Source organism: Klebsiella sp. X1-16S-Nf21, assembly GCF_002837615.1.
In the GTDB taxonomy this organism is placed as follows: Bacteria; Pseudomonadota; Gammaproteobacteria; order Enterobacterales; family Enterobacteriaceae; genus Klebsiella; species Klebsiella variicola.
This window is the reverse complement of sequence record NZ_PJDK01000005.1, coordinates 57,672-113,550: the sequence shown is the minus strand read 5'-3', so window position 1 is coordinate 113,550 and position 55,879 is coordinate 57,672. Positions and strand designations below refer to the sequence as shown.

Genomic DNA, 55,879 nt, shown 5'->3' with positions numbered 1-55,879 from the left:
CTGTCCGCCAGCAGGATGCGCCGCCGGGCATTAGCCATCAGATCACGTTTCAGGGCAGCCTTCTCCTCCGTCGGGGCGGTGATCCCCTTCTCGAGGTCCCAGCCGTTGCAACTGACGAAGGCAAGGTCCGGCCAGATGGTCTGCAGCAGGCGGCGGCCGTGATCGCCGATGCACGACTGGCTGCTGTCATCGATGCGCCCACCGATAATCGTCACTTCTATCTGCTTAAATTCCGACAAAAACAGCGCGATATGTAAATCGCTGGTGATCACCCGCAGCGGCAGATGGGTGATCTGCCGCGCCAGCTCAATCATGGTGGTGCCGGCGTCAAGCACAATCGCGTCGCCGGCCTTCACCAGCGCGGCCGCCGCGCTGGCGATAGCCTGCTTTTCCAGCGGACTGCGCTGGGCTTTCTCCAGCGTCGTCGGCTGGGAAGGAATAAACCGGTTCAGCGTCACCCCGCCATGTGTACGGCTGATCACCCCTTCCTGATCGAGTTTGATCAGGTCGCGACGAATGGTGGCCGGCGAGGCGTTGGTCGCCGCCACCAGCTGGTCGACTGTCACCAGATTATGGCTTTTCAGGAAGTCCATAATCTGCTCTAACCGGTTATATCCCTTCATGTTATCCCTGCGCGATGTGCATGGCGAGCTCAATGGAGGTTGCCATGCTCTCAGACTTCGCTTTACCTGTCCAGGCAATATCAAACGCGGTGCCATGATCCGCTGAGGTACGGATAAACGGCAGCCCGGCGGTGATATTCACCCCATCATAGAACCCGAGCAGCTTCAGCGGGATATGCCCCTGATCGTGGTACATCGCCACCACCATGTCGTACATACCTTCATGACACTGCATAAACACCGTGTCCGGTGGACAGGGGCCGGTGACCTCTATCCCTTGCGCCTGCATGGCGGCGACCGCCGGGGCGACGATGCGGATCTCTTCATCGCCAAACAGGCCGTTCTCCCCGGCGTGCGGGTTAACGCCGGCAACCGCTATGCGCGGACGCTGATAGCCGACCCGGCGCAAAAACCGATCCGCTACGCCAATCACCGTCTCGATTCGCGGCTGGTTGAGGGTATCGAGGAACTGGCGCAGGGCGATATGAGTAGTGATATGGATAACCTTGAGCTTCTCGGTATAGAGCACCATGGCGTAATCGGTGGTCTGCGTCAGGTGGGCCAGCAGTTCGGTATGGCCGGGGAAAGCGTGCCCGGCGAGATGCAGCGCCTCTTTATTTAGCGGCGCGGTAGCGATGGCCGCGACCGCGCCGTCCAGCGCCAGCGCGGTCGCCCGCCTGATGCAGCGAAACGCGAGGTCCCCTGCCTGGGCCTGAACTTCGCCAGGGCGCAGCCCCTGCGGGTCGCTGAGCGGTTCATCAATAACGTTGATGGTCGCTGGGGAAAAACTCGCCTCGGCGGGATGGTCAATGATGCGCAGCTCCGCCCGCGGCGTAATATTCAGCGCCAGGATCCGCCGCAGCGTCTGCGCGCAGCCCACCACCACCACCGGCGCGCCGCTCAGCGCCCCTTCGGCGAGGGATTTGATAATAATCTCCGGACCAATCCCTGCCGGGTCGCCCATTGTCACTGCAATCATGTTAGACACTCAGTTTCTCCTCAATAAAATTCACAACATTTAACAGCGTAGTGTCGGTGCCGAATCCCCCTGCTTTGGTCATCACCGGCCGTGACCAGCGACCGCCGAGAAAGTGCCCGTAAGGCACACACTGCGCCACCCGCCCACGGATCTGAAATCCGGTGGCGCCGAGCGCGTGCGCGACGGCGATGGCTACATCGCCGCCAGAGAGGTACAGGGCGCCCGGTGGGCACAGCGCCACCGCCTGCGCCGTGACGTCGGCAAGCCAGGCGCAGATGTGCTCCCCGTAGGCTGCGCGGCTGAGACCGCGTTCGTTACACTGGGCTTCAATCCCGTGCCGGGCGGCGTTATTCGGGCGGGTGGTCACCACGCAGTGATGACCCTCACGCAGCACCTCGGCGATCCGCGAGGCTTCCTCCTTCGGCGATCTGCTAAAGGCCTGTTCGACATCTATTTCGATCTTTCTCACTCGGGAATGAGCCTGCAGCGCAGCGACCTGGCGCTGCGCCATCTCGCTCATCGAACCAACCAGCGCCAGTAGCGGCCCCTGCTCGCAGCGGCGCAGGCGGCGCGCCAGCGCCTCGCAAAGTCCCGCCGAGCCGACCAGCAGGGTCTCCCGCGCATGGGGTGCAACGGCGTCGATCACCTGGTCCAGATGGCTGTCTTCCCAGGCGTCGACAATCAACACTCGCTTCTCCTCGCCCGCCGTCGCTAATGCCTCCGGAAGCTGGGCAGCGTTCAACGTCAGACAGGGAAGACGGCTCTGCATGGCGATAATTTCGCTAATCTCCGCCCGGCTCACGGGCGTTTTCGGATCGCTGGCAAATTCGGTCTGATCGAGGGCCACCCCATGCACATAGCAGCGCCCGTCCCGGGTATGCCGCCCGGCCGCCGGATACGCCGGGGCCACCACCGCCAGCCGGCAGCCGTGCGCCGCCATCATTGCCTCCAGTTCGCCGCCAAGGTTGCCGCGCAGCGTGGAGTCGATCTTCTTTACCTGCCAGTGCGGGACAAATCTTGCCGCGCCGCGCAGCAGACCGGTGACCTTGTCCGCCGCGGCGGCGGCGCTCATTGCCCGGCTGTCGCTGTTGAGAATTAACGCCCGGGCGGTTGATGGTTGCCCGGCGCTGAAGGCCACTTCCACCGACATGCCCGCCTCAGCGAGGCTGACACCGGCGTCATTGGCTCCCGTAAAGTCATCTGCCAGCACCAGCACCTGGTTATTACCATCGTTCATTGTTCTGCCTTGTGGTCGATGAAAATCTGAAACTGATTATATTCAATCATATTTGATTAAATGTGAGCAAGCTCAAGTTATTAAACTGCCGTATAAATTATAACTTTTCCCCACCAGACGAGTGACACGATTCATGAATGATTGAATTCAATCAATTACTACCAAGGAGAAACGCGTGGCGACGATACACAGCACAATCATCAGCGGGGCGGGCGCCTCAACGGCCCTGCTCCCGCTGTTGTCAGGTAAAACCCGCATCCTGCTGGTGACCGACCAGAACGTTGGCGCGCTGGAAGCGACCCGGGCGATCCATCGCCTGCTGGCGGCCGAAGGGCGTCAGGTTGAGGTCATTGACACAGTACCGGCAGAGCCCAGCCATCACGATGTGGCGCAGATTGTCAGCCAACTGGGCGCCAGTCAGCCCCAGATGATCGTGGGCATCGGCGGGGGGAGCGTGCTGGATGTGGCGAAACTGCTCTCGGTGCTCCTGCATCCTGAGGCGCCTTCTCTGACGGCCATGCTGGCAGGCGAGTTGCCGCAACGACGGATTAGCTCATTGTTGATCCCGGCCACCGCCGGCACCGGCTCCGAAGCGACGCCGAACGCCATTCTGGCGATCCCCGAGCAGCAGACCAAAGTGGGGATCATCTCCCCGGTGCTGCTGCCGGACTATGTCGCCCTGCTGCCGGAGCTGACCACCAGCATGCCGGCCAGCATCGCGGCGTCGACCGGCATCGATGCCCTGTGTCATCTGCTGGAGTGCTTTACCTCCACCGTCGCCAATCCGGTGAGCGACAACGCGGCGTTAATCGGTTTACACAAGCTGGTGCGGCATATCGAACGTTCGGTGGATCAGCCGCAGGATCTGACGGCGAAGCTGGAGATGCTCTGGGCCTCGTGGTACGGCGGCGCGGCGATCAACCATGCCGGCACCCATCTGGTGCATGCGCTCTCCTATCCGCTTGGCGGTACCTGGCACCTGCCGCACGGGGTGGCTAACGCCATTCTGCTGGCGCCCTGCATGCGGGTGGTCCGCCCCTACGTGGTGGCAAAATTCGCTCAGGTCTGGGATCTGATCCCCGACGCAGATCGCACGCTCAGTGAGGAAGAGAAATCCCATGCGCTGGTCGCGTGGCTGGCGGCGCTGGTGAAACGACTGCCCCTGCCGGACAACCTGGCCGCGCTCGGCGTGCCCAGGGAGAGCATCCCTGCTCTCAGCGCAGCGGCGCAAAACGTCAAGCGCCTGATGAACAACGCCCCCTGCAGCGTCAGCCGCGAAGAGATTGCGGCTATCTATCAAACGCTGTTTCCAGAACATGCCTAACAGGAGAAAGAAAATGAGGAGAGCCATTAGCGGCGTACTCACCGCCATCGTCACCCCTTTTACCGCCGAGGGAGCCCTTAACCTGCCAGCGCTACGCCAACAGGTGCAGCGCCAGCTCGCCGCAGGCAACGGGATTTTCTGCGGCGGCACCAATGGCGAGTTTTTTGTCCTCAATGAGGAGGAGAAGATCGCCGTCGCCAGAACCTGCGTGGAAGAAGCCGCCGGACGCGCGCCGGTGGTAGCGCATATCGGGGAGATTTCCACCCGCGAGACTCGCCGGCTGGGCCAGCAGATCGCCCGCCTCGGGGTTGACGCGGTATCGGCCATTACCCCGTGGTTCGTACCCTTGAAGCAGGAAGAGCTGATTAACCACTATACGGCGATCGCCGACGCGCTGAGCGTCCCGCTTTTTCTTTACAACATTCCCGCCCGCACCGGGAACACCATTGCTCCGGAGACGGCACGCCAGCTGGCCCGACACGAGAATATCGTCGGCATTAAGGACAGCGCCGGCAGCTACGATAGCCTGAAAGGCTTTCTTGACGCGGTACGCGACATTGACGGTTTCGACGTTCTGAACGGGCCGGACTCCCTTATCCATCAGGGGTATGTCGACGGCTGTTCGGCCTGCATCTCAGGGCTTGCCAACGTCGCCCCCGCGGAAATCAACGCGATCTGGTCGCTGTTTCACGCCGGAGATATCGCCGGATCGCGCCAGGCGCAGGAGCGCGTGACGGGCCTGCGCACCGATCTGTATAAGGTGGCGTTCTCACCCGCGGCAGTGAAAAAAGCCCTGCAACTGATGGGTCATGAGGTGGGCGACAGCCGCTACGCGGTGCAGTTTAGTGACCAACAGCTGCAGCAGATTAAAAATATCATTAATACCTACCTTCACTAATTTACGTATCCGCCCCCGCCATCACTGGCTGGGGCAAGGTCTTGTATTTGCGACGCTCATTGTCGCCAGTAAACAGGAAACGGTTATGAAAGTAATTTGCACCTCGCCCTCATTCGCCAAATACGACGACGCGCCCATTTCGGCACTGAAAGAGGCCGATCTGGAACTGGTCATGTTGCCTGCCGATGCCTCTATAGAGATGCTGGCTCAGCATCTGCCTGATACCATAGCGATGATTGTCGCCTTTACCGACATCAATGAATCTCTGCTGGAAAAAGCTCCCAGGCTTAAAATTGTCTGCAAACACGGCGTTGGTGTGGATAACATCGATCTTAACGCGACACGTCAGCGCAATATTTTTGTCACTAACGTTCCGGATGCCAATAAGCATGCGGTGGCCGATTTTGCTTTTGGTTTAATTCTCAATACTGCCCGCCAGATTTCTCTGGCAATCAGTGAAACGAAAGCAGGCAACTGGCCTCGTATTTTTGCCACTGATGTTTATGGCAAAACCCTGGGAATCGTCGGTTTAGGCCATATCGGCAAGGAAGTGGCGCGACGTGCGCGCGGATTCAATATGCGAGTGCTGGCCACCGACGCCTGGCCAGACCGAGAATTTGCACAGGAGCATCAGGTTGAATATGTCTCGCTGGATACCCTGACGGCGCAAAGTGATTTTATTAGCCTGCATACCCCTTTAACCCCGGAAACTGAAAATATGTTTAATGCCGCCCGGCTACAGCAGATGAAAACAGGGGCATTCCTGATTAATGTTTCCAGAGGCGGTATTGTTGATGAACAAGCGTTGTATGAAGCACTGAAATCAGGACATCTCGCCGGAGCCGCAGCTGACGTTTTTCTCGAAGAGCCTTGTGCTAAGCACCCTTTGTTTACCCTGGCGAATTTTGCGCCAACATCTCACATTGCTGGATATACGGATGGTGCAATAAGCAATATCAGCGCGCGCTGCGTCAACAATATAATCACCTGCGTCTGTCGCGGTGAACGTCCTGAAAACATTATGAATTCGCTGTAAATAACGAGGTGGGAAGCATGTCATTCCCACCAAAATGACGAACATCTACTCAGAGCCGAATATATGAACACGACAGCTAGCAATACTCGTATTCGCTGGTGGATAGCCGGATTAATGTGGTTGGCTATTGCCATTAACTATATCGACCGAACGGTATTATCTGCCGCAGCCCCTCATTTAATTGATGAACTGAAACTCGATCCCGAAATGATGGGCTTTATCATGGCGGCCTTCTTTTGGTCATATTCATTATTGCAGATCCCCGCGGGATGGTTTGCAGACCGCTTTGGTCAAAAGAAAGGACTCGGTATAGCAGTTGCCTGGTGGTCTATTGCCACCTCAATGATGGGCGTGGCAACGGGATTTAAATCACTTCTGGCATTGCGTCTGGCTTTGGGAGTTGGCGAGGCCGCCGCCTACCCCAGCAACGCAGGGATCGCCGCACGCTGGTTTCCGGATAAAGAACGTGCCACCGTATCCGGACTCTTCGATAGTGCGTCAAAATTTGGCGGGGCGATTGCCATGCCACTTATCGTCTGGATGATCTACACCTTTGACTGGCGACTGACCTTTTTGATAATCGGTAGTGTGGGCATTTTGTGGGTTATCGCCTGGTATTTTATCTATGCTGAAAACCCTGAAGAACATAAACGCATTAGCGCTTCAGAAGTACGTTTGATTCGTGATGGACAAAAACAACATCACGGCGACAAAACGGTATTACCCATGAAATGGTATAAGCTCTTGCGTTATCGTAACATTTGGGCAATGTGCATCGGCTTTTTTACCATCAACTACACCTCTTATTTCTTTATCACCTGGCTACCAACTTATCTGGTGAAAGAAAAAGGGATGGATTTTATAAAAATGGGAATGGTGGCCGCTCTGCCTTTATTATGCGGAATGGTTATTGAAATTTTTGCTGGCTGGGCCTCGGATCGCCTGGTACATAAAAAAGTGTTGTCTCTTACGGCCACCCGTAAACTGTTTTTGACCATCGGCTTGATCATGGCACTTTGCATCGGTTTTGCACCATTTACCGACTCGGTTTTCATGACCGTCTTTCTCTTGTGTGTCGCCAAATCAGGCACTACGGTAGCGGCATCACAGGTTTGGGCCTTACCGGGCGATGTAGCACCCAAAAACAGCGTCTCCATTGTCGCTGGGCTGCAGAATACGGTGTCAAATATGGGGGGCGCGGTAGGTCCTATCATTACGGGTGCGATCGTTGCTGCGACAGGATCATTCAACTGGGCACTGATTTTCTCGGCCATTCTGGTCGTGGTCGGGATAATCAACTACCTGTTCCTGATGGGAAAAATCGAACCTATCAATGATCAAGGTGAAAAATCACCGGTCCTGAATACTGCAGAACAACATTAAGCACAACCGCCCGGTAGAGGAAGCCACCGGGCGTAAACACATTGTTACCCTCGCAGGTAAACCGTTCCGCGCAGATAGGTGGTGGCCTGGCCGCTAATCAGCACCCTGTCGCCCTGCCACTGGCAGCGCAGGTCGCCGCCGCGGGCGGAAACCTGGCGCGCCATCATGGTGGTTTTCCCCAGCTTTTCGCCCCACCAGGGGATCAGCATGCTGTGGGCGGAGCCGGTCACCGGATCCTCTGGCACCCCTTCTCCCGGGCAGAAGAAGCGGCTGACAAAGTCATACTCCTCATCCGGCGCGCTGACGCAGATCATTTTGCCGAGCTTCTGCAGACGTGCCATATCGGTCTGCACCGCTTCAACCTGCTGGCGATCCGCCAGCACGACCAGATAATCACGCCCTTCCCGCACCTCGACGGCAGACTCAAGCCCCAGTCCGGCCAGCAGATCCGCCGGCGGGTTGTCCACCGGGGTGGTCGTCCACGCCGGGAAGTCGAGCGTCAGCCAGTCGCCGCTGCGGGTCACCCGCAGTTCACCGACAAAACGGGTGCTGAAGGTAATCGTCGCCGAGGGATGGTCAAGATACTCGAAAATAACATGCGCCGTCGCCAGGGTGGCGTGGCCGCAGAGGTTGATCTCGCCCAGCGTGGTAAACCAGCGCAGCTCATAGCCTTCGTCGGTGTGGACGAAAAACGCCGTTTCGGACTGGTTATGCTGTTGGGCCATTTTCAGCAATACATCGTCCGCTAACCACTCGCTGAGCGGGCAAACGGCCGCGGCATTACCGCCAAAGTTTTTATCGCTGAAGGCATCGACCAGATAAAATTGAATTTCCTGCATACACTGTCCTTACTTTTTTTACTTTCCTTCAACATGACACAAAAGCGCTCCCCTGACACTATCCATAGCAAAATTAATTGCTTAACCGCGGCCAGCCACTTGCAGCGAAATGAGATGCAGGTCACAAAATGATTGTCTTTTCGCCAGTAATCGTTTTAAGATCACCGTCACATCTTCCCTTGAATCACCCGTCCAGAGCTTATGACTACGAATACGGTCTCACGCAAGGTAGCGTGGCTACGTGTCGTGACGTTGGCCATCGCCGCGTTTATTTTCAACACCACAGAATTCGCCCCTGTCGGTCTGCTGTCCGATATTGCCGGCAGCTTCGGCATGGAAACCGCCCAGGTGGGCATGATGCTCACCATTTATGCGTGGGTGGTGGCGCTGATGTCGCTGCCGTTTATGCTGCTGACCAGCAAAATGGAGCGCCGGCGGCTGCTCATCGGCCTGTTTATTCTGTTTATTGCCAGCCACGTTCTGTCGTTTTTTGCGTGGAGTTTTGACGTCCTGGTGATTAGCCGCATTGGCATCGCTTTTGCGCATGCGGTTTTCTGGTCGATTACCTCAGCGCTGGCCATCCGTATGGCGCCGCCTGGCAAACGGGCGCAGGCGCTGAGCCTGATCGCCACCGGTACAGCCCTGGCGATGGTGTTCGGTATTCCGATTGGCCGCATCATCGGCCAGTATTTTGGCTGGCGAATGACCTTCCTGGCGATTGGCCTCGGCGCGTTAGCCACCCTTGCCTGTCTGGTAAAACTGCTGCCGACGCTACCGAGCGAACATTCTGGCTCGCTGAAAAGCCTGCCGGTGCTGTTCCGCCGCCCGGCGCTGGTCAGCGTTTATATTCTGACCGTGGTGGTGGTGACCGCCCACTATACCGCCTACAGCTATATCGAGCCCTTTGTCCAGACGGTGGCGGGCCTGAGCGGCAACTTTGCTACCGTGCTGCTGTTGATCCTCGGCGGGGCCGGTATTATCGGCAGCATTCTGTTCGGTAAGCTCGGCAACCAGCACGCTTCCGGGCTGATTAGCATCGCTATCGGCCTGCTGCTGGCCTGCCTGCTGTTGCTCCTGCCTGCCTCGGACAATGCACATCATCTGATGCTGCTCAGTATCTTCTGGGGCGTGGCGATCATGATTATCGGCCTCGGTATGCAGGTAAAAGTGCTGGCTTCCGCGCCGGATGCCACCGACGTCGCCATGTCCCTGTTCTCGGGCATCTTTAATATTGGTATTGGCGCTGGCGCGCTGGTGGGCAGCCAGGTGAGTCTGCATCTGTCGATGGCTTCCATCGGCTACATCGGTGCCATCCCGGCGCTGGCCGCGCTGGTATGGTCTCTGATGATCTTCCGCCGCTGGCCGGTATCGCTGGAAGACCATCAACCGCACCACTCCTGAGTTACCGCGATAAAAAAGCCTGCCGGCATGGCTACCGGCAGGCTGTTGTCTCTCATCCCATCCGGGGCGATCAGGGGTGCCAGGTCGAAATGATCTCCAGCACGCCATTAATAATAAACTGCACGCCCATACAGACCAGCAGGAAGCCCATCAGCCGCGAAATGGCCTCGATGCCGCCTTTGCCTACCAGACGCATAATCGCGCCGGAACTGCGCAGACAAGCCCACAGAATCACCCCTAACAGCAAAAAGATGATCGGCGGCGCCGCCAGTACCACCCACTCCGGGAAGTCCACGCCGTGCTTAACGGTCGAGGCGGAGCTAATAATCATCGCGATGGTTCCCGGACCGGCGGTGCTTGGCATCGCCAGCGGCACAAAGGCGATATTGGCGGTCGGTTCATCCTGCAGTTCTTCCGATTTGATCTTCGCTTCCATCGAATCGTGGGCTTTTTGCTGGGGGAACAGCATGCGGAAACCGATAAAGGCCACAATCAATCCCCCGGCGATACGCAGCCCAGGTATTGATATGCCGAATGTATTCATCACCACCTGACCGGCATACCACGACACCATCAGAATGGCGAACACATACACCGATGCCATCAACGCCTGCTTGTTCCGCTCGGCGTTGTTCATATTGCCCGCCAGGCCGAGGAACAGCGCCACGGTTGTGAGTGGGTTTGCCAGCGGTAAAAGCACCGCCAGGCCAAGCCCTATTGCTTTAAACAAATCGAACATAGTTAATTAAAGTCCCGTTAATATTCATTTTTTAAGTATTGTTTCGTTCCGTGAGTATACCGGCTTCGACACTTTCGCCGCCAGCCTGCTGATAAACCACTTCCGCTAAAAATTAACAAGCGTTAGCAAAACCACAAACAGTGACCCACGTCAGATTTTTTTATTTTAGCAAATCGTGGCATCGGCCAATTCATAATGTTGACTTATGATTGCCTGGGCAATAGTATCACCTGCAACTAATTACTTGCCTGGGCAACCATCATGAAAAGTACCAGCGACCTGTTTAATGAAATGATCCCGTTGGGCCGCTTGATCCAGATGGTTAACCAGAAAAAAGATCGCCTGCTCAACGACTACCTCTCACCCATGGATATTACCGCGACCCAGTTTCGCGTGCTCTGTTCCATTCGTTGCGAGGTATGTATTACCCCCGTTGAGCTGAAAACCGTGCTTTCCGTCGACCCGGGCGCGATGACGCGTATGCTCGACCGCCTGGCGTGCAAAGGCTGGATTGAACGGTTACCCAACCCCGCTGACAAGCGCGGCGTGCTGGTGCAGTTGACACCGGACGGCGCAGCCCTTTGCGAGCAGTGTCATCAGGTTGTGGGTCAGAAGTTACACCAGGAGTTAACAAAAAATCTGTCGGCGGACGAAGTCGTCGCGCTTGAGCAACTACTCAAGAAGGTCCTGCCGTAAAATAAGAAGAGGTAAGATGATGTCCAGACGTAATAATGACGCCATCACTATCCATAGTATTTTGTCGTGGATCGAGGATAACCTGGAATCGCCCCTGTCGCTGGAAAAAGTGTCTGAGCGTTCAGGTTACTCCAAGTGGCACCTGCAACGTATGTTTAAGAAAGAGACCGGCCATTCCCTCGGCCAGTACATCCGCAGCCGCAAGCTGACGGAGATTGCGCAAAAGCTCAAGCAGAGCAATGAGCCCATTTTGTACCTGGCGGAACGCTACGGTTTCGAGTCGCAGCAGACCCTGACGCGAACGTTCAAGAACTATTTCGATGTTCCGCCCCACAAGTATCGCATAACGAATGTACCTGGCGAATCCCGCTATCTGCATCCGCTAAATAACTGATGTTAATCGCCTGTATTATCAAAGACGTATTGAGGAAATCATGAAACTATTCGCTGCCGCAGCTATCGTACTCCTGTTGCTGGTCTCCAGCCTCAGCTATGCGGAGCAAAACACCACGCCGGTGCGTCAAAACCAGCGTGATACAATGATTATCCCTTCGGAACATAACGATTCGCCATTTGATTTCAATCATATGGCGGCTGGCAGTGATAAATCCGACGAACTGGGCGTGCCGTACTATCAGCAGCACGACCTGTGATGCCATTACACGCATAATTGTGTAGCCCCTTCTTCGGGGCTTTTTTTTATCCGCGCGCCATACCCGGCCGCACCAGACGTAAGCCGAAGACGTTAATATAGAGCCCGGCCATAATCAGTACCGCCCCGGTGAGCTGCAGTCCGCTCAGCGTCTCCCCCAGCAACAGCGCAGCGCTGGCCATCCCCACCACCGGCACCAGCAGCGACAGCGGCGCCACCCGCCAGGTCTCATAGCGCCCCAGCAGCGATCCCCAGATACCATAGCCGACGATAGTGGCGATAAATGCCAGATAGAGCAGCGACAGTATCGTCAGCAGATCGATGTGTTGCAGGCTCGCCAGCATGGTCTGCGGGCCATCAATCAGCCATGAGGCCAGCATAAACGGCAGCACCGGGATCAACGCGCTCCACACCACCAGCGACATAATGGGCGGCCGGGCGGCATGCGACATGATTTTCTTGTTGAAGATATTACCGCAGGCCCAGCTGAGCGCCGCCGCCAGGGTCAGCATAAAGCCCACCAGCGGCACATGCTCCCCGCCAAGGCTGCCCTCCACCAGCACCAGCACGCCAAAGATCGCCAGGGCGATCCCCGCCAGTTGCTTGCCCTGCAGACGTTCGCCAAAGACGAAGGCGCCGAGAATGATGCTGAAGAAGGCTTGCGCCTGCAGCACCAGCGATGCCAGCCCGGCAGGCATACCCAGGCCAATAGCGCAGAACAGAAAGGCAAACTGACCAAAGCTAATGGTCAGGCCATAACCCAGCAGCAGGCGCAGCGGGATGGCCGGGCGGGATACAAACAGCAGCGCCGGGAAGGCGACCAACATAAAGCGCAGCCCCGCCAGCATCAGCGGCGGCATATTGTGTAAACCCAGCTTAATCACCACAAAGTTAAGCCCCCACACCACCACTACCAGCAGCGCCAGCAGTCCATCTTTCCTCGTCATACCCTGCCTCTGTCGTTATTAGAATTTTTGTGAACAAAATCAAAGTAACCAAAAAGCGGCCGCCAGGATAGATCATTATTTTTGGCAGGCCAGGAAGTGCGCCCGGCGACCGGGCTGACCTGTACAAGGCGTAATGAGCATGTTATTTGTGATCGAAGACATAAAATTATAACAACATGACAGGCAAGGAAATCATGATCACCACTCTCAGGCGCTCCACCATCGCGCTGCTGGCATCGTCGTTACTGCTAACTATTGGCCGAGGGGCCACACTGCCGTTTATGACTATCTACCTCACCCGACGTTATCAGCTGGATGTCGATGTGATTGGCTACGCGTTGTCGCTGGCGCTGGTGGTCGGCGTGCTGTTCAGCATGGGCTTTGGCATCCTCGCGGATAAGTTCGACAAAAAGCGCTATATGGTGTGGTCAGTGCTGGTGTTTATTCTGGGATTTAGCGCGATACCGCTGGTCAATAACGCTATCCTGGTAGTGATCTTCTTTGCGTTGATCAACTGCGCCTACTCGGTGTTTTCCACCGTGCTAAAAGCCTGGTTCGCCGACCGACTGACGCCGGAGAAAAAAGCGCGTATCTTCTCGCTGAACTATACCATCCTCAATATCGGCTGGACCGTCGGGCCGCCCATCGGCACGCTGCTGGTGATGCACAGCATCAATTTGCCGTTCTGGCTGGCGGCCGCCTGCGCCGCCTTTCCATTGGTGTTTATTCAGCTGTTTCTCCAGCGGGATGTGGCCGTGGCCCAGCCGGGTGCTGCCGCCTGGTCTCCCTCAGTGTTGCTGCATGACCGGGCGCTGCTGTGGTTTACCTGTTCCGGGCTGCTGGCCTCCTTCGTCAGCGGCGCTTTCGCCTCCTGCCTCTCGCAGTATGTGCTGGTGGTCGCCAGCAGCGACTTCGCCGAGAAAGTGGTGGCCGTGGTGCTGCCGGTTAACGCCGCGGTGGTGGTCGCTTTGCAGTACGCGGTTGGCCGGCGGCTGAGCGCCAGAAATATTCGCCCGCTGATGACCTTCGGCACCGTCTGCTTTGTTATCGGCCTCGTGGGCTTTATGTTCTCTGGCGCCAGCCTGTGGGCATGGGGGATCTCGGCGGCGATCTTCACCCTCGGGGAAGTGATTTATGCCCCCGGGGAGTATATGCTGATTGACCATATTGCCCCGCCGGGGATGAAGGCCAGCTACTTCTCCGCCCAGTCGCTGGGGTGGCTGGGCGCGGCATTCAACCCGATGTTCACCGGGATGATCCTCACCCATCTGCCGCACTGGTCGCTTTTTGTCATTCTTATCGTGGCGATTGTCGCCGCCTGGCTGATGATTTTCCGCGGGATGAATGCCCGTCCCTGGCAGCCGGATTGTCCGCTGGCCAACGCCTGACGCCAGCTGGCATGCGGCTGTCGGGTTGATGTCGGGCCGTTGTCGGGTCGCTGTCGTGGTGGCTGGCGGCCCGGTTCACCATACTCCATCACAGGTTTACATCCGCAGAACGTCATGGAGCATACGAATATGAACAGCAACAATCAGGTCAAACAATTACGGCTACAGCGCGCCTGGTCCCAGGAGCAGCTGGCCGAAATGGCGGGTCTCAGCGTCCGCACGATCCAGCGTATTGAGAATGGCGAACGCCCGGGACTGGAGACTCTCAGCGCCCTCGCCGCGGTCTTTGAGGTTACGGTGGCCGAGATCGGCGGCGAAGCCTCGCGGGAGGGTGCGCCGGGCCCGGAAACCTCGCTGGATCTGCGCATAGAGGAAGCCAAAGCGCGGGTGCATCAGGAGAGCCGCTTTTTCCGTTCGCTGTCGGTGGCGGTGGTAGTCTGCGTGCTGCTGGCGGTGCTCAACCGCTTCACTAACCCGCAGTACTACTGGTCCGGCTGGGTCGCCCTGATCTGGGGCGCTCTGCTGGTGGTAAGAGGATTACGCCTGTTCGTGTTCGGCGAATGGATCAAAAACTGGCGCCAGGCGCGCCTGCAGCGGCTGTTGCGCAAATAGCCCGCAAACCGGCGGCGCGCACGCCGCCGGCCTGGTCAGATGGTCACCATGGCGCGCACGCCGTCGCGCTCCATATCACCGCCCTTGCCCTGCTGGACGATGGCGCCGCGCGACATCACCAGGTAGTGGTCCGCCAGCCCGGCGGCAAAATCATAGAACTGCTCCACCAGCAGGATCGCCATATCCCCCCGGCTCGCCAGCTGGCGGATCACCTCGCCAATCTCTTTGATGACGGAGGGCTGGATCCCCTCGGTGGGTTCATCGAGGATCAGCAGCTGCGGACGGCTGGCCAGCGCGCGGCCAATCGCCAGCTGTTGCTGTTGACCGCCGGATAAGTCACCCCCTCGTCGCTGCTTCATGGTCTTGAGCACCGGGAAAAGCTGGTAGATCTCCTCCGGCACCAGCTGCGCTTCGCGGGCGGGAAAGCGCGACAGCCCCATCAGCAGGTTTTCTTCCACCGTCAGGCGCGGAAATATCTCGCGCCCCTGGGGGACGTAGGCGACCCCGGCCTGCACCCGCTGGTGCGGTTTGCGATGGGTGATGTTCTGATCCTGCCAGCGTACCTCACCGCTGCGCGCCGGGATCAGCCCCATCAGGCATTTCAGCAGCGTGGTCTTACCGACGCCATTGCGCCCCAGCAGGCAGGTGACTTCGCCCTGACGGGCGGAAAAATCCACCCCACGCAAAATATGGCTGCCGCCGTAGTATTGATGTAGCTGACTCACCTGTAACATTGGCGCTCCTTAACGTCCCAGATAAACTTCAATGACCTGCTCATTGGCCTGCACCTCCCGCAGCGATCCCTCCGCCAGCACCTGGCCCTGATGCAGGACCGTCACCCGGTCGGCGATGGTCTCGACAAATCCCATGTCGTGCTCCACCACCATCAGAGAGTGCTGTCCAGCCAGGGTACGAAACAGCTCCGCCGTATACTCCGTTTCCGCATCGGTCATGCCGGCCGCCGGCTCATCAAGCAGCAGCAGATGCGGCTCCTGCACCAGCAGCATGCCGATCTCAAGAAACTGTTTCTGGCCATGGGACAGCAGACCGGCCTGGCGGTAGCGCTCACCATCGAGACGCAGCAGGCGCAGCACCTCATTCAGCCGATCGTCCTGTTCGCTGCTCAGCCGGGCGCGCAGGCTGGCCCACACCGATTTATCACCCTTCATCGCCAGGGCGAGATTTTCCGCCACCGTCAGCGCTTCGAAGACCGTCGGCTTCTGAAACTTGCGCCCGATGCCCTGGCGGGCGATGGCCACCGGGTCAAGAGTAGTCAGATCCACCGACTGGTCATAGAGCGCTTTGCCGCTTTGCGGCCGGGTCTTGCCGGTGATCACGTCCATCAGGGTGGTCTTGCCCGCCCCGTTGGGGCCGATCACACAGCGCAGTTCGCCGACGCCTATCGCCAGCGACAGATCCGTCAGCGCCCGGAAACCGTCAAAGCTGACGTTGATATTCTCCAGCTGCAGCACCGGATCGGTTTGTTCGCGAAAGCGATCGCCGGGCAGCTGACGGGTAAACAGTCCTTCATCCGGTTGCATTAGCGGTCTCCTCGACGCAGCAGGCCCATCACCCCGCGGGGTAAAAACAGGGTCACAATGATGAAGATGAGGCCCAGAAACAGCTGCCAGTACTCTGGCATCGCCACGGTGAAAATGCTTTTCGCGCCGTTGACCAGCCCGGCGCCAAGCACCGGGCCGATCAGGGTGCCGCGCCCGCCGAGCGCCACCCAGATGGCGGCCTCGATGGAGTTGGTCGGCGACATTTCGCTGGGGTTGATGATCCCGACCTGCGGGACATATAACGCCCCCGCCAGACCGCAGAGCACCGCCGACAGCGTCCATACCAGCAGCTTGAAGCCGCGCGGGTCGTATCCGCAGAACATCAGCCGGTTTTCGGCATCACGCACCGCGGTGAGGATCCGGCCAAACTTACTCTGCGCCAGCGCCGAGCCCAGCCACAGCGTCAGCAACAGCAGCAAAACCGTGGCCATAAACAGGGTGGCGCGGGTGCCGGTGGCGGTGACCGGAAAACCCAGCAGCGTGGTAAAACCGGTGAAGCCGTTGTTGCCGCCAAACCCGGTCTCGTTGCGAAAGAACAGCAGCATACCGGCATAGGTCAGGGCCTGGGTCATGATCGAGAAATAGACCCCTTTGATCTTCGAGCGAAAGGCAAACCAGCCGAAAACCAGGGCCAGCAGACCGGGAACCAGCACCACCAGCGCCATCGCCCACGCGAAATGCTGCGTGCCCCACCAGAACCAGGGCAGCTCGCTCCAGGAGAGAAAAGACATAAACGCCGGCAGACCGTCGCCCGCCGCCTGGCGCATAAGGTACATCCCCATGGCGTACCCGCCGAGGGCAAAGAAGATCCCGTGCCCCAGCGACAGCATACCCGCATAGCCCCAGACCAGATCCAGCGCCACCGCCACAATGGCGTAGCAGAGGATTTTGCCGCTCAGCGTCAGCAGCCAGCTCGGCACCGCCAGCGGATGCGAGGCCGGCAGCAGCGCCAGGAATGGCATACTCAGCAGCCCCAGCACCAGCAGGATCCCCAGCCAGCGCAGAGGCCGCGGCGCGCGCTGCGCCAGCGTTAAGGTGATTGGTTGGCTCATCAGTCAATAACCCTCCCTTTCAGCGCGAACAGACCCTGCGGGCGTTTCTGAATAAACAGAATAATCATCACCAGGATCAGGATTTTGCCCAGCACCGCGCCCATTTGGGGTTCGAGAATTTTGTTGAAAATGCCCAGCCCAAAGGCCGCCGCCACGCTGCCGGCCAGTTGGCCGACGCCGCCCAGCACCACCACCAGAAACGAGTCGATGATGTATCCCTGACCCAGTTCAGGCCCGACGTTGCCAAGCTGCGACAGCGCCACGCCGCCCAGCCCGGCAATACCGGAGCCGAGGCCAAAAGCCAGCATATCCACCCGCCCGGTAGGCACGCCGCAGCAGGCGGCCATCGCCCGGTTCTGCGTCACGGCGCGGACGTTCATCCCCAGACGGGTACGGTTCAGGATGAGCCAGGTAAAACACAGCACCAGCAGGACGAACGCCAGCACCGCCAGCCGATTCCACGGCAGGATCAGGTTCGGCAGGACCTGCACGCCGCCGGAGAGCCAGGCCGGGTTTGCCACCTCCACGTTCTGCGCGCCAAACAGCATCCTCACCAGCTGGATAAGCATCAGGCTGATCCCCCAGGTGGCGAGCAGCGTTTCCAGCGGCCGACCATACAGATGACGAATAATGGTGCGCTCCAGCGCCATGCCGATCCCGGCGGTCACCAGAAACGCCACCGGCAGCGCGACCAGCGGATAAAAGGCCAGCCATTGCGGCGCGAGCTGCGCCAGCGCCTGCTGTACCAGCCAGCAGCTGTAGGCGCCGATCATTAACATCTCACCGTGGGCCATGTTAATCACCCCCAGCAGGCCATAGGTGATCGCCAGCCCCAGCGCGGCCAGCAACAGCACCGATCCCAGCGACAGCCCCATAAAGGCCTGGCCCAGCAGATCGCCGAGCAGCAGACGATGTTTGATCTTTTGCAGGCTGTCGCTGGCCGCCTCGCGCACCGCCGCATCCGGCTCATGCTGGGCATCGGTAAAGGGGATCAGCAGCGCCTGGGTTTCCGGGTCCGCGGAATGGCCAAGCAGCGTCACGGCGGCCAGCCGCGCGCTGGCCTCAGGCTGAGTGAGCTGCAGGCGCGCCAGCGCCACCTCCAGCAGGCCCCGCACATTTTCATCGGTTTCTGCCTGCAGCCGCTGTTGCAGCAGCGCGGCCATGGCCGGGGTCGCTTCCCGCTGAAGCGTGCGCGCGGCGGAAGCTCTCTCCGTGACGTTGTCACTTAAAATAAGGTGGCTGGCCAGCGCGCCGGCAGCCAGATTGCGCAGCCTGTTGGTCAGACGGACCGGTCGGGTTTCGCCCTGCGGCGCGGCGACAGCGCCCAATGGCTGTAATCCGCCCTGTCGGGTGCGGAAAGCATGTTTTCCGTCGTCCATCACCAGGCTCTCGGTGGTCAACGCCCGCAGCAGCGGCAGACGATCCGCCTGCGGCGCTGCCGCCCACTGGGTCAACAGCTGCGCCTGCTGGCTGCGGCTGGCGGCAACGAAGTCGTCCGCCTCCGCGGCCTGCGCCCGCCATGGCAGCAGGATCAGCAGTAGCGCCAACACATTCATGAGACGCAATGCGTTCATGTCGTTCTCCTCTGGTCAGCGGCCGACGGGCGCTATGCTCCAGCCCCGCCGGCCCTGGCGCTTACTGGCTGACGGTTTTCACCGGATGGTCAGGTTTCTTATCGTTACCGGGGATCCACGGACTCCACGGCTGCGCGCGAACGGGTTTATCGGTCTGCCAGACCACGTTGAACTGGCCGTTGCCTTCAATTTCACCGATCATCACCGGCTTATGCAGATGATGGTTAGTGGCATCCATGGTCAGGGTAAAACCGGACGGCGCGTTGAAGGTCTGCCCGGCCATCGCCTCGCGCACTTTATCGACATCGGTGGTGCCCGCTTTGGTCACCGCCTGCGCCCACATATGCAGACCCACCCAGGTCGCTTCCATCGGATCGTTGGTCACCACCGTATCGGCATTCGGCAGCTTGTGCGCTTTGGCGTACGCGCGATAGTCGGCGACGAAGGCTTTGTTGGTCGGATTATCGACGGACTCAAAGTAGTTCCATGCCGCGAGGTTGCCGACCAGCGGTTTGGTATCGATGCCGCGCAGCTCCTCTTCCCCCACCGAGAAGGCCACCACCGGCACATCGGTCGCTTTCAGACCCTGGTTAGCCAGCTCTTTGTAGAACGGCACGTTGGAATCGCCATTGATGGTGGAGACCACTGCCGTTTTGCCACCGGCGGAGAATTTTTTGATATTGGCGACGATGGTCTGGTAATCGCTGTAGCCGAACGGGGTGTAGACCTCCTCGATATCTTTGTCCTGGATCCCTTTGGCATGCAGGAAGGCGCGGAGGATCTTGTTGGTGGTGCGCGGATAGACGTAGTCCGTCCCCAGCAGGAAGAAACGTTTGGCGCCGCCGCCATCCTCACTTAGCAGGTATTCCACCGCCGGGATAGCCTGCTGGTTAGGCGCCGCGCCGGTATAGAAGACGTTGGGGGACATCTCTTCCCCTTCATACTGCACCGGGTAGAACAGCAGGCCGTTCAGCTCCTCAAACACCGGCAGCACCGATTTACGTGAGACCGATGTCCAGCAGCCAAACACCACCGCCACTTTATCCTGGGCCAGCAGCTGGCGTGCCTTCTCGGCAAACAGCGGCCAGTTGGAGGCCGGGTCGACCACCACCGGCTCCAGCTTCTTGCCCAGTACCCCGCCTTTGGCGTTGATGTCGTCGATGGCCATCAGCGCGACGTCCTTCAGCGGCGTTTCGGAAATCGCCATCGTTCCCGAGAGCGAATGCATGATCCCGACTTTGATGGTGTCGGCGGCATAGGCCTGGAATGAAAGACCCATAGCCATTACAGAGGCGGAGAGTGCAAAAGCTTTTAATAACGTTCTACGTTGCATGATTCACTCCTGAGTAGCGCAAAAATAAAGAATTAACAGCTAACCAGAGGTTATAAGGCAAAAACGGTGCCAGGTTGTGAAAACAGCAGGATGCGGGACAGGTGGGCGGCGGAGACGGTGGGGACGGCAGCGTTGCCTCATCACGGTGCAACGCTGCGCTAAGAAAGTTATTACCAGACGTCGGCGGCGATCGACGTCACCAGTCGGACTTTTTGCCACTGCTGGTCTTCGCTGAGGGCATTGCCCTCTTCCGTAGAGGCGAAACCGCACTGCGGGCTCAGGCAGATCTGCTCGAGCGGCACATACTGCGCGGCCTCAGCGAGACGCGCTTTCACCCCCTGCGGATTCTCCAGCTCGCCATTTTTGGTGGTGATAAGTCCGAGAACCACCTGCTGATGGCCAGGACGAATAAAGCGCAGCGGCGCGAAATCCCCGGAGCGGTCGTTGTCGTACTCAAGGAAGAAGGCATCGACATTGACGCCGCCAAACAGCACCTCGGCCACCGGCTCGTAACCGCCTTCCGAGATCCAGGTTGAACGGAAGTTACCCCGACAGACGTGCAGGCCCACCGTCAGATCGGCCGGCTTACCTTCCAGCGCCTGGTTCAGCACTCGGGCATAAATGCGCGCCAGCGCATCCGGATCGTCGCCGCGCTCGCGTACCTGCTGACGCTGGGCATCGGAGCACAGATAGGCCCACACGGTATCGTCCAGCTGCAGATAGCGGCAGCCGGCGTCATAAAACGCGCGGATCGCGTCGCGCCAGGTGGTGGCCAGATCGTCGAAGTAGTCGCTAAGATCCGGGTAAACGGTGGCATCAATATCTTTCCGCCCGCCGCGGAAGTGCAGCACGCTCGGGCTGGGAATGGTCATCTTCGGCTGCGCGTCGCCGCTGATGCTTTTCAGATAGCGGAAGTCCTCCAGCATCGGGTGGTCGCCAAACGCCAGCTTGCCGGTGACGCGAACGCCGTGCGCTTTGGTCTGCACGCCGTTAAACTGGATCCCCTGCTCGGCATCGTAACGTTCAACGCCCTGCAGGCCATCGAAGAAATCGAAATGCCACCATGCGCGCCGAAACTCACCGTCGGTGACCACATGCAGGCCGCAGTCGCATTGCTGCTGAACCAGATGACGGATCGCGTTATTCTCAATTTCGCGTAGCTGACCGGCGTCGATAATCCCCTCAGCCAGCTGCTGACGCGCCTGTTTAATGCTGTCCGGGCGCAAAAAACTGCCGACGATGTCTGCGCGGAACGGGGCCTGTTGACGTTGCATGCTGTCTCCTTAGCGGTGGGCGCGTTAGTTGCCCACCGTGATAGTTCATTATTTGAATTTTTAGACTTCTGGATGGCTATATGTCCAGATACTGGCATGCAGAGTGGTGGGTCGCAAACGAGAATATTTCATGGTGCATGAAATATTTTCATTTACCGGAAACAAACGCATAGCCCTCATCTTCCCAGCCGGTGAGTCCGCCGAGCATCATTTTCACCGGCCGCCCAAGCTCAGCCAGCTTCAGCGCGGCAACGTCAGCACCGTTGCAGTGCGGCCCGGCGCAGTAGACCACAAAGAGGGTCTCCGCCGGCCAGGCGGCCATTCGCTCGGCGGTGATCTGGCTGTGCGGGAGATGCTGCGCGCCTGGCAAGTGACGTCTGGCGAAGGCTTCCTCGCTGCCGACCACGTGCAGCAGGACAAAGTCGACCTCGCCGGCACGCTGGGCGCTGTGCACATCGGCGCAGTCGGTCTCAAGATGCAGCTTATGGCGGAACCAACGGATAGCCTCAGCGGAAGCGGCAGGGGGAAATTGGGTTACTACACTCATGGCGTCTTCTCCTTGTCTGTGATAACACTACTTTACTGACGCCCATCACCCTGATCTGCCGACAACCATGACAGAAAACGCTAACATCCTGACAACCCCTTCTGTGACACCGTCACGTCATCAGGTGGTCGCCCTCGCCTACGATGGCCTGTGCACCTTTGAGTTTGGCGTAGCCGTGGAGATCTTCGGCCTGCCGCGCCCGGAAATGGGTGACAACTGGTACCACTTTGCCGTCGCCGCCGTCGATGAAGGGCCGCTGTGCGCTACCGGCGGCATCCGCCTGATGACTGACGGCGGGCCTGAACTTCTCGCCCAGGCGGATACGATTGTGGTCCCCGGCTGGCGCGGTGTCGACGCCCCGGTCCCCGAGGCGCTGTGCGCCGCCCTCGTTGCCGCCCACGCCCGCGGATGCCGGATTATTTCCATCTGTTCCGGGGTGTTCGTTCTCGCCGCCGCCGGGCTGCTCAATGGCCGCCAGGCAACGACCCACTGGCGCTACACCGCGGCGCTGCAGTCGCGTTTCCCGCAGATCCAGGTGGTGGAGGACGTCCTTTACGTGGGCGATGCTTTGCTGATGACTTCCGCCGGCAGCGCGGCGGGGATCGACCTTTGTCTGCATCTGGTGCGCGAGGATTTCGGCAGCGAAGCCGCCAACGTCGTCGCCCGCCGCCTGGTGGTCTCTCCCCATCGCGACGGCGGTCAGACGCAGCAGGTCCTGCGCCCGGTAGCCCGCAGCCGGGAGAGCCAGCGCCTTGGGCAGCTGTTTGACTATCTGCACCAGCATCTTGCCGCCAGCCATACCGTCGCTTCCCTCGCCCAGCGCGCCGGCATGGGGACGCGCACCTTTTTGCGCCGCTTTGAAGAGGCCACCGGTAAAACACCCGCCCGCTGGCTGCTGGACGAGCGGCTGCTGCGCGCCCGCCAGCACCTGACGGAGAGCACGATGTCCATCGATCAGATCGCTGAGCGCTGCGGGTTTGCCAGCGCCGGCACCCTGCGTCACCATTTTCGCCAGCACTTCGCGCTCAGTCCGCTGCAGTACCGGAAACAGTTTGCTACTTCTCCGATTGCAAAATCATCGCGGCAACGGACAATAGACGGCAACAGTAAACGGGTCGCCAGGAGGGTCGATGATGAAGAAAGAGTGTCGGGTAGTGATCTATAAAGAGGGGCTGCTGGGCAGCCTGTTTTTTGGCGAAGCCAAGGCGGACCCTGACAAGATGAGCCAGTTTCTCAGCAGCTATACCCGTGAAGGATGGGAAGTGAAAACCATGTCGGTGGAGCGCCGTCGCACCGCCCTGTTCTGGTCGCGGGAAGCGTATCTTTTCGTGCTCGAACGCCCCCTCTGACAGCCTGCGCCTGGTTTACACGTTTAAGCCAGGCGTTTCTAAGCGCCTGCTTTCAGGGCCGACGGATATAGCCCTGCTCCTGCATTTTCTGCATGCCCTCCTCGCTGGCGCAGACCATGCCGGTGGTCAGCATGGCAAAACCAAAGCGCTGATAAAACGTAATTTTATCGGCGACCGCATAGATAAAAATTTTGCCAAAGGGAAGCAACTGCTCCCGGATGGCCAGCATCAACTGTTGTCCGTAACCCTGCCCCTGACGTTCGGGGACGATCGCCACATCCGCCAGATAGCTGCTCCAGGTACAGTCGCTGATGGCTCGCGCCACGGCAATCAGCTGGCCGTTCTCATAGCCAAACCAGCAGAAGGTGCTCTGGCGGAACGCCTGCTCCAGTTGCTGAACATCGCGCTCATTCAATCCGGCCTCGGCGATAATGGTTCGCACCCGCTGCCAGTCCACCCGCGCGATCGCCTCTTTACCCTCTATCACCATCATACCCTTGCCTCCCGTCGTCTCCCGGATGGAGCCCCGGAAGCAAGATCTAGCATGCCGCGGCAGGATATGCCAGGCGGAAAGGCGAACGGAAGAAAACGGTAGACGCGGGCGACGGCAAAAAAAAACCGCCATATGACTGGCGGTAAATCAATGCTTGCATGGATAGATTGTGTTTTGCATTTTTCGCAGACAGATAATCCTGACCTCTCTACGTTTGATGACGAGGTTAACAGAGTCAACCTCAATAAAGCCTCAACGGCCTGCGCTAAAGTTTTTCCACCAGCGCTTTCAGTTGCGCGAGGGTCTGCTGCTGATCCTCCGCAACGGCGGCGGGCCAGGCCGACTGGCGCACAATAAGCCGGGTCGGCAGCAGCTCGCGGATCCGCAGCTGCGGGGCCGCCATCAGGGCGATCAGCCGCTCCACCGCCCTCTTGCCCAGCAGATCGAAGTCCTGCGCCACCGTGGTGAGCGGCGGCTGGAAGTAGAGACTGTCGGCGGTGTCGTCATAGCCGGTCACCGATACCGCCCGGCTACCGCTGCGATTAAGCTGGGCGAGCGCGCTGAGCACGCCGAGCGCCATTTGATCGTTCGCCACCACAATCGCGCTGATCCGCGGCTGCAGATGCAGCAGCTCGAACGTTTTTTGCCAGCCGCTGGCGGCGCTCCAGTCGCCGAACACCGTTGTTGAGCGAGCGATATTCAGACTGTGCAGCGCCTCGCGCCAGCTGGCGAGGCGCAGACGGGCGGAAACCGAACTTTCCGGCCCCGCCAGCAGGCCGAATTCGCGATGCCCCAGCTCCCACAGGTGGCGTACGCAGGCTCCGCAGCCGTCGCGGTGGTCGAAGCGCACGCAGCAGACATCGGCCTCCGGGGAGACGTCAAGAAACAGGCAGGCCATATCCGGGTTCTCTTGCACCAGCCGCTCGGCGGTGGCGCTCTCCAGGGGCAGACTGACGATCACCCCGCGAATATGCTGGGCGCGTAGCTCATCCAGCCGCGCCTGTAGCGCGACAAAATCGGCCTGCGCCGGCATCGCTATCGCCACTTCCAGCTGATGCAGGCTGGCATGGCTTTTTATCGCGGCGGCGATCTGCGAGGGGGCATGCAGCGTCAGCGAGGCGGTAATTAACCCGATGGAGGGCGCCGCCTTGCCGGCAAGCAGCTGCGCCGAGCGGTTAGGCACGTAGTGCAGCGTCTGCATCGCGCGGATCACCTGCTCCCGGGTGCGGGCTGACACCACCTCAGGACGGTTCAGCACCCGGGAGACCGTCTGTTGGGAGACACCCGCCGCGCGGGCGACATCCTCAAGGGTTGCGGTACGACGCGGCATCTTTTCTCCTCAGCGATAACAATGTCGTGCGCTAACATTTTATGTTTAACGCGCGACAAAAAACAGCGTTTTGCCCTCGCTTTCGTGATCGTCTGTTCATTTCATTTCCAGCGTGATTGCTGGAAAAAACAAATTACCCGATAACGTTAATCATCCTGTTTAGCGAACGACATTTTCTGACTTACCGGGGATTAAAATGCAAATTAGCGATACCGGCCACAGCCACATGCCCAACTTTGACGCCGTCCTCGCCCGTGAAGACTGGCAGAACCAGACCATTACCCACCTTAACCGCCTGCCGGCGCATCCCGCTTTCGCCAGCTGGCGCGATGAGCTTGCCGCCCGGGATAACCATCCCTCCACACGCCGCCGTCAGCTGGACGGCGAGTGGCAGTTCGTTTATGCCCGCAGCCCGTTTGCCGTCGATGCGCAGTGGCTGACGCAGGATCTGCCGGACAGCCGCGGCACGCCAGTGCCTTCCAACTGGCAGATGGAGGGCTATGACGCGCCGATCTACACCAACGTCCGCTATCCCATCGATACCACGCCACCGCGGGTGCCGGAGGATAACCCGACCGGCTGTTATTCCCTGCACTTTACGGTTGAGGACACATGGCGCGAGAACGGGCAAACGCAGATTATTTTCGATGGCGTCAACTCGGCGTTTCATCTGTGGTGCAATGGCGTCTGGGTCGGCTATTCGCAGGACAGTCGCCTGCCGGCAGCGTTCGATCTCAGCCCCTTCCTGCGCCCGGGCGACAACCGCCTGTGCGTGATGGTCATGCGCTGGAGCGCCGGCAGCTGGCTGGAAGACCAGGATATGTGGCGGATGAGCGGCATTTTCCGCTCGGTGTGGCTGCTGAATAAGCCGCAGCAACGGCTATGCGACGTGCAGTTGACGCCAGCCCTCGACGCCCTCTACCGCGATGGTACTCTGCAGGTCCAGGCGACCGTCGAAGCGACAGAGGCGGCCCTTGCCGGGCTCAGCGTCGGGGTTAGCCTGTGGCGTGGCGAGGAGCAGGTCGCCGCCGGGCGGCAGCCGTTAGGCACCCCGGCGGTGGATGAACGCGGCCACTACGCGGAACGGGTCGATTTTGCTCTGGCGGTGACGGCGCCGGCGCACTGGAGCGCGGAAATTCCAAACTGTTATCGCGCCGTGGTCACCCTGTGGCGCGGCGACGAACTGCTGGAGGCCGAAGCATGGGACATCGGTTTTCGCCGCATCGAGATTGTCGATGGCCTGCTGCGTCTTAACGGCAAACCGCTGCTGATCCGCGGCGTTAACCGCCATGAGCATCATCATTTGCGCGGTCAGGTGGTCACCGAGGCGGATATGGTGCAGGACATTCTGTTGATGAAGCAGAACAACTTTAACGCCGTGCGCTGCTCGCACTACCCCAACGCGCCGCGCTGGTATGAACTCTGCAACCGCTACGGTCTGTACGTGGTCGATGAAGCTAATATTGAAACCCACGGGATGGTGCCGATGAATCGGCTGTCCGACGATCCGGCGTGGCTGCCAGCCTTCAGCGCCCGCGTCACCCGGATGGTACAGAGCAACCGCAACCATCCGTGCATTATCATCTGGTCGCTGGGCAACGAGTCCGGCGGCGGCGGCAACCACGAAGCGCTGTACCACTGGCTGAAACGCAACGACCCGAGCCGTCCGGTGCAGTACGAGGGCGGCGGCGCGGATACCACCGCCACCGATATTATCTGTCCGATGTACGCCCGCGTCGAACGCGACCAGCCGATCCCGGCGGTACCCAAATGGGGGATCAAAAAATGGATCAGCCTGCCCGGCGAGCAGCGGCCGCTGATCCTTTGCGAATATGCCCACGCGATGGGCAACAGCCTCGGCAACTTCGCCGATTACTGGCAGGCCTTCCGCGAGTATCCGCGATTACAGGGCGGGTTTATCTGGGACTGGGCCGACCAGGCGATCCGCAAAATCTTTGACGACGGCAGCGTCGGCTGGGCCTATGGCGGCGACTTTGGCGATAAGCCTAACGATCGCCAGTTCTGTATGAACGGTCTGGTGTTTCCCGATCGCACGCCGCATCCGTCGCTGGTGGAGGCGAAGCACGCCCAGCAGTATTTTCAGTTCACGCTGCTGTCGACCTCGCCGCTGCGGGTGCGCATCACCAGCGAATACCTGTTCCGTCCAACCGATAACGAAGTGGTGCGCTGGCAGGTGCAGTCGGCCGGTGAAACCCTGTATCACGGCAACCTGACCCTTGCGCTGCCCCCTGAGGGCAGCGACGAGATAACGCTGCTCGACAGCCTGATCCTGCCTGAAGGCGCCCGCGCGGTGTGGCTGACGCTGGAGGTGACCCAGCCCCGGGCGACCGCCTGGTCAGAAGCGGAACACCGCGTCGCCTGGCAACAGTTTCCCCTGCCCGCCCCGCTGGCGCTGCCGGCGCCCACGGTGTCTGCCGGCGCTCCGGATCTTATCGTCAGCGACGAGATCTGGCAGATCCGCGCCGGTTCGCAATGCTGGACCATCGATCGCCGGACGGGTCTGCTGAGCCGCTGGTCGGTTGGCGGTCAGGAGCAGCTGTTGACCCCCCTGCGTGACCAGTTTATTCGCGCGCCGCTCGACAACGACATCGGGGTCAGCGAAGTAGAGCGCATCGACCCCAACGCCTGGGTGGAGCGCTGGAAAAGCGCCGGCCTGTACGATCTTGAGGCGCACTGCGTCCAGTGCGATGCGCAGCGCCTGGCAAATGAAACCCTCGTCGACTGTCGCTGGCACTATCTGCGCGGCGAAGAGGTAGTGATTGTCAGCCACTGGCGCATGCACTTCACCGCGGACGGTACGCTGCGGCTGGCGGTGGACGGCGAACGGGCAGAAACCCTGCCGCCGCTGCCGCGGGTCGGGCTGCACTTCCAGGTGGCGGATCAGCAGGCGCCGGTGAGCTGGCTGGGGCTGGGGCCGCATGAGAACTACCCCGACCGGCGGAGCAGCGCCTGCTTCGCCCGCTGGGAGCAGCCGCTGGCGGCGATGACGACGCCCTACATCTTCCCGACGGAAAACGGCCTGCGCTGCGATACCCAGGCGCTGGACTGGGGACGCTGGCACGTCAGCGGTCATTTCCACTTCTCCGTTCAGCCGTGGAGTACCCGTCAGCTGATGGAGACCGACCACTGGCACAAGATGCAGGCCGAAGACGGCGTGTGGATCACCCTTGACGGCCTGCATATGGGGGTGGGAGGCGATGACTCCTGGACCCCCAGCGTGCTACCGCAGTGGCTCCTGAGCCAAACGCGCTGGCAGTACGAGGTCTCATTGCGTTGCCTTTAATCCGTGGGGGCGACAGCCCCCACCCTACAAACAGAATAACAAGGGATCATGGTGATGAAATTCTCTGAACTGGCGCCACGAGAACGGCATAATTTTGTCTATTTCCTGCTGTTCTTTTTCTTTTACTATTTCATTATGTCGGCCTACTTTCCGTTTTTTCCGGTGTGGCTGGCGGACGTTAACCATTTAACCAAGACGGAAACCGGGATCGTTTTCTCGTCTATTTCGTTATTCGCCATTATTTTTCAGCCGGTGTTTGGCCTGATGTCGGATAAGCTCGGCCTGCGCAAACATCTGCTGTGGACTATTACGGTGCTGTTAATTCTGTTCGCACCGTTCTTTATTTTCGTTTTTTCACCGCTGCTGCAAATGAATATTATCGCCGGGGCGCTGGCGGGCGGGATCTATCTGGGGATTGTTTTCTCCAGCGGCTCCGGGGCGGTGGAAGCCTATATCGAACGCGTCAGCCGGGCCAACCGCTTTGAATATGGCAAAGTGCGGGTCGCAGGCTGCGTCGGCTGGGCGCTGTGCGCCTCGATAACCGGCGTGCTGTTCGGCATCGATCCCAACATCACCTTCTGGATCGCCTCCGGTTTTGCGCTGGTGCTCGGTCTGCTGCTCTGGTTGTCGCGACCGGAAAGCAGCAACAGCGCCGAGGTTATCGAGGCGCTGGGCGCCAATCGCCAGGCCTTTTCGCTGCGCACGGCGGCAGAGCTGCTGCGTATGCCGCGCTTCTGGGGCTTTATCGTCTATGTGATCGGCGTCGCCAGCGTCTATGACGTGTTTGACCAGCAGTTCGCCAACTTTTTCAAAAGCTTTTTCGCCAGCCCGCAGCGCGGGACCGAAGTGTTTGGCTTTGTTACCACCGGCGGCGAGCTGCTCAACGCGCTAATTATGTTCTGCGCCCCGGCCATCGTTAACCGCATCGGCGCCAAAAACGCCCTGCTGACCGCGGGGATGATCATGTCGGTGCGTATTCTCGGGTCGTCTTTTGCCTCATCGGCGGTGGAGGTGGTGATCCTCAAGATGCTGCATATGTTTGAGATCCCCTTCCTGCTGGTCGGGACCTTTAAATATATCTCCTCCGCCTTTAACCCGCGGCTCTCGGCCACCCTGTTTCTGATCGGCTTTAACCTGTCGAAACAGCTTTCCGGGGTGGTGCTTTCCGCCTGGGTCGGCCGGATGTACGACACCGTCGGCTTCCATCAGGCTTATTTGATCCTCGGGTGTATCACCCTGAGCTTCACCCTGCTCTCGTTCTTTACCTTACGGGGCGGGAAAAATCTGCTGCCAGCAGCGGGGACGCAGACCCCCGCCTGACTCCGGCTCCCGTCAGGGACGACGGGACTCACTCGACAATCCGCGTCTCCCCGCCGCGATTCTCCAGGGCATAGCGCTGACAAGGCGCCCCGGCGGCAATCAGCTCCGCCAGCTCTGCCGAGTGGCTGGTCAGCCAGATCTGGCTGTAGCGCGAGGCCTCGATAATCAGCCGGGCCAGCGCGGGCAACATGTCGCGATGCAGGCTGTTCTCCGGTTCATTGATCGCCAGAAAGGCCGGCGGGCGCGGGCTGAGCAGCGCAACGGCGAGGCACAAAAAGCGCAGCGTACCGTCAGACATCTCCGCCGCCAGCAGCGGGCGGCGGATCCCCTCGCGACGCATTTTCAGGGCGAAACGTGACTGCTCGTTTTCACAGTAAAACTGGCAGCCAGGAAAGGCGTCGGCGAGGATCTCGTGCAAAATCTCTTCCGCGCCAATTTCGACAATGGTCTGAAAGGCGGCCGCCAGATTATGGCCATCGCTGTCGAGCACTGGCGAACGGTATCCCACGGCCGGCTGACGCAGCGGCGAATGGCGGCCGATGGCGAACTCATGGTAAAACCGCCAGCGGCGCAGGGTCTCCCGCACCCGCGACACCTCGGGAAAACGATGCGGTTCGCCGAGCTGACCGAACACCGACTCGTTTTCATAGATGCTCTCAGTGAACGTACTTTTCTCCCCCGTCACATCGACGAGAAACGCCGCCTGATTCTTACGCTGCAGTACGCGGGAGGAAGGCCGGCGGGAGTAGCCGGCCAGCCAGATGTTCTCTTCTTTAACGATGGGATCGAGCATGAACTGCGTCGGATAGGGCAATTTTTCCGGGAAGCCTATCTGCAGCTCATAATCGAAGCTGTCGGTCCGGCAGGCGATTTGCAGACGGCGGGGATGACGATCAACGGGCGAACGCTCCCCGGACCACATCATATTCTCCAGACCGCCCTCTTCGCTGATAAACCCCGACAGCTTGCCGTCAGCGGCGGCGGTCAGCAGGTGGATGGCGTTATAAATATTGGATTTGCCGCAGCCGTTGGGGCCGAAGACAATGTTCAGCGGCCCGAGCTCCAGCGCGATATCCCTGACCGAGCGAAAGTTTTGAATACGGATGTACTGAATCATCATAGGTCCTGCCCTGGAAATAGAAGGCTGCCACAGTAGCAGAGCGGCGCCAGGAATACCCTCTCACGCCCTCATTCGGGCAGGGTTTAACAGAACATTTTTTTCATTCCACGGGTTAGGGCGACCCGCGTCAGCTTGTCGCTATCCTGATGGGCTTCACTGAAGACGCCAAAATAATAGCGTTCATCGTCAATGGTTTGACTGACAATACGATAGCTCAGCGGTTGCCCGGATAGCGCACCGTACTGCGCAGGCGTCACCGAGACCTCGGTCGCGTCATCGGCGACGCTGACCAACAGCCCGTCGGCCTTACCTCCCACCAGCATGACCTTAATTATCGGGTGCACCAGTTCCTCCCGGGATGGCGTATATCATTGGCGAACCGCGGAGTCCGGCGGGCATTGTCGTCAACAAACGGCGCCAGCCTGAGTGCGGCATTACGTACTTTCTTATAGTTCATCGCGGCCTTGAGTCAAAAAATAGCGTGCTGAGGCTGGGCTAAATATTGATTATTCGAAATAAAAGATGACAAATGATGAAGGAAAAAAGAGGAATTGTGAATCAGCAAAACGCCGGGTTATTCTTATTTGTCGCCCCTTTGCTCGCCCTTATCGGCCCTCACTCAAGGAAGTATTGCGGTTATGCGTTATGTTCGCCTGTGTGTTATCTCCCTGTTAGCCACCCTGCCACTGGTGGTATACGCCGGTCCACAGCCGCTTGAGCAGATTAAACAAAGCGAAAGCCAGCTGTCGGGCCGCGTGGGGATGGTGGAAATGGATCTGGCCAGCGGCCGCACGCTGGCCGCCTGGCGCGCCGATGAACGCTTTCCCATGGTGAGCACCTTTAAAGTGCTGCTGTGCGGCGCGGTGCTGGCGCGGGTGGATGCCGGGCTCGAACAACTGGATCGGCGGATCCACTACCGCCAGCAGGATCTGGTGGACTACTCCCCGGTCAGCGAAAAACACCTTGTCGACGGGATGACGATCGGCGAACTCTGCGCCGCCGCCATCACCCTGAGCGATAACAGCGCTGGCAATCTGCTGCTGGCCACCGTCGGCGGCCCCGCGGGATTAACTGCCTTTCTGCGCCAGATCGGTGACAACGTCACCCGTCTTGACCGCTGGGAAACGGCACTGAATGAGGCGCTTCCCGGCGACGCGCGCGACACCACCACCCCGGCCAGCATGGCCGCCACGCTGCGCAAACTACTGACCGCGCAGCATCTGAGCGCCCGTTCGCAACAGCAACTCCTGCAGTGGATGGTGGACGATCGGGTTGCCGGCCCGCTGATCCGCGCCGTGCTGCCGCCGGGCTGGTTTATCGCCGACAAAACCGGGGCTGGCGAACGGGGTGCGCGCGGCATTGTCGCCCTGCTCGGCCCGGACGGCAAACCGGAGCGCATTGTGGTGATCTATCTGCGGGATACCCCGGCGAGTATGGCCGAGCGTAATCAACATATCGCCGGGATCGGCGCAGCGCTGATCGAGCACTGGCAACGCTAACCCGGCGGTACCGTGCGTTAGCCGGCCCGCAGCACCTCGCAGGCGTGCCGGGCAATATGACTGGCGGCGGCATCGGACAGATGCCGATCGGTAATAATAGTGGTGAACCGGGTCAAGGGTAACGCCATAAAGGTGGCCACCTGATTGTATTTCGAACTGTCGCACAGCAGGATGCTTCTCGCGCTGACCTGGCTGACGGTCTCCTTGACGGTAACCTTGTTCTCATCAGGGGTGAAAATACCGCGGCTGTCCCAGCCGCTGGCGGAGATAAAGGCCGTATCGATAGCCAGGTGGCGTAACGTTCGCGCCGCCGATTCGCCCACGCAGGAGCGATTCTCCCGGCACAGCGTGCCGCCGGTGTGGATCACGCCGCACTGGCTGGCATCGATCAGCAGTTGGGTTATCTCAAAATCATTGGTCACCACCTGCAGATCATCCCGGTCGAGGATCGCCCGCGCCAGCGCCAGGGTAGTGGTCCCGGCATCCAGATAGATACAGCTGTTTTTGGCGATGTGACTCGCCGCCAGCGCGCCAATCGCCTGTTTCTCCTCGCTCTGCAGCGTGCTTTTCACCAGATGACTGGGTTCCGTGGCCAGCCGGCTGACGGCGCGCACGCCGCCTGAGACGCTGACCAGCAGCCCCTGTTCCTCCAGTTTACTGACGTCCCGACGGATGGTCATATGGGACACGCCGAGGATCTCCGTCAGCTCATTAATGCTTACCGCCCCACGCTGCTCCACCAGGGCTAAAATACGCTGATGTCGTTCTATTGGAATCACCGCTCTCCCCTTACCATTTTTTCACACCAGGCGTCACCACTCGGGCTGCGGACCTGGCGACACTCTGTGTTGTTATCGCGCTTTGCCGCTGTTTTTACGCTATTTTAGGGCAAGAATCGCCGTTGTGCAGCCTCTTTCCGCCTGTGAATTTTTTATATTCATGTAGGTTATTCGTGATAGCTCTCACATAAATTCACATGATAACGCTTTATTCTATCATTAAATCACATTAATTAACTAATATTCACAAGGAGACCATCATGGCTGCACACACTAACGTCTGCGTGATTGGACTGGGTTCAATGGGCATGGGCGCCGCCCGCGCCTGCCTGCAGGCGGGCCTGAACACCTGGGGCGTTGACATCAACCCCGACAACTGTCGCGCACTGCTGGCGGCGGGCGCCAAAGGCGCGGGCCCCAGCGCGGTACCTTTCGCCGCTGACCTGGATGCGGTCGTCTTGCTGGTGGTCAATGCCGCCCAGGTGCGGGGGATCCTGTTCGGCGAAACCGGCCTCGCCGCCCATCTGAAGCCCGGCACCGTCGTGATGGTGTCGTCCACCATCGCCTCCGCCGATGCCCAGGCGATAGCCGTGGCGCTGGCGGAATACCAGCTATTGATGCTTGACGCGCCGGTATCGGGCGGCGCAGTGAAAGCGGCCGCTGGCGACATGACGGTGATGGCCTCCGGAAGCGATGCCGCCTTTGCCCGCCTCGCGCCGGTACTGGACGCCGTGGCCGGCAAAGTCTACCGCATCGGCAGCGACATCGGCCTTGGCTCGACGGTAAAGATTATTCATCAGCTGCTGGCTGGGGTGCATATCGCCGTTGCCGCCGAAGCGATGGCGCTTGCCGCCCGCGCCGGGATCCCGCTGGAGACGATGTATGACGTGGTGACGCACGCGGCGGGTAATTCCTGGATGTTTGAGAATCGCATGCAGCACGTCCTGGATGGCGATTACTCGCCAAAATCCGCCGTCGATATTTTTGTCAAAGATCTCGGTCTGGTGAATGACACCGCCCGGGCGCTGACCTTCCCACTGCCGCTCGCCACCACCGCGCTAAATATGTTCACCTCCGCCAGCAATGCCGGATTCGGCCGGGAAGATGACAGCGCGGTGATCAAGATTTTCAAAGGCATCACCCTGCCGGGCCACAAACAGTGAGGAGAGATAACATGCAGCTTGGTGTCATTGCCGATGACTTCACCGGCGCCACGGATATCGCCAGCTTTCTCGTGCGCAACGGCATGCCGACGGTGCAACTTAATGGCGTACCGACCCGCGATCTTCCGCTGACCAGCGAGGCGGTGGTCATCAGCCTGAAAACCCGCTCCTGCGCGGTGGAAATGGCCGTCAGCCAGTCGCTGGCCGCGCTGCGCTGGCTGCAGGCCCAGGGCTGTCAGCAATTCTACTTCAAGTACTGTTCCACGTTCGACAGCACCGCGCAGGGCAACATTGGCCCGGTGCTGGATGCTCTGCTGGCCGAGCTGGGTGAAACGCGGACGGTGATTTCCCCGGCGTTGCCGGTGAACGGCCGCACGGTCTATCAGGGGTATCTGTTTGTCGGCGAGCAACTGCTGAATGAGTCCGGGATGCGCCACCATCCGGTGACGCCGATGGAGGATGCGCACCTGGGCCGCTTAATTGAGCGCCAGGGGCGCGGAAAAGCCGCGCTGATTGCCTGGCCGATTGTCGCCCGGGGGCCGGAGGCGGTCGCCACCGCGCTGGCGACAATCAGCGATCCGGCGGTGCGCTATGTGGTGCTCGACGCCCTCAGTGAACAGGATTTGCTCACCCAGGGCGTGGCGCTGCGAGAGATGAAGCTGGTCTCCGGCGGTTCCGGTCTCGCCATCGGCCTCGCCCGCGACTGGGCACAGCGCCATGGCGCCCGGGGTGAAAGCGCTCAGGCGGGCATGCCGCTGGCCGGCCCGGCGGTGGTGCTCTCGGGCTCCTGCTCGGTGATGACCAACAGCCAGGTGGCGGCCTATCGTGAACAGGCCCCCGCCCGCGCCGTCGACTTAAGCGCCTGTTTTACCGATCTGGAGAGCTACGTCAGGACGCTGACTGACTGGGTGGACGCGCAGCGCGATGCGCCGCTGGCGCCGATGATCTATGCCACCACCGAGCCGCAAACGCTGCAGCGGATCCAGGCGCAGTATGGCGACAAGGCCAGCAGCGAACGGGTGGAACAGCTGTTTGCCGCCCTTGCCGCCGCCCTGAAGGCGAAAGGATTTACCCGGTTTATTGTGGCCGGAGGGGAAACATCGAGCATTGTGGCGCAGACGCTGGGGGTCGAGGCGTTCCATATTGGGCCGACCATCTCCCCCGGGGTGCCCTGGGTGCGTGACACCCGCCAGCCGCTCTCCCTGGCGCTGAAGTCAGGTAACTTCGGCGATATCCACTTCTTTGCCCGTGCCCAGCAGGAGTTTCGTCATGACTGAGCAACAGCTGCGAGATGAAATGGTGCAGATTGGCGCCTCGTTGTTTAGCCGCGGCTATGCCACCGGCTCCGCCGGCAATCTGTCGCTGCTGCTGCCGGACGGCAACCTGCTGGCGACGCCGACCGGCTCCTGCCTCGGCGAACTGCAGGCGCAGCGGTTGTCGGTGGTGACGCTGCAAGGTGAATGGCTCTCCGGCGACAAACCGTCGAAAGAGGTCACTTTTCACCGGGCGGTCTATTTGCACAACCCGGCCTGCAAGGCGATCGTCCACTTGCACAGCCACTATCTGACCGCGCTCTCCTGCCTGCAGGGGCTCGATCCGCACAACTGTATTCGTCCCTTTACCCCCTATGTGGTGATGCGTGTCGGCGACGTCCCGGTGGTTCCCTACTACCGGCCGGGCGATGACCGTATTGCCCAGGCGCTGGCCGGTCTGGCGCCGCGCTATAACGCCTTTTTACTGGCCAACCACGGTCCGGTGGTCACCGGCTCATCGCTGCGCGAAGCCACCAACAATACCGAAGAGCTGGAAGAGACCGCGCGGCTGATATTTACCCTCGGCAACCGTGAGATCCGTTACCTGACCACTGACGAAGTGGATGAACTGAGATAAAACCATGCCAAAATTTGCTGCTAATTTAACCATGCTGTTTACCGAACTGCCGTTCCTGGACCGGTTCGCCGCCGCTGCCCGCGCGGGTTTTGAAGCCGTGGAGTTTCTGTTTCCCTATGAGTATGAGGCCGGGGAAATTAAACAGCGCCTGCAGGAAAACCAGCTGCAGCTGGTGCTGTTCAATACCCCACCTGGCGACGTCAACGCCGGAGAATGGGGGCTCGCCGCGGTGCCAGGCAGAAGCGCCGAGGCCCGCCAGCAGATCCAGCTGGCGCTGGAGTACGCCTGCCAGCTGGATTGCCCGCAGGTGCATATCATGGCCGGCGTGGTACAGCCGGGGATGGATCGCGCAGCCTGCGAGGCCGTGCTTATCGATAATCTGCGCTACGCGGCGGAGTGCTTTGCCCGCCACGACAAGCGGATACTCATCGAAGCGCTGAATCCCCAGACCAAACCGGGCTATCTCTACCACAGCCAATATCAAACGCTGGAGATGGTGAAACGGGTCGACAGGCCGAACGTCGCGGTGCAGTTAGATCTGTTTCACGCGCAGAAGGTGGACGGCAATTTAAGCTATCTCATTACCGAATATGCCGGCCAGTATCGCCATATTCAGATTGCCTCCCTGCCCGACCGTCATGAACCGGATGAGGGCGAAATAAACTATCCGTGGCTCTATGCGCTACTGGATAAAACCGGTTATGACGGCTGGATCGGCTGCGAATATATCCCCCGAGCAGACACGCTTTCCGGGCTGGGGTGGTTCTCGCCCTACCGGAAAAAATAAACGCCGTTTTCTAAAAAAATAACTCTCTGTACACCTGTTAATACCCGAGGCAAACCTATGTCGACATCGGCGCTGTTACTTATTGCGTTAGCCAGCGTAGTGCTGTTGCTCCTGTTGGTGATCAAAGCGAAAGCGCATCCTTTTGTGGCGCTCCTGATCGTCAGCCTGCTGGTGGCATTCGCCACCGGTATTCCGGCAGATAAAATTATTACCACCATTGAAAAAGGCATGGGCGGCCTGCTTGGTCACATCGCCAGCATTATTATTCTGGGCTCAATGCTGGGGGTGCTGATTGAAATGTCCGGCGGCGCCGAATCGCTGGCGAAAACGTTGACCGGCGTACTGGGCGCAAAACGGACCATTGCCGCCTTAACCATCGTGGCTTTTATTCTCGGCACGCCGGTCTTTTTTGAAGTCGGCTTTATCATCATCATTCCGTTAATTTACGGCTTCAGCAAAGTCGCCCACGTGTCGCCGCTGAAGTTTGGCCTGCCGATGGCCGGAGTGATGTTAACCGTGCACGTCGCGCTGCCCACCCACCCTGGCGCAGCGGCCGCGGCAGGCATTCTGCATAGCGATGTGGGCTGGCTGATGCTGGCGGGGATTGGAGTATCGATAGTCGTTGGTATCGTGGGTTATTTTGTCGCCCGGTTTATCAATCGGCGCCATTATCATCTGTCGATTAACGTGCTGGAACAGCAGCAAACAGCTGAAGTGCCAGACCTCTCCGTTAACGCGCAGCAGACCCGTCTGCCGCCGCCGAATGCGCTGGTTATCGGTGGACTGATCGTGGTGCCCATTATGCTGATTGTTTCCGGGACGCTGTGTCAGGCAATGCTGCTGCCGGAAAACGCGGTTCGCCAGCTGATGACCGTCATTGGTACTCCACCGGTCGCCCTGTTGATCTCCCTGGGCCTGGCCAGCTGGACGCTGGGCATCCGTCGGCGGATGAGCCTGAAAAAGCTGGGCGAAGTCACCGGCAGCGCGATCCCCTCTTCGGCGGATGTGATCCTCGTCGCCGGCGCCGGCGGCGCCTTTGGCGGCGTACTGGTCGCCTCCGGCATCGGCAATGCCTTAGCCGAGGCGCTGGAGACAATTCATCTGCCGCTGATGCCCGCCGCCTTCCTGCTCTCGCTGGTACTCCGGGCCTCGCAGGGATCGGCCACCGTGGCGATCCTCACCACCTCCGGTCTGCTGTCTCAGGCGGTCATCGGGCTGGATCCGATTCAGCTGGTGTTGGTAACGCTGGCGACTTGCTTCGGCTCGCTCGGGTTATCGCACGTCAACGATGCCGGGTTCTGGGTCGTCACGCGCTATCTCGGGCTCTCAGTGCCGGACGGGTTAAAAACCTGGACCGTATTGACGACCATCATGGGGGTGACGGGCTTTCTGATCACCTGGCTGCTGTGGTTTGTGTTGTGATATTCGTGAAAGGTGGCCACCGGGCCACCTTTATTTGTCATTTGTCAGTTAGCCGGGCGCTGGCCGCGCTGTCACCTCACCAGACAGCGTCACCGGAATAAAATAGCGTACGCGATAGCGCCTTTCCGCCGCTGGCCCACCTTCCGTATGACGCTCGAGAAAGCATTCAATGTCGACTCCCTCCCGGCGGCTTGCTCCCAGCGCTGGCAGCAATTCCATATACAGATCGCTGGATAAACGGGCGTAACGCGCCCAACTGCCATAGAATTCAACGCCAACATACAGCCCAGGCCTTGTCGTCAACGTGCTGTTCGTCGTCAGCGCGGGCAGCGCCCCTCGCTCCCGATGACAACCGACAAAAGCGTTAACCTCGACGTTAAGCTCATTGTTTCTCGCCGCATAATAATCGGATAACACAGAGAGACGGCCACCGCCGGCGGTAAAAAAACGGTCAACCTTTTGTCTGACAGCCGTCTTCGACGTGCTTTGCAATACCATATCCGACAGGCGCAGCTCATACTTCATTGGAGAGCCACGATAGACCCTCTCGGGCAGTGAACAGAAACGGCCCTGAGGCAGGCTCTCACCCTCCGGGTCGAATTTCTTTAACAGCAAAGCCGTGTCCCAGTGCACGGCGCAACGGTATTCCCGTGGCGAGAGCGAGAAGCGCTTCTTAAACTCCCGGGAAAAAGTCTGCGGCGAGTCATAGCTTAACTGCCAGGCAATGGCGGCGATCGGTTGCCGTGTTAATCGCAGACTCACCGCCGCGATGGTCAACCGCCGCAGCCGGATATACTGCCCGATGGGTAACTGACCATACTGATAAAACACCTCATAGACAAACCGCCGCGAATACCCCATATACTGCGCCAGGTCATCGATAGACGGGTTACAGTAGATATTATCTTCCAGCCACGCCAGCATTTTTAAATAGAGCATCTGCTTCATAGATACCGCATACTTCCTGTAGTCTTATCCTCCTCTAATTTTAACAACAGGCGGCGGACAGCACTAAGCTTTTTATGCACGGCAAAAATAAAAAAATAATTATCAGTGAAAAACCTAACAGACATATGTTTAACGTTTTGTTTATTAGGAACTTTCGTATGCTCACCTGCCGTTATCCCACTTTCTCCAGCGAATATTGCATTAGTGTAAAACATCCCTTAGATTATCTCGTCTAAAAATAATCGGCGTATTGCCATTATATGTTTTAATTTATCCTGATATCATTTTAATACCCAACAGGGAAGTTATATGACGAATTTTTTGTTCAATATAAAAAATCACTATCTGCGGGTCGCGATTGCCGAACTGGTCAATGAAACGATGCAGGCGTGCGAGCGATCGCATTATCAGTTTTCTCAGCAATGGAAGCCGGCGTCGATTGCACAAGCCGATGTCATATTCACGGAAATGGTGGCGGGAGAATGGTACTTATGCCATGAACTTTTACAGCACGCTACAGAGAATTATCAACTTTTTATTTTCCTGAATGATGAAGAGGTTACCGTCATCGATCACTTACCCAACTGTTTTAAGCATGCGGTATTTATACACCCGCACACCGCCGTTCATCTTCTTAAGGAGGTGATAGGTCATGCAATTCAACGCCCCTTAACGGAACAGCATGGCTCTCCCTTTAATCGTCTGCGTCGCTGCATAAATTGTCCCTGTAAGTCATTGAGCGACGCACAAACCAAAGTCATCTACGCGTTCAGCATTGGCCTGAGCCCGCATGAAGTTGCCACTGTACTAAAAATTAGTCACAAAACGATCCATTCGCATAAAAAGAACATTATGAATAAGTTCCATTTAAAGAGTCGTCAGCAATTCAACAATCTTGTCCAGATACTCGCCAGACGTTAACCTCGTAAAATATTATTATGCTAACTCATTATCTTCTGGAACGGAAGACATAACGTCTTTTACGCCTCTCTTTAATATAGGAAATACCGCTCCACAAAGAAATAATGGGGCAAAAAATCAAACATAAAACAATAAGCAAATCACCCATGACAACCTCGAAAAATAAAAAGAATTTGATTGGCATAGATAATATTGACCTCATATTATCCATGCAAGCTCATTTCTTTTTTTCCAGAACACGTCATAGCGTGGTAGGATAATTCCTGACAGCCATTATTTAATCGCTAAGTTCAGTCTCCGCCCCCGAGTTTTAGAAGAAATGTATGGCCTGTTATTGTCTTTTAGCAACGATATTGAGAAAAAGATAGCTAAACATCCGATTCCCTGTAGAGTGGAGGGAATCACCATGTGAATCTCCCGTTCCGCGTAGCGGACATCACGGTTGGTTGAATGTCAGAAAATGCTGGCCTCCTCCTTGAGGGTATGGCCCTACCTCCCTATTTTCGCTCTGTACAGGCCATCGGGCTCTGCTACAGCGAACGGAATGACTATGCTAACCACCTTGATTTACCGCAGCCAGGTTGATCCAGCCCGGCCACTGACCGATCTTGACGCCCTTATTCATCGCGCCAGCGGAAAAAATATGCCCCTCGGGATAACCGGCATTCTGCTGTTTAATGGTCAGCAGTTTTTCCAGGTACTGGAAGGAAATGAGGAGATCCTCGAGTCGTTATTCAGCAAAATACAATTCGACCCACGACATCGCGATGTGGTGGAGCTGATGCGCGACTACTCGGCCTATCGCCGTTTTCGGGACGTCGGTATGCGGATGCTGGATCTCCGCTATCATGAGAATAATGCTGCAGTAGAAGAGATCCTGCGCTTCAGCACCTTTGGTAAAACTGAGCCGGTCAATGACCGCATGTTCAGACTGATTAGCGCCTTTATCGCCGACGGCGGGCGCTATTGCCTGCCCGAGTCTCTGCAGCCTTCTCGCTGGTCGATGACTCCCGCAGTGGGCAATGCCTCGCCGCGCAACCTGACGGATCAGCCCTGCCAGTTCGCCCTGCAGGCCATCGTCGAGCCGGCCAAAAGGCGGGTCTCTTCCTTTGAAGCCCTGATCCGCAGCCCAACCGGCGGCTCACCCGTGGAAATGTTTGCCGCCATTGCGGCGGAAGATCGCTACCGTTTCGACCTTGAGAGCAAAGCGTTTGCCTTCTCTCTCGCCGCCCGCCTTCCGCTCGGCAAACAGCAACTGGCGGTCAACCTGCTGCCAGGCTCGCTGTATAACCATCCTGACGCCGTAGGCTGGCTGATGGACAACCTGCTGGCGGCAGGTCTCAGGCCAGAACAGGTCTTGATCGAGGTGACTGAGACGGAGGTTATCTCCTGTTTCGACCAGTTCCGCAAAGTACTCAAAGCGCTGCGCGTGGCCGGCATGAAACTGGCCATCGACGATTTTGGCGCCGGTTACTCCGGTCTGTCGCTCCTGACCCGCTTTCAGCCTGATAAAATCAAAGTGGATGCGGAGCTGGTGCGCGATATTCATATTAGCGGCACCAAACAGGCGATTGTCGCCTCGGTCGTGCGCTGCTGTGAAGATCTCGGCATCACCGTGGTCGCCGAGGGCGTCGAAACCATTGAGGAGTGGTGCTGGCTGCAGTCGGTAGGCATTCGCCTGTTTCAGGGATTTCTCTTTTCCCGACCCTGCCTTAACGGCATCGGGGAGATCTGCTGGCCGGTAGCGCGCCAGGCAACGGACCTGTAAGGACGCGCACCCGGGCATCGTCATTGCCAGTGGGCAAGCTTTTCGCTCAGCGCCGCCAGGGCATATCGTACCGCTTTCGCCACCACGGTCTCACAGTCGCCGGCAAAGCACATCCGTTTGGTTTCAGTCTGGCCGCGAAAATTCCAGGCAAACCATACCGTGCCGGCGGGGGTACCATCTTCCCCGCCCTCCGGTCCCGCGTAGCCGCTGATGGCGATGGCGATATCGGCGTCAGCCATTGCCAGAATACCGGTCGACATCTCCTGGACGCACGCTTCGCTGACGGCGCTGTGTACCGCCAGGGTTTCCGCACGAACCTGCAGCACGTTTCGTTTGGCTTCATCGCTGAAAGTGACGACGCCGGTATCATAAAACGCCGCGGTATCCGCCTGAGCACAGAGCGCCGCCGCCAGATTGCCCCCGGTGCAGGACTCTGCCGTGGTTAGCCGCCAGCCCCGCGCAACCAGCATCTGAGCCACTTCCGCCGTTAGCGCTGAGGTCGGTTTTGCATCGTAACTCATCTCGTCTGTCATTCAGACCCCTCACAAAATATCAAAGGAATAACAGCAGCATCGCGCCAGTTAAAAGAATAGCATATCGATTTCTCTCGTCGGCAGTAGACCGATCGCGTCAGTTCGGGTGGAAAAATAAAGGCCCGCTGCGCGGGCCTTAGCGAATACTCGTCTGAACTGTCGCCGAATCAGACCTTGTGTTCAATCACCCGGCCGTGACTCTCAATGGCAATTTTGCGCGGTTTTTCGCTTTCCGGGATCTCCTGATGGATAGTCACCTTTAAGATCCCACTATCCAGCTGTGCCTGATTAATCTGGGCATGTTCAGGAAGCGAGAAACTCAGCTGGAAATCAGCGCGGCGGATGCCTTTATATATCCAGCGCTGGCTACCGTCGGTCCCGGAATCAGTTTCTGCACGTTTGCCGGTAATATGCAGATTACCGCCGACGGTCTCTATTTCCAGTTCCTCATCTTTCCAGCCGGGCACGCTGACGCTGAGCAGGAAATTACTGTCATCTATTTTCTGCAAATCATAGGCCGGCAAGGCGCCCACCGGCGTATCGCCAGTTAACTGGCTGAAAAGACGGTCAATGCGGTTGAAACGATCGGCAAAAAGAGAATCAGCGAAAACAGGGAGTGCTGACAAGGTTTTGAGTGCCATAATTAACCTCCTGAATATCCATTCAAAAGCTCAACATAAAGGCAAGCATTGCTTGTCCGCTATATAAAATAATATCTGCAGTGCATTTTTCAAGAGCGAAAATAAAATTTTTTATCACTCGCCACAGGAAAAAATAACCAGGCCGGGTGGCAGAGTGACCCCCGCCCGACGGCGGGGGCAGTGGCGCTTCTGAGTCCCATAACTGATGCTGTTTAACATTCAATAAACAGAAGCGACATGTATATATAACTTGTTCAAAGGGATGTCAACGCCCGGACCGCGCCACCACCCCCACCGTCCGTTTTGCCCTTTACGACTGCAGTGATAAGCGCGTTCCTCACCAGCGGCTCGCTCCGCCGCCCGAGGCGCGCTGACAAGCCATTGCCTTGCTGGCATCAGCCGGCAAACCCTGACGAAAAAATAGTCAGCCCTGCAAGGAACCTTTCTCGCCGTCCCGTGCCTAATAACCTGCATACGCACTTTCTGAGGCACCACCATGACCGGTATTTTTATCTCCACCACCCTGTTCGCCCTCTTCGCGTCGATGTTGATCGGCCTGGGGATGGTCTGGAAAGGCATTTCCAACAACCCCGATAACTGATTCTTTTGTACGCCGTTGCTGTTCACCCTCCGCAGCGGCGGGACAATACCTCGCTCCCTTTTTGTCAAAGACAACTCCTGGCTTCGCTCAGGCGCGATCTCATCGAGGATCCGCGCCTGCACAACGTATTTTTGAAATAGCAATTCACACAGTGAATAAATTACTTTGATTAATATATTTGAGACCAGAATTAACGCATGCAATATAAGCAATTTAAGCAGTTTGTGCCAAATTGCCGACAACTTCTATGCGACCCATATACGTAACTCACTGATTTTAAAAATCTTATATCATCCGCACAGCAATAAGTCCAATTTTGGACTTATTGCTTTTGTTTGTTATTAGAAATATCCTAAGCCCATATTCGCAAAACAAATTTGCTTCAAAGAATTTTATCAACCTTAATCCATTTCGCGTTCATCATCACTATGCCTGATTTTTTAATTAACACTGAAAATATTTATCTGAAACGGGGAATTTGCGAGCTACTGATCGAGATCGCAATCGAAGAAAATATCTGTACGCCCTTTTCCCTTCACGAATATTCATCTGACATCATTAGCCAGACTGATGTGCTTTTTACGGAAATGGAAACCGGTGAACATTACCTGTGTCACCCGTACTTCAAGAAGATACCGCAACAGACGCCTGTCTTTGTTTTTGTCCCCAGCGACAGCTGTGCCCGGGTTGACCGTTTGCCGCTTTGTCTGCGTGATGCCTGTTTTATCAGTATCAACGCCGATCTCCGCAGCATTAAAAAGCAAATTGCAAACCGTCTGACGGCATTAAGTAAACCCGTCGCTGGGGGGGCGGAAAAAGACAGCAGACGCTGCCTTAAATGCCCGCGACTAACATTGACCAAATCGCAGCTTTATATTATCGATGCGATAAAAACGGGAATGAACAATCAACAGATAGCGCAAGAGCTGGGCATCAGCCATAAGACGGTTTTTTCACACAAAATAAACATCATGAAAAAATTCCAGATTGATACTAAGCAAGAGCTGGCGCGATTCTCGGCCATCGCTCTTGCGCTATCCTCAATAGCAACCCATTAACGCCGGGTTTTGTTAAAACGCATCTTAAGCTTCCTTCTGTCTTTAACATATGACAGACCACAAAATAATGATGTTAACAATAACACCACCGCCAGGGCTAATAGCAGAAAATTACTCATACACGACCTTTTCAGAGATAAAGATGATTATCAAATAATACGGGGTATAAGTTTTCAAAAACAACTATCCCTCAGCCATTTCAGATTAAGGTAAGACCTTGTGCGATAATTCTGAAAATGAATAAAGCTGAAGAAATTATTTTTATTATTACGCGCGCATTTAGCTAATAAAAAGCACATCGCTGCACGGGGTAAAGCAGGCGTGACGCGCAGCGGTTACTCCCATAATACCAGCATAAAATTGGGGGCGGATGTCTAAGAGTATCTTCGTGGGCATGCCAGCAGGTTTTGCCGGAAAGATCGCCCAAGGCGACCGCGTCATTACCCGTCACCAGGGTTAACCTAAACGTTATGTACAGCCACTGAACTGGCTTAACCACTCGTTTAACGTCAATGAATAAAGCAGGCTCGGCGGTGCATCTTTTACATCAGCAATATCGTTAATGTACCTCATCCCGGCTTTCTCGAGAACTTTCTGCGAAGCCAGATGGTTAGCCCGGACAACCGCTGACATCTCCGCAAGTTTAAGCACCTCGAAGCCATATCTCATCGCGTCAATCGCAAACTCGGTGGCCAGGCCTTTTCCCCATGCCTCAGTAAAAAACCGATATCCAAGATTGTTAATGGTGACATCGTTATAACTGCGTAGACTGACGCCACCAAAGCCAATGATGTGTTCAGGGGTATTGCGCATTGATATTGCCCAGTTTCCGAATCCGTGCGTTTGCCAGTGCGCGAGCCAGCGCCGCAGGACAACTTCCGCATAGTCTATATTCGGGTACGGTCCTGCGGGGTTGAAGGTATTGGTCGCGGGATCGCCATAAATTCGGTACAGATCGTCGACATCGGAAGCCATGACCGGGCGAAGATGCAAACGATGGGTATCAATGTGCAAACTTACCTCCTGACGGGGAATATTACCGATGATGCTTCGAGGATTTCTGCCTGCCCATTGAAGCACAAATCTCCATACCGGGGAACCGGTTAGCCAGCGTTGAGAAGCATTTGAAAAATTATGCTGCCGATGATGAAAATAGGATATGTTAATTCTATGATGGATTAACGCTTTTGCTGGCTCCACGCCCAGCATTACTGAGTGAACACAGGACTGTAAATGATCGATGACATCCGCTACCTGATAGTATTTGCCAAAATTGTAGAACGAGGTTCTATCTCAGGTGGCGCCGCAGCGTTAGGCCTGACGACCGCAACAGCAAGCACACATTTATCCAGACTTGAGAAAAACCTCAATAGCGCCTTGCTGTACAGAAATACGCGAAAAATTTCTCTAACGCAGGATGGCATCAGTTTGCTGGAGACCGCCAGATCGATGCTGGAGCTGTATGAAAGGGGCGTCATTGAATTTAAACAACGCTCTATCTCTACCGTCGGCAAGCTGCGCATTTCCCTCCCTGCTGTTTTTTTAAACGGTCCATTCACCCGCCATCTGGCGAATTTTATCAAAGAAAACCCGGATATTTCCCTGAGTATTTCTTATAGTGATCTGCGCGAGGACATCATCGCCGATAGCATTGATGTCGCCTTCCGTATTGGCGAACTCCCGGACAGTTCACTCAAAGCAAGACACCTATTTGTTCTACCACGACAACTGGTGGCGTCTAAGGACTTGCTCATGCAGCACCAACCCATTAAGCATCCCGTTGAGCTGGGATCCCTGCCGTGGATTGGGTTAACAATGAGAGAGAACATCCGAGAGTTCAGGCATAAAAACGGCGAACTGGCGGTCATTAAGTATGCTCCTATGGTATGCGTTGATAACATTGAAGCTGCCTATGTCCTTGCCAAACAGAACATAGGGCTTGCCGTACCTCCCCGTTTCCTCTGCGAAAATGATGTTAAACTCGGGGAGATGCATGAAGTACTTCCTGACTGGTCATTAGAGCCGCTAAAAGTTTATGCCATTTGGCCCGCCAATATATCAACCAGCAGCGCCGCCTATAAACTAATTAATTACATTTATAACGCTATGGAACAACATAAGCTTTGAACAGTTAAAATCATTGTGGGTAAAGCATATAACATGCGATAACGCATAAAACCCCGCCCATCAATAAATTAAAGATACGCATTTGTGCCCTTCCCTGAAGAAATGTTGACATTTTATCACCGAAGATTGCCCAAATTGATAATGAGATATAACAGATAAAAAAGTAAATAATAATGAACAGTATTAGGGGCAGACTGGTTGATGGCTCAGAAAACAAGGTAGTTCCAGAGGTACAGGCAGCCCAGGCTTTTGGGTTGAACCATTGCATTAACACTCCCTGAACAAATCCGGGTGCATTTCCCTTTTTTAATGACCAATCAGGTTGTGATGTGGCAATTTTATAGCCCTGATACAGTATAAAAATCGAGCCGAGAACATTCAGGTATTTGAAAAATGATGGGTGCGAGGCAATGACTGTGTATAACCCAAAACTAACAAAGATAAGCAACAGGGTGAAACCCAGAGTCGCACCGGATACGAAGGCGAATGTTTTTCTAAAGCCATGCATAACACCTGAAGAGATAATGACCATATTGACTGGCCCGGGCGAAAACGACAGAGCCAGAGAATACAGAAACATAGTAGCCATCAAAACCATTTTTTCGTCCACGTTGCCAATGAAAGATATCGTTGTAGCGAGATTTATATAACAAGTTATTTCGCTATATTTAAAGACTACCCCGATATGGACGTTAGATTAAATAGCTCATTCTCTAAAGGTGTGTTTGATAATTTAGCAATTTTACAGCAGTACCTGCCCGGCTATGCGCCCAATCCCCATCGAAAAAAGCATGGCCAGCGTGCTCCAGAACGTAATTCTGCTGATAGCTCTGACAGGCGGTGCGTTACTCACCACGGAAGAGAAATAGCCAAGAGCAGCCAGTGAACAGAGAGTGGATAGGAAAATCGCGATAACAGTCAGTTTTGCTGGCGATAGCACTGCAACGATCAAGGGTAACCCCGCCCCGGCTGAAAAACTCACGGCCGAAAAAATGGCCGCCTGCAAAGGTCGCGCAGAATGAGTATCCGTTAATCCCAACTCTTCGCGGGCATGGGCCTCGAGGGCATCTTTAGCCATCAGTTGCTCTGCAACCTGGCGGGCAAGCGCAGGCTCCACTCCGCGTTGGATATAAAGAGACGTCAGCTCCCGTACCTCTCCCTGATAATCTGCGTCCAGCTCACTTTTTTCCTCGGCAAGCGCGGCGGTTTCCGTATCCGCCTGGGATGATACCGAAACATATTCCCCTGTTGCCATCGACATGGCTCCCGCAACCAGCCCGGCGACACCGGCCAGCAACACGCCCGAAGGGCTGGTATTTGCAGACGCCACGCCGAGCACCAGGCTGGCGGTTGAGACAATCCCGTCATTCGCCCCGAGTACCGCCGCCCTTAACCAACCGACGCTTTCAATGCTGTGTCGTTCAAGATGCATGCCTTTTTCCTTTTAATACGCACTCTCATCGGGATTAGCGAGAGACCAGAACCTTATCCAACAACGGGATGTTTCTTTTGACTGCGAAAGGTGAGGAAGATATGCAGCAATCCCATCGCACCATGTGCCCAGAAATAGGTTTCAATGAACACCGTCAGAAATTTATGCAAATGCAGGACCGCTTCTGCCAGCGCCGTTGACGTCCCTGGCGCGGTGTCCAGTACAAACCAGAGCCCTCCACAGAGTGCGACCGCCAACAAAGCAAGTACGCCAAGCCCCTGGATCATCGCCGCTATGCCACCGGCATGTGCTTCAGGAAGACGAAATGTCATTAGCATTTTAATGTCTTCAACTACACCGCGAAAATCAAGGGACGACCAGGCAAAATAGTAACGAAACCCACGTTGTTTAAGCATCCATACCAGCATCACTACACCAAGAACCATCAGCGCGAATCCAGAGATAACATGGAACCATGTCACGACTCCGGTCAGAGTTACGTCGCGAAGCGCCTCACTTTCGGTGAGATTAGAGCTAATGATCTGCAGCAGAATCAGGGTGGCGACAATAATATGCAGCATGCGGAAAAAAGGGGTGTCTTTATGCGGAAGCGCATTGCGAAGTTGTTCGTTCATTATTTGGCCATTTTATGAGGGAATCGGCCACATCAGTATTGCGTCTGTTTGTTAACGCAACCTTAACGCCTTGATGTTGAAGTGCACTGAATGATGTATGAATAAAAGGCAAACCATACCGGCTATCTCAGCAGCTAATAGCATCCATGGACTTACTCGTGAAACTGATGCGCCTGTCTCCTCCGCCTTATTTCCTCGTGGAGCGACAGAAGAAGACGCTGCCTCAATGGGTAAACATTATCGTGGTTCGTTTGGCACTGGCTCATGTTGATCCTGGTGCTTCAGGCAAAGCTACCCAGACTCATCTGGGTTGGTTACCGGACGGACCTGGTTTGCTTGAAGACTTACGTAATATGAATAAAGGCTAAACAGACCATTTTCAACCAAAAGACTTAGCCTTCAACACACGAATTAATAATCGTCCTGTTGAAGGGTCCCTCCTGTGAACGCACACAGCGTGTGCTTTAAAAACAGGCATATAGCTTTTCCTGAATAAAGGGAGAAACACAAGCAACAGAATCCCTGCTCCAAATGCAGCCAAGCCATGTAACCAGTCAATCATAGTCAGCGGAATGAGGAACAGGCAGTAGTGCAAAACACAGAATACCGTCGTGCATGTCTTCGCCCATCCAGGGACTAACACATTTGGATCCGCTTCGTAAAATTTACTCTTTCTGAGAATGTCCTCAGAGGCTATCCGCATGCCTACGAACCAGAACAAAGGCAGGTACGTCGCTGAAAATAGAGACAGCACAATAATATTCCAATCAGACACTCGCGCACTTCCTTATTCATTGCTTCCCTGGATAAAAATCATTAGCGCGAATATATCATTTTAACGATATAACCCACGCTATAGACGGCTTTATTTCATCTGGCATAATACACTACGATGAGAAACATACCGAGCAATCTTATGCAAAGTCAAGATTAAAAAGGGACGCACGTTCGGGAGTGTTCAGGAACAAAGGCGAATTATTACGTATTATCAACGTCAGATGGTGCCTCTCTGCCACCGATGCGGCATTCGGTCAGCCGTAGCCGCGTACAATTCATTATTTATTCAAGGTTCAATGCGTAGAGTGATGCACTGAAATTTTTCAATAAAAAATCAACGTATAAACGGATTTTTGGTAACTGTTGACGGTTTGCAAAGGTCAATATATGCACTGGCTTAGCTAATGGTTGAAATTCAGACATCAGAGGCAGCAGTCGGCCATGTTGCAAATCTTCAGCCAACAGGATCTCGGGTTGCATAATAATTCCCAATCCATTCAATGCTGCCCTTCGCAATGCTTCCCCATTGTTACAGGTCATCGTGATGTTTACCGGAGCTCTGACAGGTTTGCCTTCCCTCTGAAGTGTCCATTCATTCGCTGCAATGGGATGGGCAAACCCAAGACATCGATGATGGCATAACTCTTCAGGTGTTATGGGTTCCCCTGCCCGTTTTATATAGGCCGGAGATGCACACATGACTGAGCGATATGGCGCTATCGGACGGGCAACAAGTGTATTAACATGCAGGAGCTCACCAATCTTAATCATGACATCTAAACCTTCATCTGCCATATCCATCGATTTATCGCTCAGCACCAGGTCTACTGCCATATCAGTCCATTCAATAAGAAACTGAGCAGTAACAGGCGAAAGCGCATGGACACCAAAGGAGACTGGGCAACCTACTCTCAGTTTTCCACGTGGCTTCTGGTGAAGAGCAAATGCCTGTGACTCGCTATCTTCAATATCAGCTAATATCCGGCGGCAACTCTGATAATAACCCTGACCAAAATCGGTCAGACTTTGCCGACGCGTTGTGCGATTAAGTAAGCGAACGCCGAGATGTTCCTCTAACGCTTTGATATGCAGCCCAACCATGGTTCCGCTGATTCGCATCTCTTCAGCAACAGCGCTAAAGCTGCCCCTGTCCACGACGCGGACAAACACCGCCATACTTTCCAGTTTATTCACTATTATCAAGCCTGGCTTGTTAAAGATAAAAACATAACGCTGTTTATCAAATTTCACCAGCGGGTTTTAATCTGTTTTCACTTAGTGCAGGAGGGTTAAAAATGATTACCAATACAGAGCTCCGTGAGCGAGGAATGAGATTGTTTAATGAGCTGTATGGAAATGGCGCAGGAGAAGAACTACGAAAGGACATGGCCGATTTGTGCCCTGATTTTACTGATATCTCGATCGAATGGGCTATGGGAGGCATCCTTGCACGCCCGGGGCTGGATGCTAAAACGCGGGAGCTGGTTGTCATTGCTTCCTGCGTCACTCTGGGTCATACGGTTCCACAATTGAGGGCACACGCTCAGGCAGCGCTAAATGCAGGGGCAACCAGAGAAGAAATCATCGAGGTTGTCCTACAATTACTGTTTTATGCAGGAGGCGCCGCGGTGCGCAATGCACTCGTCAATATACGCGATATTATAAATGCTGAGTTAAACGTCGAAGCGAAAATGTCCTGAAGACAATCGCTGTTTGCCATTCTAGCCATCCCATTTGACAAGCGTGCTGGCTCGGGTCATTGCCTGGCGCGTTTTTTGGATTGTCTGCAGCACATTCCTAACCAGGCGTCACTGATTAAGGGAATGGGATGGCTAACTCGATTTCAGAGACGGTATCTCATCACTACATGCTGTCAGATACAAGGAAAGCGGGGAGGCAGAACCTGTCTTCGTCCAGTGCTAAAAATCCCACGCTATTAAAGGGATTTGTCTAAACGGTAGAATTTAAATCAACAACATACATGGCCATTTAATGATGCAAGTGATACTTGTTCGACACGCGGAAACAGAGTGGAATATAAAAGGAATAATTCAGGGACAGAGTGACAGTGCGTTAACCCCCCGCGGGGAGCGCCAAACATCAGCTTTACTTGCCGCGTTTGCAGCGAGTGATTACCGGGTAGACTGCGTTTACACGTCTCCGCTTGGTCGTGCCTGGCAAATGGGACAGCACCTGGCTGACCGTTTTCGTTGCCCATTGATAGCTGAGCCGGCCCTCAAAGAACAGGCCTTTGGCCAGTTCGAAGGTATGTTAACGTCACAGCTCATGCAACAACGTCCCCACGATGCGCATGCGTTATTCACACTTGATGCTGAGTATTGCCCACCAGAGGGGGAGTCATTAGCACAAGCAACCCGACGAGTAACAGGTTTCATACACAACCTACAAGAAACCACAGAACATCAGCGCGTCTGTGTTGTCACGCACGGGCAAGTCAGCCAGGGCGTGCTGGCGGTGCTTAAAGAAGGGACTATTGATAATTTTTCGCGGTACGCTCACCCTAATGCAAGTTACTCGGTGTTCGATTTCCGGGATGGGAAATGCCTGGCAATCAGATGGGGAATTGCCACACACCTGCTTCAACTCGAACGCCAGAACGCTTAATTTCATATGCCCCTCTGCGGCAAACAAGTGATACCCTGGAAGATATGAACCCGCTTCAGGAATGCTTATGAAACCAACCCTTAATCAGTTGATTAACTTTTGCACTGTTGCTGAAATCGGAAACATTGGCAAAGCCGCCAGTAAACTTAATATTTCGCAGCCTCCCTTAAGCCGGCAAATAGCCCAGCTGGAAACTATCCTCGGTGCAAAGCTATTTAACCGGGCCGCAAAAGGGGTCAGTTTAACCCTTGCCGGGGAGCAATTTCTGCTGGACTGCCGCGCGATGCTGGCAATGCTGGAGCAGGCCTGTAATAACGTACGGGCAATAGAATCAGGGCAGAAAGGGGTTCTGAAATTAGGCGCAACAATGTATGCCAGCTATAGCGTTGTGCCGCATGTTGCGATGCAGCACAGGAATACCTGTTCCGACGTGGAATTGCATTTTCAGGAGAGGGTCCCCTCTGATTTACACGCCGCATTACAAGATGGCAGATTGGACGCGGCAATCAGCTTCTCCGAGACGGCCACGCCGGGGATTCATTCACTGGTGCTCTTGCGTGAGCCGCTCATTGCCGCCCTTCCTGCCAACCACCCCCAGGTTCAACACGAGCATTTCAGGCTTGAATCACTCTGTGATGACCCGTTCATCACGGTTCCGCGCGAGAGCGCGCCGATGCTCTATGATTCCATCCTTCATCAGTGCCTCAAAGCTGGATTTAGTCCGCAAATAGGTCTGGAAGCCTCCGTGCAGCAGACTGTGATGAATTTTGTGGCCCATGGTGTTGGTGTCGCGCTTATTCCCGCCAGTATGGAGAATGCTCAATTACGCGGTGTGGTTTACCGGAAGCTGGAAAATCCGAATATGGTGGAGAATATGCTGATGTGGTCGGCAAAGAACACTAATCCGGCTTTACCGGGTTTTGTGAACCTGTGCCGCAGTATCAGGGATAAACTGGATGCGGCACAGGCCGGACGGATTAACGATTAACTTTTACTGATGATGATTTCGATCACGTTAGGCTTGCCACTCGCCAGTGCGGCCTCAACGGCCGGGGCGATATCGCCGGCACGGATAACTTTTCGGGTCTCCAGCCCCATCGATGCACCCAGTGCCTGATAATCCACTGCCGGATTAACCAAATCCATTGCGATGAAGCGATCTGTTTGGGCCGACGTATAATCCGCCTGAGAACGCATGAAGTTTTTCAATACGTTATATTCCGTATTATTCATGACAATAAAGGTGACTGGCAGTTTTTCATGTGCGGCCGTCCAGAGAGCCTGAGGGGAGTACATCGCCGCGCCGTCTCCCACAAAGCACACCACAGGCGCTTTTCCCAAACCGAGTGAATAGCCGACAGCCGCGGGCATTCCCCATCCCAGGCCACCGCCGCGTAAAAAGGCATATTGATCCGCGCGGTGACTGTTGAGAGATTTGCGAAGCGAACCGCTGGTGGCAATCGCCTCGTCAACAATGGCCACATCTGGTCCGATCGCCCTTGCTGCCTCAAACGCCGCCACCAGCGGCGTAATTACCGTAGCAGATTGTTGTTCCTGAACCTGCCCGAGCAGACTTTCTTTGCTCAATTTAAACTCATAAACCGCCTTTTCAAAACGGCGTTGATAATCACGGCGATGGTTTGCCGTGGCTTTCTCCAGTTCAGGAAGTAGCACCTTTAACGATGATTTAATATCGCCAACCACTGAGAGTTCACTACTGTAGGTGCGTCCCAGGTCGCCCGCATCGGCTGATAACTGGAACACTTTGCACTGCTCCGGCACTGCCTGACCTTCGGTATAAAGAATAGTGATAAGCGACTTACCGCCAAGGGCAAAAATAGCATCGTACTGGCTTAATGCTCGGTTAATTTCCGTCGCTTTCGTGGACAGATTGCCCCGCCAGAGAGGGTGTGCTGTTGGGTAGGGGATCCGGTTCGGCCATGTTGAACCGTACACGTCAGCGGCAAGCATCTCAGCAAGAGCAACAACCTCATTGGCCGCTTCACTTTGATAGATTTCGTCGCCGGCAATCAGTGCGACGTTACCCGGAGTAAATGCCGCTAGCTTACTCGCCAGCAAAGGTAATGAACCTGCGACTGCATTGCGGTCGATAGTAGAAGGCGCGCCAATGCCAATAGCACTCATCGCCTCCATCACATCCATCGGAAGCGACAGGAAAACGGAGCCTTTCGGTGCAGCGTCAGAATCGTGGAAGGCCCGACGAACTAATACCGGTAGCTGATCAACGTGGGTAACCTCCTGCGACCATTTCGCGAACGTTTTACCCATACCGACCAGATCACCCAACAATAATGGGTCGGTTGTCGTGTGGCGTGAATCCTGCTGCCCCGCCGTCACCACCAGCGGTGTCTGTGAGCATTTTGCATTCAACAGGTTTCCCATGCCGTGGCCTAAACCACCGGCAGTATGCAGATTCAGAAAGCCTGGTTTTTTTGCTGCCTGCGCATAACCGTCCGCCATGGCGACTGCACTCGCTTCCTGCAGAGCTAACACGTACTGAATTGACGGTTTTCTTAACAGCGCATCCATAAACGGCAGTTCGGTGGTACCTGGATTACCAAACACATATTCCACCCCTTCACTTTCCAGAACTTCTAACAATACATCACCGCCGCGGCGTGCATTGGCATTCTGGACTTTAGTTATTGCATTACTCATAGACTGATCACCTCTGTCTGCGTATTCCTTCGCCCTGTCTGGCGGGTGATTCAATCTTAATAACAGGCATAACACCCTTTCCAATACTATATTGATGCCCAGCCATACCCTTTTAGGTATGGGAAGTCATGCGCTGTCCGTTAGCAAATGGAAAGCTATAACGGACTGAGACACTGACACTCAATAAAAGCCAGCCACATTATCGAAACCCTCTCTGATGTCTGCTATTCGCTGAATCTCGCCGCCGTGTAAGCGCACCCGTTTTATTTCCACGCACTTTTTGAGATTTCCGGGGTTTCAGCCATCAGCCGGTATTCTTCCGGCGTCAGGTTATTCAGGGATTCATGGGGGCGCTCGCTGTTATATTCAGCCAGCCAGCGCTCTGTCATTTCACGTGCTTCGTTCAGTGTTCTGAACAGATAAAAATCCAGTATTTCTGTCCGGTACATCCGGTTGAATCGTTCGATAAAGGCATTCTGTGTTGGCTTGCCGGGCCTGATAAATTCCAGCATCACATCATGTCCTGCATGCCTGACGTTAGCTCATGGCAAACTGTGCGGTCAGATAGCTGACCAGTTCACG

At 56.5% G+C, this 55,879-nt stretch carries 58 protein-coding genes and 2 pseudogenes (2 of these 60 only partly in view); 29 read left to right on the top strand and 31 right to left on the bottom strand.

The features are described from left to right. The 3 genes in view from CW267_RS04325 to dtnK are tightly spaced (at most 1 nt apart) and all read right to left on the bottom strand, a layout consistent with a single transcriptional unit that may run on beyond the window. Window positions 1-623: the 5' portion of a DeoR/GlpR family DNA-binding transcription regulator gene (locus tag CW267_RS04325; RefSeq protein ID WP_012968265.1), read on the bottom strand. It extends 139 nt beyond the left edge of the window; 623 of the gene's 762 nt are visible here — the first part of the coding sequence; it begins with the start codon at window positions 621-623; its stop codon lies beyond the left edge, outside the window. A 1-nt stretch (window position 624) separates the two neighbouring features. Next, window positions 625-1,611: a D-threonate 4-phosphate dehydrogenase gene (locus tag CW267_RS04320; protein ID WP_100781031.1), complete on the bottom strand. Its 987-nt coding sequence runs from the start codon at window positions 1,609-1,611 to the stop codon at window positions 625-627. Continuing rightward, entirely contained in the window at window positions 1,604-2,839 is a 1,236-nt protein-coding gene (gene dtnK, locus CW267_RS04315; RefSeq protein WP_008804956.1) for a D-threonate kinase, read from the bottom strand. Before dtnK ends, CW267_RS04320 begins: the two co-directional genes overlap by 8 nt. Window positions 2,840-3,014: 175 nt before the next feature. Between dtnK and CW267_RS04310 the strand changes: the two genes are divergently transcribed. The 4 genes from CW267_RS04310 to CW267_RS04295 all read left to right on the top strand — a co-directional run bounded on the left by CW267_RS04310 (window position 3,015) and on the right by CW267_RS04295 (window position 7,480). Beyond that, window positions 3,015-4,163: an iron-containing alcohol dehydrogenase gene (locus CW267_RS04310; protein WP_032754364.1), complete on the top strand. Its 1,149-nt coding sequence runs from the start codon at window positions 3,015-3,017 to the stop codon at window positions 4,161-4,163. A 13-nt stretch (window positions 4,164-4,176) separates the two neighbouring features. Then, complete coding sequence (locus CW267_RS04305; protein WP_023313144.1) at window positions 4,177-5,061, top strand: dihydrodipicolinate synthase family protein; 885 nt, start codon at window positions 4,177-4,179, stop codon at window positions 5,059-5,061. Window positions 5,062-5,146: 85 nt separating this feature from the next. Then, window positions 5,147-6,097 (top strand): phosphoglycerate dehydrogenase, encoded by a 951-nt coding sequence (locus CW267_RS04300; protein ID WP_032754359.1) that lies wholly within the window; start codon window positions 5,147-5,149, stop codon window positions 6,095-6,097. A gap of 63 nt (window positions 6,098-6,160) precedes the next feature. Further along, window positions 6,161-7,480 (top strand): MFS transporter, encoded by a 1,320-nt coding sequence (locus tag CW267_RS04295; RefSeq protein WP_032754356.1) that lies wholly within the window; start codon window positions 6,161-6,163, stop codon window positions 7,478-7,480. Window positions 7,481-7,524: 44 nt separating this feature from the next. Here CW267_RS04295 and CW267_RS04290 read toward each other — a convergent pair whose 3' ends face one another. Further along, on the bottom strand, window positions 7,525-8,319 hold the full coding sequence (locus tag CW267_RS04290; protein WP_012541776.1) for a PhzF family phenazine biosynthesis protein: 795 nt from the start codon (window positions 8,317-8,319) through the stop codon (window positions 7,525-7,527). Window positions 8,320-8,520: 201 nt separating this feature from the next. Between CW267_RS04290 and CW267_RS04285 the strand changes: the two genes are divergently transcribed. Continuing rightward, on the top strand, window positions 8,521-9,720 hold the full coding sequence (locus CW267_RS04285; protein ID WP_008804962.1) for a sugar transporter: 1,200 nt from the start codon (window positions 8,521-8,523) through the stop codon (window positions 9,718-9,720). A 70-nt stretch (window positions 9,721-9,790) separates the two neighbouring features. Here the strand turns inward: CW267_RS04285 and CW267_RS04280 are convergent, their stop codons facing one another. Next, the gene (locus CW267_RS04280; RefSeq protein ID WP_002904403.1) at window positions 9,791-10,459 is read right to left on the bottom strand and encodes a MarC family NAAT transporter; all 669 of its coding nucleotides are present in this window, start codon (window positions 10,457-10,459) and stop codon (window positions 9,791-9,793) included. Between the two features lie 261 nt (window positions 10,460-10,720). On the opposite strand from CW267_RS04280, the gene marR reads away from it, so the two are divergent. From marR to marB, 3 genes are read left to right on the top strand one after another with little or no spacing between them, the layout of a single operon-like run. Then, a complete protein-coding gene (gene marR / locus CW267_RS04275; protein ID WP_008804963.1) occupies window positions 10,721-11,155 on the top strand; it encodes a multiple antibiotic resistance transcriptional regulator MarR in 435 nt (144 codons plus the stop codon). A 19-nt stretch (window positions 11,156-11,174) separates the two neighbouring features. Continuing rightward, the gene (gene marA / locus CW267_RS04270; RefSeq protein ID WP_002904397.1) at window positions 11,175-11,549 is read left to right on the top strand and encodes an MDR efflux pump AcrAB transcriptional activator MarA; all 375 of its coding nucleotides are present in this window, start codon (window positions 11,175-11,177) and stop codon (window positions 11,547-11,549) included. A 40-nt stretch (window positions 11,550-11,589) separates the two neighbouring features. After that, window positions 11,590-11,808, top strand: a complete 219-nt coding sequence (gene marB, locus CW267_RS04265; protein ID WP_047666554.1) for a multiple antibiotic resistance protein MarB — start codon at window positions 11,590-11,592, stop codon at window positions 11,806-11,808. Window positions 11,809-11,854: 46 nt separating this feature from the next. On the opposite strand, the gene eamA is transcribed toward marB, so the two are convergent. Further along, on the bottom strand, window positions 11,855-12,754 hold the full coding sequence (gene eamA / locus CW267_RS04260) for an O-acetylserine/cysteine exporter (protein WP_047666553.1): 900 nt from the start codon (window positions 12,752-12,754) through the stop codon (window positions 11,855-11,857). Between the two features lie 194 nt (window positions 12,755-12,948). Between eamA and ydeE the strand changes: the two genes are divergently transcribed. Beyond that, the gene (gene ydeE, locus CW267_RS04255; protein WP_100781032.1) at window positions 12,949-14,142 is read left to right on the top strand and encodes an efflux MFS transporter YdeE; all 1,194 of its coding nucleotides are present in this window, start codon (window positions 12,949-12,951) and stop codon (window positions 14,140-14,142) included. A 129-nt stretch (window positions 14,143-14,271) separates the two neighbouring features. Continuing rightward, window positions 14,272-14,754 (top strand): helix-turn-helix domain-containing protein, encoded by a 483-nt coding sequence (locus CW267_RS04250; protein ID WP_064170213.1) that lies wholly within the window; start codon window positions 14,272-14,274, stop codon window positions 14,752-14,754. Between the two features lie 35 nt (window positions 14,755-14,789). On the opposite strand, the gene urtE is transcribed toward CW267_RS04250, so the two are convergent. The 7 genes from urtE to CW267_RS04215 form a co-directional block, all read right to left on the bottom strand. Continuing rightward, window positions 14,790-15,488, bottom strand: coding sequence for an urea ABC transporter ATP-binding subunit UrtE (gene urtE / locus CW267_RS04245; RefSeq protein ID WP_100781033.1), 699 nt, complete (start codon window positions 15,486-15,488; stop codon window positions 14,790-14,792). Between the two features lie 9 nt (window positions 15,489-15,497). Continuing rightward, a complete protein-coding gene (gene urtD, locus CW267_RS04240) occupies window positions 15,498-16,295 on the bottom strand; it encodes an urea ABC transporter ATP-binding protein UrtD (RefSeq protein ID WP_002904321.1) in 798 nt (265 codons plus the stop codon). Continuing rightward, on the bottom strand, window positions 16,295-17,368 hold the full coding sequence (gene urtC / locus CW267_RS04235) for an urea ABC transporter permease subunit UrtC (RefSeq protein WP_008804969.1): 1,074 nt from the start codon (window positions 17,366-17,368) through the stop codon (window positions 16,295-16,297). Before urtC ends, urtD begins: the two co-directional genes overlap by 1 nt. After that, the gene (gene urtB, locus CW267_RS04230; RefSeq protein ID WP_042947791.1) at window positions 17,368-18,942 is read right to left on the bottom strand and encodes an urea ABC transporter permease subunit UrtB; all 1,575 of its coding nucleotides are present in this window, start codon (window positions 18,940-18,942) and stop codon (window positions 17,368-17,370) included. The genes urtC and urtB overlap by 1 nt, the downstream gene beginning before the upstream one ends. Window positions 18,943-19,003: 61 nt before the next feature. Continuing rightward, window positions 19,004-20,275 carry an urea ABC transporter substrate-binding protein gene (gene urtA, locus CW267_RS04225; protein ID WP_012968272.1) on the bottom strand — a complete coding sequence of 424 codons (1,272 nt, stop codon included), beginning with the start codon at window positions 20,273-20,275 and terminating at the stop codon, window positions 19,004-19,006. Between the two features lie 170 nt (window positions 20,276-20,445). Continuing rightward, on the bottom strand, window positions 20,446-21,549 hold the full coding sequence (locus CW267_RS04220; protein WP_012541782.1) for a cobalamin-independent methionine synthase II family protein: 1,104 nt from the start codon (window positions 21,547-21,549) through the stop codon (window positions 20,446-20,448). 148 nt (window positions 21,550-21,697) lie between these two features. Then, window positions 21,698-22,096, bottom strand: coding sequence for a rhodanese-like domain-containing protein (locus tag CW267_RS04215; protein ID WP_012541783.1), 399 nt, complete (start codon window positions 22,094-22,096; stop codon window positions 21,698-21,700). A 67-nt stretch (window positions 22,097-22,163) separates the two neighbouring features. On the opposite strand from CW267_RS04215, the gene ftrA reads away from it, so the two are divergent. Together ftrA and CW267_RS04205 are read left to right on the top strand one after the other, a co-directional pair. Beyond that, window positions 22,164-23,261, top strand: a complete 1,098-nt coding sequence (ftrA, locus tag CW267_RS04210; protein WP_049156953.1) for a transcriptional regulator FtrA — start codon at window positions 22,164-22,166, stop codon at window positions 23,259-23,261. Beyond that, window positions 23,230-23,445, top strand: a complete 216-nt coding sequence (locus tag CW267_RS04205) for a DUF4177 domain-containing protein (RefSeq protein ID WP_004205985.1) — start codon at window positions 23,230-23,232, stop codon at window positions 23,443-23,445. Before ftrA ends, CW267_RS04205 begins: the two co-directional genes overlap by 32 nt. A gap of 52 nt (window positions 23,446-23,497) precedes the next feature. Here CW267_RS04205 and CW267_RS04200 read toward each other — a convergent pair whose 3' ends face one another. Both CW267_RS04200 and CW267_RS04190 read right to left on the bottom strand, forming a co-directional pair. Then, complete coding sequence (locus tag CW267_RS04200) at window positions 23,498-23,938, bottom strand: GNAT family N-acetyltransferase (RefSeq protein WP_016160986.1); 441 nt, start codon at window positions 23,936-23,938, stop codon at window positions 23,498-23,500. Between the two features lie 265 nt (window positions 23,939-24,203). Continuing rightward, entirely contained in the window at window positions 24,204-25,268 is a 1,065-nt protein-coding gene (locus tag CW267_RS04190) for a LacI family DNA-binding transcriptional regulator (protein WP_012541786.1), read from the bottom strand. A gap of 196 nt (window positions 25,269-25,464) precedes the next feature. On the opposite strand from CW267_RS04190, the gene CW267_RS04185 reads away from it, so the two are divergent. Next, window positions 25,465-28,572, top strand: a complete 3,108-nt coding sequence (locus tag CW267_RS04185; protein WP_100781034.1) for a beta-galactosidase — start codon at window positions 25,465-25,467, stop codon at window positions 28,570-28,572. A 54-nt stretch (window positions 28,573-28,626) separates the two neighbouring features. Continuing rightward, the gene (locus CW267_RS04180) at window positions 28,627-29,892 is read left to right on the top strand and encodes an MFS transporter (protein ID WP_008804978.1); all 1,266 of its coding nucleotides are present in this window, start codon (window positions 28,627-28,629) and stop codon (window positions 29,890-29,892) included. A 28-nt stretch (window positions 29,893-29,920) separates the two neighbouring features. On the opposite strand, the gene CW267_RS04175 is transcribed toward CW267_RS04180, so the two are convergent. Then, entirely contained in the window at window positions 29,921-31,009 is a 1,089-nt protein-coding gene (locus tag CW267_RS04175) for an AAA family ATPase (RefSeq protein WP_023322574.1), read from the bottom strand. A gap of 86 nt (window positions 31,010-31,095) precedes the next feature. Beyond that, window positions 31,096-31,356, bottom strand: a complete 261-nt coding sequence (locus CW267_RS04170; RefSeq protein WP_012968279.1) for a hypothetical protein — start codon at window positions 31,354-31,356, stop codon at window positions 31,096-31,098. 294 nt (window positions 31,357-31,650) lie between these two features. Here CW267_RS04170 and CW267_RS04165 point away from each other — a divergent pair, with 294 nt between their 5' ends. Beyond that, a complete protein-coding gene (locus tag CW267_RS04165; RefSeq protein ID WP_032735535.1) occupies window positions 31,651-32,511 on the top strand; it encodes a class A beta-lactamase LEN-9 in 861 nt (286 codons plus the stop codon). A gap of 17 nt (window positions 32,512-32,528) precedes the next feature. Here the strand turns inward: CW267_RS04165 and CW267_RS04160 are convergent, their stop codons facing one another. After that, entirely contained in the window at window positions 32,529-33,290 is a 762-nt protein-coding gene (locus CW267_RS04160; protein WP_008804982.1) for a DeoR/GlpR family DNA-binding transcription regulator, read from the bottom strand. 260 nt (window positions 33,291-33,550) lie between these two features. On the opposite strand from CW267_RS04160, the gene ltnD reads away from it, so the two are divergent. The 5 genes from ltnD to CW267_RS04135 are packed head-to-tail and all read left to right on the top strand — an operon-like array spanning window position 33,551 to window position 38,552. Further along, window positions 33,551-34,453, top strand: a complete 903-nt coding sequence (ltnD, locus tag CW267_RS04155) for an L-threonate dehydrogenase (RefSeq protein WP_022065597.1) — start codon at window positions 33,551-33,553, stop codon at window positions 34,451-34,453. A gap of 11 nt (window positions 34,454-34,464) precedes the next feature. After that, the gene (otnK, locus tag CW267_RS04150; protein WP_032730293.1) at window positions 34,465-35,730 is read left to right on the top strand and encodes a 3-oxo-tetronate kinase; all 1,266 of its coding nucleotides are present in this window, start codon (window positions 34,465-34,467) and stop codon (window positions 35,728-35,730) included. Then, on the top strand, window positions 35,723-36,343 hold the full coding sequence (locus CW267_RS04145) for an aldolase (protein ID WP_008804985.1): 621 nt from the start codon (window positions 35,723-35,725) through the stop codon (window positions 36,341-36,343). Before otnK ends, CW267_RS04145 begins: the two co-directional genes overlap by 8 nt. A 4-nt stretch (window positions 36,344-36,347) precedes the next feature. Beyond that, on the top strand, window positions 36,348-37,130 hold the full coding sequence (locus tag CW267_RS04140; RefSeq protein ID WP_032735534.1) for an HPr family phosphocarrier protein: 783 nt from the start codon (window positions 36,348-36,350) through the stop codon (window positions 37,128-37,130). Window positions 37,131-37,187: 57 nt separating this feature from the next. Next, window positions 37,188-38,552 carry a GntP family transporter gene (locus tag CW267_RS04135; protein WP_100781035.1) on the top strand — a complete coding sequence of 455 codons (1,365 nt, stop codon included), beginning with the start codon at window positions 37,188-37,190 and terminating at the stop codon, window positions 38,550-38,552. A gap of 48 nt (window positions 38,553-38,600) precedes the next feature. Here the strand turns inward: CW267_RS04135 and CW267_RS04130 are convergent, their stop codons facing one another. Then, on the bottom strand, window positions 38,601-39,500 hold the full coding sequence (locus CW267_RS04130; protein WP_048964600.1) for a helix-turn-helix domain-containing protein: 900 nt from the start codon (window positions 39,498-39,500) through the stop codon (window positions 38,601-38,603). A 309-nt stretch (window positions 39,501-39,809) separates the two neighbouring features. Here CW267_RS04130 and kbvR point away from each other — a divergent pair, with 309 nt between their 5' ends. Continuing rightward, window positions 39,810-40,421 (top strand): LuxR family transcriptional regulator KbvR, encoded by a 612-nt coding sequence (gene kbvR / locus CW267_RS04120; RefSeq protein ID WP_008804989.1) that lies wholly within the window; start codon window positions 39,810-39,812, stop codon window positions 40,419-40,421. Window positions 40,422-40,449: 28 nt separating this feature from the next. Here the strand turns inward: kbvR and CW267_RS04115 are convergent, their stop codons facing one another. Continuing rightward, entirely contained in the window at window positions 40,450-40,569 is a 120-nt protein-coding gene (locus CW267_RS04115; RefSeq protein ID WP_137036724.1) for a small membrane protein, read from the bottom strand. Window positions 40,570-40,971: 402 nt separating this feature from the next. Here CW267_RS04115 and CW267_RS04105 point away from each other — a divergent pair, with 402 nt between their 5' ends. Further along, the gene (locus CW267_RS04105) at window positions 40,972-42,189 is read left to right on the top strand and encodes a diguanylate phosphodiesterase (RefSeq protein ID WP_064160358.1); all 1,218 of its coding nucleotides are present in this window, start codon (window positions 40,972-40,974) and stop codon (window positions 42,187-42,189) included. A 20-nt stretch (window positions 42,190-42,209) separates the two neighbouring features. Here CW267_RS04105 and CW267_RS04100 read toward each other — a convergent pair whose 3' ends face one another. The 3 genes and pseudogenes from CW267_RS04100 to CW267_RS30315 all read right to left on the bottom strand — a co-directional run. Beyond that, the gene (locus CW267_RS04100; protein WP_012968286.1) at window positions 42,210-42,722 is read right to left on the bottom strand and encodes a 2-oxo-tetronate isomerase; all 513 of its coding nucleotides are present in this window, start codon (window positions 42,720-42,722) and stop codon (window positions 42,210-42,212) included. A 167-nt stretch (window positions 42,723-42,889) separates the two neighbouring features. Continuing rightward, window positions 42,890-43,363, bottom strand: coding sequence for an Hsp20 family protein (locus tag CW267_RS04095; protein ID WP_012968287.1), 474 nt, complete (start codon window positions 43,361-43,363; stop codon window positions 42,890-42,892). Between the two features lie 453 nt (window positions 43,364-43,816). Further along, window positions 43,817-43,909, bottom strand: a pseudogene (locus CW267_RS30315) (hypothetical protein); the annotation flags it as partial. Between CW267_RS30315 and CW267_RS31545 the strand changes: the two are divergent. Together CW267_RS31545 and CW267_RS04080 are read left to right on the top strand one after the other, a co-directional pair. Beyond that, window positions 43,869-43,964: a YnaM/YnfT family protein gene (locus CW267_RS31545; RefSeq protein ID WP_272482055.1), complete on the top strand. Its 96-nt coding sequence runs from the start codon at window positions 43,869-43,871 to the stop codon at window positions 43,962-43,964. The pseudogene CW267_RS30315 and the gene CW267_RS31545 overlap by 41 nt on opposite strands. Before the next feature lie 428 nt (window positions 43,965-44,392). Next, complete coding sequence (locus CW267_RS04080; RefSeq protein ID WP_012541798.1) at window positions 44,393-45,022, top strand: helix-turn-helix transcriptional regulator; 630 nt, start codon at window positions 44,393-44,395, stop codon at window positions 45,020-45,022. On the opposite strand, the gene CW267_RS31645 is transcribed toward CW267_RS04080, so the two are convergent. Next, window positions 45,019-45,141: a small membrane protein gene (locus CW267_RS31645; RefSeq protein ID WP_012541799.1), complete on the bottom strand. Its 123-nt coding sequence runs from the start codon at window positions 45,139-45,141 to the stop codon at window positions 45,019-45,021. The two genes, CW267_RS04080 and CW267_RS31645, sit on opposite strands and share 4 nt — an antisense overlap. Before the next feature lie 349 nt (window positions 45,142-45,490). Next, entirely contained in the window at window positions 45,491-46,036 is a 546-nt protein-coding gene (locus CW267_RS04075) for a GNAT family N-acetyltransferase (protein ID WP_100781036.1), read from the bottom strand. 219 nt (window positions 46,037-46,255) lie between these two features. Between CW267_RS04075 and CW267_RS04070 the strand changes: the two genes are divergently transcribed. Next, on the top strand, window positions 46,256-47,149 hold the full coding sequence (locus tag CW267_RS04070; protein ID WP_012541802.1) for a LysR family transcriptional regulator: 894 nt from the start codon (window positions 46,256-46,258) through the stop codon (window positions 47,147-47,149). Window positions 47,150-47,159: 10 nt separating this feature from the next. On the opposite strand, the gene CW267_RS04065 is transcribed toward CW267_RS04070, so the two are convergent. From CW267_RS04065 to CW267_RS04055, 3 genes are all read right to left on the bottom strand, one after another. Then, window positions 47,160-47,747: a LysE family translocator gene (locus CW267_RS04065; RefSeq protein ID WP_023297570.1), complete on the bottom strand. Its 588-nt coding sequence runs from the start codon at window positions 47,745-47,747 to the stop codon at window positions 47,160-47,162. 144 nt (window positions 47,748-47,891) lie between these two features. Continuing rightward, window positions 47,892-48,581, bottom strand: coding sequence for a VIT family protein (locus tag CW267_RS04060; protein ID WP_012541806.1), 690 nt, complete (start codon window positions 48,579-48,581; stop codon window positions 47,892-47,894). Between the two features lie 53 nt (window positions 48,582-48,634). After that, window positions 48,635-49,216, bottom strand: coding sequence for a cytochrome b/b6 domain-containing protein (locus CW267_RS04055; protein ID WP_008804998.1), 582 nt, complete (start codon window positions 49,214-49,216; stop codon window positions 48,635-48,637). Between the two features lie 158 nt (window positions 49,217-49,374). On the opposite strand from CW267_RS04055, the gene CW267_RS29990 reads away from it, so the two are divergent. After that, complete coding sequence (locus tag CW267_RS29990) at window positions 49,375-49,584, top strand: hypothetical protein (protein WP_131729304.1); 210 nt, start codon at window positions 49,375-49,377, stop codon at window positions 49,582-49,584. A 691-nt stretch (window positions 49,585-50,275) separates the two neighbouring features. Here the strand turns inward: CW267_RS29990 and CW267_RS04045 are convergent. After that, complete coding sequence (locus tag CW267_RS04045; RefSeq protein WP_016160975.1) at window positions 50,276-51,187, bottom strand: LysR family transcriptional regulator; 912 nt, start codon at window positions 51,185-51,187, stop codon at window positions 50,276-50,278. Between the two features lie 101 nt (window positions 51,188-51,288). On the opposite strand from CW267_RS04045, the gene CW267_RS04040 reads away from it, so the two are divergent. The 3 genes from CW267_RS04040 (at window position 51,289) to CW267_RS04030 (ending at window position 53,606) form a co-directional block, all read left to right on the top strand. Next, window positions 51,289-51,693: a carboxymuconolactone decarboxylase family protein gene (locus CW267_RS04040; RefSeq protein ID WP_008805000.1), complete on the top strand. Its 405-nt coding sequence runs from the start codon at window positions 51,289-51,291 to the stop codon at window positions 51,691-51,693. Between the two features lie 292 nt (window positions 51,694-51,985). Continuing rightward, entirely contained in the window at window positions 51,986-52,618 is a 633-nt protein-coding gene (locus CW267_RS04035; RefSeq protein WP_100781037.1) for a histidine phosphatase family protein, read from the top strand. A gap of 67 nt (window positions 52,619-52,685) precedes the next feature. Then, a complete protein-coding gene (locus tag CW267_RS04030; protein WP_044649701.1) occupies window positions 52,686-53,606 on the top strand; it encodes a LysR family transcriptional regulator in 921 nt (306 codons plus the stop codon). Here the strand turns inward: CW267_RS04030 and CW267_RS04025 are convergent. Together CW267_RS04025 and CW267_RS04020 are read right to left on the bottom strand one after the other, a co-directional pair. Further along, a complete protein-coding gene (locus tag CW267_RS04025; RefSeq protein ID WP_046881510.1) occupies window positions 53,603-55,297 on the bottom strand; it encodes a thiamine pyrophosphate-binding protein in 1,695 nt (564 codons plus the stop codon). The two genes, CW267_RS04030 and CW267_RS04025, sit on opposite strands and share 4 nt — an antisense overlap. 263 nt (window positions 55,298-55,560) lie before the next feature. Continuing rightward, window positions 55,561-55,879: pseudogene (locus tag CW267_RS04020) on the bottom strand (integrase core domain-containing protein); it runs 281 nt beyond the window's last position.

Bases quoted from the DNA above. Each gene is read 5' to 3' on its own strand.
- dtnK (WP_008804956.1), bottom strand. From the start codon at position 2,839: ATGAACGATGGTAATAACCAGGTGCTGGTGCTGGCAGATGACTTTACG.
- CW267_RS04305 (WP_023313144.1), top strand. From the start codon at position 4,177: ATGAGGAGAGCCATTAGCGGCGTACTCACCGCCATCGTCACCCCTTTT.
- CW267_RS04300 (WP_032754359.1), top strand. From the start codon at position 5,147: ATGAAAGTAATTTGCACCTCGCCCTCATTCGCCAAATACGACGACGCG.
- CW267_RS04295 (WP_032754356.1), top strand. From the start codon at position 6,161: ATGAACACGACAGCTAGCAATACTCGTATTCGCTGGTGGATAGCCGGA.
- CW267_RS04290 (WP_012541776.1), bottom strand. From the start codon at position 8,319: ATGCAGGAAATTCAATTTTATCTGGTCGATGCCTTCAGCGATAAAAAC.
- CW267_RS04285 (WP_008804962.1), top strand. From the start codon at position 8,521: ATGACTACGAATACGGTCTCACGCAAGGTAGCGTGGCTACGTGTCGTG.
- CW267_RS04280 (WP_002904403.1), bottom strand. From the start codon at position 10,459: ATGTTCGATTTGTTTAAAGCAATAGGGCTTGGCCTGGCGGTGCTTTTA.
- marR (WP_008804963.1), top strand. From the start codon at position 10,721: ATGAAAAGTACCAGCGACCTGTTTAATGAAATGATCCCGTTGGGCCGC.
- marA (WP_002904397.1), top strand. From the start codon at position 11,175: ATGTCCAGACGTAATAATGACGCCATCACTATCCATAGTATTTTGTCG.
- marB (WP_047666554.1), top strand. From the start codon at position 11,590: ATGAAACTATTCGCTGCCGCAGCTATCGTACTCCTGTTGCTGGTCTCC.
- eamA (WP_047666553.1), bottom strand. From the start codon at position 12,754: ATGACGAGGAAAGATGGACTGCTGGCGCTGCTGGTAGTGGTGGTGTGG.
- ydeE (WP_100781032.1), top strand. From the start codon at position 12,949: ATGATCACCACTCTCAGGCGCTCCACCATCGCGCTGCTGGCATCGTCG.
- CW267_RS04250 (WP_064170213.1), top strand. From the start codon at position 14,272: ATGAACAGCAACAATCAGGTCAAACAATTACGGCTACAGCGCGCCTGG.
- urtE (WP_100781033.1), bottom strand. From the start codon at position 15,488: ATGTTACAGGTGAGTCAGCTACATCAATACTACGGCGGCAGCCATATT.
- urtD (WP_002904321.1), bottom strand. From the start codon at position 16,295: ATGCAACCGGATGAAGGACTGTTTACCCGTCAGCTGCCCGGCGATCGC.
- urtC (WP_008804969.1), bottom strand. From the start codon at position 17,368: ATGAGCCAACCAATCACCTTAACGCTGGCGCAGCGCGCGCCGCGGCCT.
- urtB (WP_042947791.1), bottom strand. From the start codon at position 18,942: ATGAACGCATTGCGTCTCATGAATGTGTTGGCGCTACTGCTGATCCTG.
- urtA (WP_012968272.1), bottom strand. From the start codon at position 20,275: ATGCAACGTAGAACGTTATTAAAAGCTTTTGCACTCTCCGCCTCTGTA.
- CW267_RS04220 (WP_012541782.1), bottom strand. From the start codon at position 21,549: ATGCAACGTCAACAGGCCCCGTTCCGCGCAGACATCGTCGGCAGTTTT.
- CW267_RS04215 (WP_012541783.1), bottom strand. From the start codon at position 22,096: ATGAGTGTAGTAACCCAATTTCCCCCTGCCGCTTCCGCTGAGGCTATC.
- ftrA (WP_049156953.1), top strand. From the start codon at position 22,164: ATGACAGAAAACGCTAACATCCTGACAACCCCTTCTGTGACACCGTCA.
- CW267_RS04205 (WP_004205985.1), top strand. From the start codon at position 23,230: ATGAAGAAAGAGTGTCGGGTAGTGATCTATAAAGAGGGGCTGCTGGGC.
- CW267_RS04200 (WP_016160986.1), bottom strand. From the start codon at position 23,938: ATGATGGTGATAGAGGGTAAAGAGGCGATCGCGCGGGTGGACTGGCAG.
- CW267_RS04190 (WP_012541786.1), bottom strand. From the start codon at position 25,268: ATGCCGCGTCGTACCGCAACCCTTGAGGATGTCGCCCGCGCGGCGGGT.
- CW267_RS04185 (WP_100781034.1), top strand. From the start codon at position 25,465: ATGCAAATTAGCGATACCGGCCACAGCCACATGCCCAACTTTGACGCC.
- CW267_RS04180 (WP_008804978.1), top strand. From the start codon at position 28,627: ATGAAATTCTCTGAACTGGCGCCACGAGAACGGCATAATTTTGTCTAT.
- CW267_RS04175 (WP_023322574.1), bottom strand. From the start codon at position 31,009: ATGATTCAGTACATCCGTATTCAAAACTTTCGCTCGGTCAGGGATATC.
- CW267_RS04165 (WP_032735535.1), top strand. From the start codon at position 31,651: ATGCGTTATGTTCGCCTGTGTGTTATCTCCCTGTTAGCCACCCTGCCA.
- ltnD (WP_022065597.1), top strand. From the start codon at position 33,551: ATGGCTGCACACACTAACGTCTGCGTGATTGGACTGGGTTCAATGGGC.
- otnK (WP_032730293.1), top strand. From the start codon at position 34,465: ATGCAGCTTGGTGTCATTGCCGATGACTTCACCGGCGCCACGGATATC.
- CW267_RS04145 (WP_008804985.1), top strand. From the start codon at position 35,723: ATGACTGAGCAACAGCTGCGAGATGAAATGGTGCAGATTGGCGCCTCG.
- CW267_RS04140 (WP_032735534.1), top strand. From the start codon at position 36,348: ATGCCAAAATTTGCTGCTAATTTAACCATGCTGTTTACCGAACTGCCG.
- CW267_RS04135 (WP_100781035.1), top strand. From the start codon at position 37,188: ATGTCGACATCGGCGCTGTTACTTATTGCGTTAGCCAGCGTAGTGCTG.
- CW267_RS04130 (WP_048964600.1), bottom strand. From the start codon at position 39,500: ATGAAGCAGATGCTCTATTTAAAAATGCTGGCGTGGCTGGAAGATAAT.
- kbvR (WP_008804989.1), top strand. From the start codon at position 39,810: ATGACGAATTTTTTGTTCAATATAAAAAATCACTATCTGCGGGTCGCG.
- CW267_RS04115 (WP_137036724.1), bottom strand. From the start codon at position 40,569: ATGGGTGATTTGCTTATTGTTTTATGTTTGATTTTTTGCCCCATTATT.
- CW267_RS04105 (WP_064160358.1), top strand. From the start codon at position 40,972: ATGCTAACCACCTTGATTTACCGCAGCCAGGTTGATCCAGCCCGGCCA.
- CW267_RS04100 (WP_012968286.1), bottom strand. From the start codon at position 42,722: ATGACAGACGAGATGAGTTACGATGCAAAACCGACCTCAGCGCTAACG.
- CW267_RS04095 (WP_012968287.1), bottom strand. From the start codon at position 43,363: ATGGCACTCAAAACCTTGTCAGCACTCCCTGTTTTCGCTGATTCTCTT.
- CW267_RS04080 (WP_012541798.1), top strand. From the start codon at position 44,393: ATGCCTGATTTTTTAATTAACACTGAAAATATTTATCTGAAACGGGGA.
- CW267_RS31645 (WP_012541799.1), bottom strand. From the start codon at position 45,141: ATGAGTAATTTTCTGCTATTAGCCCTGGCGGTGGTGTTATTGTTAACA.
- CW267_RS04070 (WP_012541802.1), top strand. From the start codon at position 46,256: ATGATCGATGACATCCGCTACCTGATAGTATTTGCCAAAATTGTAGAA.
- CW267_RS04065 (WP_023297570.1), bottom strand. From the start codon at position 47,747: ATGGTTTTGATGGCTACTATGTTTCTGTATTCTCTGGCTCTGTCGTTT.
- CW267_RS04060 (WP_012541806.1), bottom strand. From the start codon at position 48,581: ATGCATCTTGAACGACACAGCATTGAAAGCGTCGGTTGGTTAAGGGCG.
- CW267_RS04055 (WP_008804998.1), bottom strand. From the start codon at position 49,216: ATGAACGAACAACTTCGCAATGCGCTTCCGCATAAAGACACCCCTTTT.
- CW267_RS04040 (WP_008805000.1), top strand. From the start codon at position 51,289: ATGATTACCAATACAGAGCTCCGTGAGCGAGGAATGAGATTGTTTAAT.
- CW267_RS04035 (WP_100781037.1), top strand. From the start codon at position 51,986: ATGATGCAAGTGATACTTGTTCGACACGCGGAAACAGAGTGGAATATA.
- CW267_RS04030 (WP_044649701.1), top strand. From the start codon at position 52,686: ATGAAACCAACCCTTAATCAGTTGATTAACTTTTGCACTGTTGCTGAA.
- CW267_RS04025 (WP_046881510.1), bottom strand. From the start codon at position 55,297: ATGAGTAATGCAATAACTAAAGTCCAGAATGCCAATGCACGCCGCGGC.